Origin of the sequence: Streptomyces sp. NPDC047042, from assembly GCF_040644035.1 — a bacterium.
Classification (GTDB): Bacteria; Actinomycetota; Actinomycetes; order Streptomycetales; family Streptomycetaceae; genus Streptomyces.
The window spans coordinates 1-55,213 of record NZ_JBEYVP010000034.1 but is presented as its reverse complement, the minus strand read 5'-3'; the positions used below and the strand labels follow the sequence as shown (position 1 = coordinate 55,213).

The window sequence follows — 55,213 nt, the reverse complement described above, 5'->3', positions numbered from 1 at the left end:
ACGAGTTGCTCGCTCAGCCAGGGGTAGAAGTGCCCCCCGCCCGCCATCGGGTCGAGTCCGTGGTAGTCGACCCCCGTCAGGGCGGCGAGCTGGTCGACGAGCGCGTCCGCCTCGTGCGGAAGGAGCCCGCCCACCGGATGGCCGGGGGCCTGTTCGAGGTCCCGCCGGCCGGCATACGTGTGGACGGCGAAGCTCTCTCCGCGATAGCTGGTGCCCAGGGCGAGAACCCGTGGCGTCGCCACCTGGGCGCCCGACTCCTCGATGGCCTGGAGCACTGCGTGCTCGCTCAGGAAGCTCGACTCGAGCCGACTGGCCTTCGCCGCCACCTGCCGCCGGACCACCACGGGAAAGTCGACGCCCTCGACCCGGACCACCGAGTTGAGGTGCGCGGTCCCCTTGAACACCCGGTCGGCCGGTGCCGCGCCCTCGGCCAGCAGCGCGCGGCGCACAGCGGCGTGCGGAAACTCGGGGCGCTCCGGGACCCGCCTGTCCGGTGTCCAGCGGATGGCCGGCCGCCCCCCGCCGCCCTCACCCCCGCCGTCACCCTCCCGGGACGACGACATCTGCCAGCGGTACAGGACCTGTTCGATCGCCGCCACGCTCGGCACATCGGCCAGTCCCAGCGGCTCGGCCGCCTCTTTCAGCGCCGCGCTCACCGCGGATGTGGCCTCGGCGAGAGACTCCTGGTCGAACGTTTTTTCCAGTGAGCGCGCCGCCCGCATGACGTCGGGAAACACGGACTGTGCCCGCTCGAAGGCCACATAGCGCGGCAGGTCCCGCTCCAGACCGTTGACGGCACCGGGCCGGGTCGCCTGCATCGCCTCGGCCCAGGCGTCCACGACCTCGTTCCACTGGAAGTCCGGGTACCTCATACGTACGAGGTGGATGGCGAGGTCGTGCAGGGGGTCACCGTAGGTGGCCAGCTCCCAGTCGACGGAGGCGAGGGAAGAAGGATCGTTGTGGCAGGTGACGATCACGTTGTCCCGGTGCAGGTCCGCGTGCAGCAGGCTGTAGGGCCTGCGGGCCATCACGGGCACCCGCTGAGCCATCCGGATCAGCGCGTCCGCCGGGACCCCCAGGGCGACGAACAGCCCACCGTAGACAGCCCAATTGGACTGCCGGATGTCACGATCCGCGCGGTGCGCGAGCATCCGCAGGAAACCCTGCCCGTCCTTCTCGTTGCGCGGCAGACTGCTCGGCAACGACTCTCTGCGCACCTGGGACACCTGGGACATCAGTTCCGCGAGCGCCTTGACCACCGGGGCGCCGACCGGTTTGCCGTTCTCGGACACCTCGGAGAGCGGTACGCCGTCCACATAGCTGTGGATCGCGAAGCCGGGGCGCGAGACGAGACACTTCGGCGCCCGGGGCACGACTCCCTGGACGGCGTGCAGAATCGCCGACTCACGCTCCCAGGTCCGGATCACCACCGGCAACGCGTCCGCCCGGCGGACCCGCACGAGCACCCGCGAACCCGCCTCGCCGGGGACCACATGCGACACGGTCTCGGGCAGCGGGAGCACATGGTTGCGGTTGTGGTGCCCACCGCGCTCCACTCCCAGCTGCGGGGCCTGCCGCACGAACGCGGACACGACGTCGGGCCGCGCGCCGGTGGATCGTTCCCGCTGGGGGGGCCGGGGAACAGGGGGTGCGCCCACTGGCCGCTCCTGGTTGCTCGCGCGAGGTGGAGAAAAGAACGCACAGCTGGGCAAACGCTATGCACAGGGGTGCGTCCAGCACGACCGGAGCCCGGGCTCATTGGCCACAACGAGTGGGTTTGCCACTCATCTGCATCAGATCGTCCGAGGCAGGCGTGTTCGCCTTCTCATACGCAAGGACGGGAGCGGTTGCTCACTTGGTGCGGGCATGCTACCGGACGGAACTCCAGTCCTGCTCCAGGCCCAGTTGATCCCAGGTGGCGTCGAACCAGCCCTGTGCGCCCTCGACGAAGAGCGACCCCCGCGAGTTCGGGTCGGCGTCCCGGACGAACCGGGTCAGCGGGGCTCCGAGGCCCAACACGTCGAGCGCCGGGATCTCCTCACCGCTGTCCAGGACGACCGGCCGCCGCACCGGGACGTACAGGCCGTGCAGCGCCTCGACGCCATTGATGAGGTACAGCTTCCAGGTCGGGGCGATCGGCACGCTGCGGACACTGAACTCGGCCACGGACACCAGCCCTTCGGCGCGCAGTTCTCGCAGCGTCCGCCACGACGACTCCACATGCCGGAGCGTGAGGTCGACAAGACGCTGCCTCAGCCGCGGAGTGTCCTTGGGGTCGGCCGCCCGCAGATAGGGCAGGTCGACCGACGCGGTGGGCAGGAGCAGGCGCAGGGTGATGCGCGAGGGCCTGATCAGGCCGGCTCTGATCCGTTCCAGCTGGAGCTGGATGTGCGTGGCCAGTGACTCCGACGTCAGGGCGTAGACGTCCAGATCGACCTCGGGTTGCTCGAAGGCTTCGCTGATGAGTGGCCCCAGGGTCACCGCCGGCGGCGACGCGCCGGCCGGGACGGTCGAGGATCGCACCGCCCGCGCCTTGACGACCCGGGATCCGCTGCCCTGCCGGGACTCGATCCAGCCCTCGTCGCGCAGCTCCCTCAACACACGCTGCACAGTGTCCCGGGACACCGCGAACTCGTCGGCGAGCGCTCGCTGCGGGGGCAGCTGGGAGCGCAGGGGGTACACCCCCTGCGCGATCCGGTGCCGCAGGGCGTCGGCTACCCGGTCGAACGCCCTGCCGCCACCGTCGGCGGGCTGCCGCCCTTCCTCATTTTCCACACCTCGACCGTACCGCTCCCGGTCCACAACCAAACAGATTCCAGTCAACTGAACCATCAACTACCAGGCCGGTTAAGGGATCAACCAGGCCGGGCAGACCACTCTCAGGCCAACCAGTCACATTGGACGGTCAGTTGAATGCTTCCCGCAAAGTGGAAGGGGTGGGTGGGGGACATGCTCATGCTCCAAGCGGCCCGCGCGCTCTGCGAGTTCCTCCTGGGACGACTGGCCCAGCAGGTACTCGGAGTGCTGGGCCTGCTGCTCATCGCCGCGGTCGCCGTGGGCGTGCGCGCCCGCCACACCGGGCTGGCCGTCGGCGCGGCGATGGTGTTCACCCTGTTGATGATTCAGGCCTGACCTGTTCCCGACAGACCGCGAACCACACCCAGTACCGGCTCGAACGAATCCACGATCAGCTGTGCGCCCACGGCTCTGAGCTCCTTCTCCTTGCGCTCGTTACGCGCGTAGCCCAGGAAGGGCACTCCGGCCCGGCACGCCGCCCGGTAGTCCGCCGGGCTGTCGCCGATCATCAGGGCGGTGGACGGAGCCGCGCCCATCCTCTCCAGGGCGAGGTTGAGGCAGTACGGGTCCGGCTTGAGCAGATGGAGGTTCTGGGTGCGGCCATAGACGTGCGGGGAGAAGCACCTCGTCAGCTCGCGTTCCTGGAGATAACTGCGCACCGTTCTCGCGGAGTTGTTCGTGGTGATCGCGAGGCGGGCGCCGACCGCCTGCCAGGTCTGTATCAGAACGTCTGCGTACGCCGTGGGCATCGCCCCGGGCACTGCCCGCAGTTCCTCCTGGGTGAGACGTTCCTCCAGCTCCTCCACCAGGTCGCTGCCGGGGTGGCGCAGGTTGACGGCGCGAAGGACGACATGCGGGTCGGGGGATTCCCGTTCGGCCGCCGTGAGGAGGCCGTGCAACCCCTGTCGCTCGAGCCAGACCACCAGCTCGATGGCCACCTGTTCCGCCGAGTGCCCCGCGAACAGCCGGCAGATCGGCCCGTCGAAGTCCCAGAGCACGACACGCGCTCTGGCGATCAGTTCCCTCAGGTCCTCGGTCGCGGAGTCGATCACGGGCTCGGTCACGGCGGACGCCAGTTCGGTCTGTGTCGTATCAGAGGTCACTAGGAGAGTGTCAGGTCCGTCGTGATGGTTTCCCAGAGGGCGTCGAACCACTTCTGGGATTGCTCGACGAACGCCGTGTCCCGTTCCCCGGCACCCTTTTCGAAGGAGAAGAGGAGCGACTCCGTCCCCAGGGCGTCGTACATGTCCAGCGGCGCTCCGCTCTCCACCGGCTCCTCACGGCGGGCGATCATGTAGTACGCCATCAGCGCCTCCGTCCCGTTGAGCAGGTACAGCTTCACCGGCGGGGTGAACGGCAGCGCCCGGAACGTCACCCGTACGTCGATGCCGTGGGACGAGCGCAGGGCCAGCAGATTGTGCCGGAGCACATGGCCCTGTGCGTTGCGCTGAGCCAACCAGCGCTGGTGCACAGGGTCGTCCTCGCTGCGCCCCTCGACAGGCACCGGGAAGGCCAGCGTGATGTCCCGGGACGGCAGCAGGATGCGTACGTCGATCGACTGGGGACGGATGCGGCCCTCGTGGACCAGCCGCACCGGCTCACCGACCGCCAGCATCAGGCTCTCCGCGGTGAGGCAGGCCGCGTCGACACGGACGTGCGGCGCGGAGAACGCGTCCGTCAGACGCGGCGCCAGCCCCACCATCGTCGGCTGGGGTCCCTCCCGGGGCGGGGTCACCTCCGCGACGCGCGGCGGGCTGCCCTTGCTGACGTTGGTCAGCAGCCGCTCGGCCTGCAGGATGCGCAGCGCCTCCCGTACGGCACCGCGCTCGACGCCGAACTCCTCGGACAGCTCCGCCTGTGTGGGCAGGCGGTCACCGGGCCGGAGGTCGCCGGTGCGGATGCGGTCGCGCAGGGCGGCGGCGATCTCCTGGGGCGACCGTCTTCTGCTGCCGTTCACTGCCACGTTCTCCTGGGTCACAACCAAACGCTACAACTCCGATCCATCTTTGTGGAGTTGTTTGAAAGTTGTTTATGAGTAGTGGCCAAGTGGGGACAACCTACTCAGAGTTGGTGCCAACTCGACGAAGTTGGCAAACACCTTGCCGCACTGGATCTGCACCTGCCACCCGAAAGCCTGAAGGAGGAACCACCATGCCCGCCATCGCTCTCCTCGCCGCCGTCTTCATCAGCGGCTTCCAGCAGTTCATCAGCTGGCAGTACGGAACCTCCGGGGTCGTCGGACTGCTGCTGCTCACCATAGGCATCAAGGCCAGGAACGCGACCATCAGCTCCATCGGAGCCGTCGTACTCGCCCTGCTGGTCACAGGTCCAGCCTTGTGAGTGCGTCAGCCGGTGAGCACCAGATCCGAACTGATCGTCTCCCACAGCGCGTTGAACCACAGCCGCGACTGCTCGACGAACGTCGTGTCGCGCAGCCCGGCACCCCGCTCGAACGCGAACAGCATCGACCGGACGCCCTCGGCGTCGTACATCTCCACCTGCTCGTGGTCGATCTCCGCCTCGCGCCTCTTCAGCGTGTAGTACGCGAAGAGCGCCTCCGCCTCGTTGAGCAGATACAGCTTCACGGGTGGGGTGAACGGCAGCGCCCGGAACGTCACCTGTACGTCGATGCCGTGGGACGTACGCAGGGCACGCAGATTGTGCCGGAGCACCTGGCCCTGGGCGTTGCGCTGGGCCAGCCAGCGGCGTTGCAGCCGGCCGGTGGCCGAGGCCCCGGCGGGGGAACCGTCCGCCGACTCCACCGGCGAGGGGAACGCGAGGTCGATGTCACGGCTCGGCAGCAGCACCCGGACGTCGATCCTGGCCGGATTCAGCCGTCCGGCGTGAATGTGCCGCAGCGGCTCCCCGATGGCGAGGGTGAGCGACACGGACGTCAGACACAGGGCGTCGATCTTCACGTGGGGCGCCGCGAAGGCCGCCTCGATACGCGGCGCGAGGGCGACGGTCGTGGGCAACGGCGGGGCGGCGGGGCCGGTCAGCGCGGGCCCGGGGTCGGGCGCGACCGTCGCCGGGCTGCCCTTGCTGACGTTGGTCAGCAGCCGCTCGGTGTGCAGGATGCCCAGCGCCTTCCGCACGGCACCCCGCTCGACGCCGAACTCCTGGGCCAGCCTGGCCTGGGTGGGCATGCGCTGGCCCGGCCGCAGCTCACCGGACCTGATCCGGGTGCGCAGGGCGTCGGCCACCGCCTGGTGTGACCTCTGGGGCTCCACAACAAAACCCTACAACTTCCCGCCATCTTTGTGGAGTTCAAGTGAAGGTGGTTATGAGACGCCTCCAAGTGGAGATAAGTACAGTGAAGTTGGTGACCAACTTCAGGAACATGGCGAAACCTTCCAGTGGTTGGCGGCGAACTCTTCTCCGGAGGGGAGCCTGGAGCTCGCCCGCCACCACCACGACCGGAACGGAGGTCGACTCAAAAGCGAATCACCAGCACACCAGACGCGCACCAGAAGTGCATCAGAAGCGCATCATGAGCGCATCAGAAGATGTCCGGGCACCAAGGTCGCCTGGACGTACGCAGCAGGGCGTCGGCCGTACGGGCGGCGCCCGCTCGTTCTTCCCGCACCCTCCCCAGCGCCGCCAGCCGCACCGCCGACTCGTCGCCGAGCCACAGCGCCGCCAACTCCCTTACATCCAGGGTGATTTCGGCGGCCTCGCGGACACCGGCCGTGCAGGACCCGACGCCTTCCCCTGACACCTCGAGCCGATACCGCCCCCCGGCGAACCCGGCCTCGTCGACGACCTCCAGCACCAGACCACGGCTGCCACCGGCCGCCGTGACGTCGTACGGACGCGCCTCCAGAGCCCGTACGACATCCAGGATCCGCACCCACAGCCAGTCCGCGTGCGTGGCGATCCTGGCCGCGCGCGGGTCCGGCAGGAAGAAGGGGAGCAGGTCGTCCGGGGCGCGCCAGCCGGTCTTGACCTTGGTGATCCAGTCGATCGAGCAGAGGTACTGCCACAGGGCGCGCTCGGCGGCCGGTGTCGTGGCGATCAGCCAGTTCACGTCGGCGGTGTCCTGCGGCTGCTTGGCGTCCCACTTGTCGTCGGCCTCGTACGACACCAGCCCCTCGACCTCGCCGTCAGCGGAACGGTAGACGGCGTAGAAGGGCTCGTCCCACGACTCCCCGAACCGCACCTGCCCCGTGTTGACCTGCCACCAGCGCTCGTCCCGGCTGACGGCACCCGGCTGCCGCCGCGCGAGCCGCGCGTGCAGGTCGGGGCCCAGCTTGCGTACGTCCGCCGCGTCCACGAGGTCGATACGGCCGCCGTCCGCCGGGCCCGCCCAGCGGGGGTCCAGGCCCGCGCGCGGTACGTCGATCGTCCACTCGGAGGCCCAGGTGGCGGGCCCGAAGCCGTAGCGCCCGTAGATCCGGTACTCGGCGGCGATCAGCGTGGCGACGACATCCCCGCGTTCCTTCGCGGCGGCGAGGTCCTGGGTCATCATGCGGGTGAGGAGGCCTCGGCGGCGGTGGGTGGGGGACACGGTGACGTTCGAGATCGCGTCGGCGGGGACGGTTTTGCCGGCGCCGACGCTCAGTTCCTGCGGGAACGAGCGGAAGGTGGCGACGCAGCGATCGCCGTCGTACGCGCCGAGGCTGCGGCCCGGGAGGAAGCCTCCGCGGCGGGCCTCGAGCTCCACGTCGGTGACCTCGGGGGACCGAAGGAACCCGGTGCTCAGGGCTCTGATCCACTCCCGGAGTCCGTCCTCGGTGACGGTGCGTATGGCGATGTCGGCGCGGGGGGTCATGGGGTCAGGCTAGGGGGACCCCGGCGGAGGTGTCGCGGCCTTTTCCTTCGCCCCCGCCGCCCCTACCCGTCCCATCCTCGGGGGCGCTGCCCCCGAACCCCCGCTCCTCAAACGCCGGAGGGGCTGACATACCCAGCGGGGGTCTGGGGGCGCAGCCCCCAGGAACGGGATGGGACGGGTAGGGGCGGCGGGGGCGAAATCAGATCAGCAGGTCCTCCACCTGCGCCTCCCCCTCCCGATACCGCCGCGCGATCTCCCCACTGCAATCGTCAGCCGTCCGCTGCAACCCCTGCCGCCGCAACGAAACCTGCTGCTCATACCCCACCAACCGCCCCATCGCCACCGTCAGCTCAACATCCGTACGCGCATCCAGATCCGACAGCTCGACCTCGGCCAGCATCTCCGCCGCCAGCCGCCCGTACTCCTCGCTGTGCGGCGTCCCCAGCGTCACGTGCCGTGCCGACGACCGGTGCCGGGCCGGCGCGTCCGTAAGGATCTCCGACAGCCGCTCGACGACCGACCCCTCCCCCACCGCGACCACGGACGTGGGCCCGCGCCGCGCCAGCTCCGCCCGCAGGATGTCGATGCGCCCCTGCAGCAGCCGCCGTACGTAACTGAGGTCGGCCTCGTCGCGCTGGGCGTCCCGGCGCAGGACGCGCAGCTCGGACAGCCGGAGCACGGTGAGGTCGTGTCCGGCCGGAACGGGAGCCAGCAGCGAACTGATCGATGCGACCGGAGTGGCCGACGAGGCCGGTGCGGCCGGGGCCGCGTTGCGCTGCTCGGGCGGCCGGGCGGCCGTATGAGGCCGCCCGGGACTCGGTGTGCTCATGTGCCTCTACGTCCCCTCGACAGGCGAATGGGAGCATCGTGCCACCCCAAGTGACCGCTATGTGACCGAGTCCCCCCGAACGGCCCAGATAGGGGCTTAAGGATCAAAAAGAATCTCTGCGCGGACGGCACGGCATGATGGGCGTATGCGAGCGGTGGTGCAGAGAGTGGACGGCGCGAGCGTCGTCGTGGACGGCGAGGTGACCGGCGAGATCACGGGCGAGGGCCTGTGTGTCCTGGTCGGGGTCACGCACGAGGACACGAAGGAGAAGGCGGCCCAACTGGCCCGCAAACTATGGTCGATTCGCATGCTGGCGGACGAGAAGTCGTGCTCGGACATCGACGCCCCGCTCCTGGTCATCAGCCAGTTCACCCTGTACGGGGACGCCCGCAAGGGCCGCCGCCCGACCTGGAACGCGGCAGCCCCCGGGGACGTCGCCGAGCCGCTCGTGGACGAGGTGGTCGCCCAACTCCGTTCCCTGGGCGCGACGGTGGCGACGGGCCGCTTCGGCGCCCAGATGCGGGTGAGCCTGACGAACGACGGCCCGTTCACGGTCCTCATCGAGATGTGAGCGGGCCGTACGGGAGCTACGGCTCGACCACGACCTCCTGTGCGGCAGCCGTCGTATCGGCGACCAGCCGCGCGTCCACCGCCACGTTCCGCTTCACCAGCGCGAGCGCGACCGGGCCGAGCTCGTGGTGTCGTACGGACGTCGTGATGAACCCGATCTTCCGCCCGTCGGGGCCGTCGTCCGCGAGGCGGATCTCCGTGCCGGCCGGGGGCAGGTGGACCTCGCTGCCGTCGAGGTGCAGGAACACGAGCCGGCGCGGCGGCTTGCCCAGGTTCTGGACCCGGGCGACCGTCTCCTGGCCCCGGTAGCAGCCCTTCTGCAGATGCACCGCCGTACCGATCCAGCCCAGCTCGTGCGGGATGGTCCGGTGGTCGGTCTCGAAGCCGAGACGCGGCCGGTGCTGCTCGACGCGCAGCGCCTCGTAGGCCAGCAGCCCTGCCGCGGGCCCGGCCTTCTCGGCGTACGACTCCAGTTCGGCGCGGGGAAGGAACAGATCACGCCCGTACGCCGTCTCGCGTACGACGACACCGCCGGGGACCTCCGCGATGGCCCCCGCCGGAAGATGGACGACCGCGAACTCGTCCGTCCGGTCGGCGACCTCGACCCGGTAGAAGAACTTCATCGACTCCAGGTAGGCGATCAGCGCCTCCTGGGTTCCGGGCTCCACATGGGCCCAGGTGGTCGTGCCGTCGTCGACGAGGTACAGCGCGTGCTCGATGTGGCCGTGCGCGGACAGCACCAGCGCCTCGGTGGCCTGGCCCACGGGCAGGTCGCTGACGTGCTGGGTGAGCAGCAGGTGCAGCCAGCTCAGCCGGTCGTCGCCGGTGACGGTGATCACGCCGCGGTGGGAGAGGTCGACGAATCCGGTGCCCTCGGCGAGGGCACGCTGTTCGCGGAACAGTTCGCCGTAGTGCGCGGCGACGCCTTCGTCCACCCCCTCGGCGGGAACGGCGCCGGGCAGGGACAGCAGGGGGCTCTTCATGCACACCAGCCTACGACGACGCCTACGAGTCGGTAGTTGAACCCTTGAGTTCCTAGAGATCCTTGCGATCCCTGTGATCCTTGAGCGCCTTGAGCGAGCAGTCCTTGCAGCGGCCGAAGATCGCGAAGTGCTTCATGTCGGTCTCGAACCCGAAGTCCTCGCGAAGCTTGGCGGTGAAGTCCGCGGCGACGGCCACATCCGTCTCGATCACGTTGTCGCAGTCGCGGCAGACGAGATGGATGTGGTGGTGCCGGTCGGCGAGATGGTAGGTCGGTGCGCCGTGGCCGAGATGGGCGTGACTGACCAGCCCCAGCTCCTCCAGCAGCTCCAGGGTCCGGTAGACCGTGGAAATGTTGACCCCCGAGGCCGTCTTCCGTACTTCCACGAGGAGATCGTCGGGGGTCGCGTGCTCAAGGGTGTCCACGGCTTCGAGGACAAGCTGTCGCTGCGGGGTCAGCCGGTAACCGCGCTGCCGCAGATCACTTTTCCAGTCGGTGCTCACCACGTCGTCCAGTCTAGGCCGCGGTCAGGGACGGGCATCACTCTCCGGGCCCTCCGGGGACAGGACTCCCGTCATGAGGAGATCGGCGAGCGTGCCGCGGAATTCTCCCGTCGCCCTGGCGATCTCCGTGTGGAGGCGGACCTTTTCGTCGAGCGCGGCAAGAGTCGCGCCGATGGCGCGCTGCTCGGCGGGCGGAGGCACGAAGACGGGGAGCTCGCCCAGTTCACGCGTACTCAGCGACGGGATCACCGCGCTGGCCGACCGCTGGTGCATCCAGCTCTGCGCGAAGCCCGCGCTCAGATACCCGGTCAGATAGGCCGCCAGGGACCGGTCCGGGTCGTCGAAAAGCCGGAGCCGGAAGAGGTTCGCGTGGTACAGCCAGCCCTCCTGCTCACCGGTGACCATGGCGCACCGGCCGACGGTACCGGTGCGGACGACGAGTACGTCCCCCTCGATGAGCCGGTACTTCTGCAGCATGCGCGCCCGCTCCAGGACGACCCCGATGCTCTCGGCCGGAGTGATCCGCTGGTGGACGACGTCCCGGGGCAGCACGAGCGGTACGCCCTCGTCCGCGTCCGTGCGCTCCTTGCCCTTGACCGCCGGTCCGACCTGGAAGGAGCACAGATCGCGCAGGGGAAGTCGCTGCCAGCCCTCGGGCAGGGGCGCCGGGCCGCCGGTTGGGTCGCTCACAGTCCGTACCTCCTCAGCCGTAGCTCTACGAGGCGGTCGATCATCTTCGCTTGCTCGCGCAGCCTCTCGAGTTCATCCGACAGCTCCGCCAGACGGTCCCGTGCCACGGCCACGGCGTCAGAGGCGCCCACCGGCGGCAGGTCTTCACGTACGTAGAGCGCGGGTTCCAGTCGGTGGTCCTGTGCCGCGATCTCCGCGAAACGCACCGCCCGGCTGAGTCCCGGCTGCACACCCTGTCCGGACTCGCGCCACGACGTGTATGCCCGCACCAGCCGGTCCATGTCCTCGTTCGCCAGCGCGCGGCGTGTCCGGGTGGCCATGTTGCCCAGATCCGCCCCGTTCACGAAGAGGACCGGCTCCGGGCGGCCGCGAGGGGCGCGCAGGAACCAGATGTGGGTCTGGATCGCGGTCAGTTCGAAGAGCCGCGACGGCAGGGACATCACGCACTCGACCACGCCGTCCTCGATCATCGAGGCCCTCGTCCGCCGCTCGGCGCTGCTGCGGGAGGCGGCGCCGGCGGGCATGAGAACGGCGGCGCGGCCTTCGGGGGCGAGGCGGGAGACCACGTACTGGAGCCAGTCGAACTCCGCGGAACGGGATTCGCCGTAGCGCCAGTGTCTCGGCGTGTAATGCGGCAGGCGGGCCGTGCTGCCGAAGGGCGGATTCGTGATCACCACATCGAAGGAGGCCCGCAGGTCGCCGAGGTCGTCGTTCCGCGCGGCGTACCTGGATCCGGGGAGGATACGGGCGTGTCGCGCGCCGTGGAGCACGATGTTCATGTGGGCGAGTTCCATGGTCCACTCGCTGTCGGCGCGGCCGGTGACGGACTCGGGCACCCCGCCGCCCTGCTCTGCGACCGCGTCCAGGTACGCGGACAGGAGTTCGCCCGTACGGACAAAGGGGTCATGCAACCGCTTCGCGGAGCCCTGGGCGGCCAGGGCCCGTGCCATGACCCGGCTCACCGACCGGGGCGTGTGGTACTCCGCGGCCGCTCTCGCGTCCGAGTTGCCCAGGAACTCGAGGAGGCGGTCGAAGGCCTGGCGGGTGTCGTCCGGGGACGCGGGCGGATTGTTGTCCAGAATCCGAATGACCTCGGGCAGCGGCACCTCCCCGTGCCCCTGCCCCGGCCCGTCAAGATCCCGCAGGGCGGTCTCCGGGTCCTTGACGAAGCGTGACCACCGCTCCGGCTCCCGGATCTGGACGAAGACCAGGGACAGCAACACGTACAGGTATTCGGACATGCGCAGCCGTCCACGCAGCCGCTCCGCGTCCTGCGCGCCCAGTTGTTCCACGGCCGACAGCAGGCTCCCGGACCGATGCCCGCTCAGGCCCGCCCGGAACCGGTCGCCGTACGTCGTCCCCGTGAGCTCGCCGAGCTCCAGCGCGTTGGCCGGGATCGTACGGCCGGACAGCCACTCCAGGACCTGGTCCGCGCGGAACCTGTCGAGGTTCCCGCCTCCGACGGGGGCGGGGAAGTCCGGGTGGCGCCGTTCCCAGTTGGTGACGGCGGGGCGCTTCACCCCCGCCATCCGGGCGATATCGGAGCGCGAGACCAGTACCTCGCCGACGTCACTCAAGGGGATCGTCCTTGCGCGCGAGCACGGCCGGGAACCCGTCCATCGCCTCCACCTCCTTGGCCAGGTCAGGGCTGAGTGCCTCCAGCACCCGGTAGATCCTGGCATGAGCGGCGCCAGGGTCCTCCTGGTGGATGGGCTCGTGGTGCATGACCCGGTTGCGCAGACCGACCACGGCCCACAGGTCGTCGTACAAGTCGTCACGACGGCCGGCGTACGGGAACGCTTTGTGCAGAGTGGGTACCCAGAAGGCACGGTCGTAGCGGGACACGAGCAGGGTCGCCCAGAAGCCGAAGGTGAGCTCCGTGACCACGTCGTCGACGGTGATCGGCCGTCTGCGCCGCTTCTGCTCCTTCGCCCGCCTCTTCTCGTTGTCCGCACACTTCTTCTCCGCCTTGGCGACGAGGTCAAGCCCTCCCCGTTCGAGCGGCGCCACCTTCCACCAGTCGGGACGGCCGTACTTGGTGACCAGGCAGTCGTGCAGGGCGTTGCGCACGGCGAGTTCGACGCACTGCAGCGGGGCGTACAGAGCCGCCGACGCCTCGACGTTCCACCGGTACAACCTCATCGCGGCCTGGGGATCTCCCCCGGCGGCGCGCAGGTAGGGCTTGAGCCGCGGCTTGGAGAAGTACCGCTTCATCCACTCGGGCATCCTGTCGACCACTGTTCCCCCTTCTTCCGGACACACGGATGCCCGGGACGATTTCTCCTTACGGAATGAGCGCTGTGCTAAAGTCGATTCCGAACGCTCTGGCCCGCCTCTGCTTGCATGCCAGTCAGGGCACGGCTTGTCGGAACCCCGGTCGCACTCCAATTGCGACCGGGGTTCCGTGCGTTGATCCCAACGATAGCCGGTAGTAGTCAGCCAGAGCAAGCGCATTGCAGTGCGATGGGATCTGTTAACCCCTGTAGGGGTGTGAAACAGGGCCCCGCGCACACCGCGAGGCCCTCTGTTTCACTTCCTGCACTTCCTGCCCGTCGCGCCCGCCCTACTTGAAGAACGCGATCCCGTCGTCCGGCAGGTCGTCCGGCAGGGCCTTCGCCCAGCGTTCGACGTCTTCCGGGGTGACGACCTTCTTCAGCTGGGCCGACATGTACGGGCGCAGCTCGACCTCCGGGGTCTGCTTCTCGCCGACCCACATCAGGTCGCTGTTCACGTACCCGTACAGCCGCTTGCCGCCGCTGTACGGCCCCGAGGCCGCCGTGCGGGCCACCGCGTCCGTCACGATGTCGATCTGCGGCTTCTTGGCGGCCAGCTCGCCGTACCAGACCTCGACGACACCGTCCTGGCGGACCATGACGACCTCGACCTTGCGGTCGGCGTCGATCCGCCAGTAGCCGGACTCCGACTCCAGCGGCCTGACCTTGTTGCCCTCGGCGTCCAGCACCCACGAGTGGGAGTGGTACTCCAGGAAGTCGCGTCCGTCATGCGTGAAGCTGACCTCCTGCCCGAAGTTGCACTTCTCGGACCCGGGGAAGTCGTGCACACCCGCACCTGCCCAGTTGCCGAGCAGGAAGACGAGGGGCACGAGGTCCTTGTGAAGGTCGGACGGGATCTCGATCATGAGCGACGGTTCCTGTGATTCCTGGAGACGGGGGTCGGCTGATTCCTGGAGACAGTGGTCAGCGCTGGCCCTGGTACAGCTTCTTGACCGTCAGACCGGCGAAGGCGAGAACGCCGACGGCGACCAGAACAAGCAGGGCTTCGAAGAATGCCTCAAGCACGGGGTGCTCCTCGGACGAGACGATCGGGTGGGGCGCGGGGCCCGGTGGTGTACGGGGACCGGGCCCCACTCTAGTCGGCCGGGGCCCGGAGCTCTCGCCCAGGTCGGTTCGAACGCCACGGTCCTGGTCGACATGTCTCAGCCGAGCAGCTGGCTCTGCAGGACCACCGTCTGCTGGAACGGGACCGCCTCCGCCGTGCCCTTCCTGGACTGGAGGATCACCGCGTAGACGTCCCCCGCGGAGAGGTAGGCCTGGCGGTCCTGCTCGGCACCGTACGGCTTCGCCTCGACGTAGGCCGTGCGAGAGACCTGCGCGACGGCGGCCGCCTCGGGGAAGTCCTCGTCGTAGAGAGTTTCGGTGGCACCCTTCACCTGGTAGCGCGGGCTGGTGTACGCGACGGCGTCGCTGGCGAACTCCGTCTCCACGACGTTCGCCGTATCGAACTGAAGCAGATAGACGCGGGTCCGAGTGCCGTCCGGAGTGGTCCAGCCGCGGGCCGCGATGTGCCGCAGACCGGTGTCGACGAGTTTCTGCCCGAGCTCGTCCCGCTCCTCCTTCACCGGGTACTCCGCCAGGTACTCCTTCGCCGTCAGCCAGCCGTCCGAGCCACGCAGTGCCTTGTCCTCCTTCGCTCCCTCGGGCGCGGGCACGACGAGGGCTCGCAGATCGGCGTAGTGCGCGCCCACGGCGTTGCCCTCGGCGAAGGGCCCCGGGCTGGCGGAGGGCAGCGGCGGCTTGGTGAGCCGGGGGAAGACCCAGCGGCCGTCGGACTCCGTTGCCAGTCCCGGCAGGTCCGTACGTTCCAGGCCCGCGATCCCGTACGCCGTCGCGGTCGCGGTCGCGGCGAAGACGCCGAGAGCCAGGGTCCAGCGCAGGACGGCGGACAGAACCCGCCGGTCCTTGCCCACCGGCGGTGCCTCGGGGACAGGCTGTGCCGCGCCGAGGGGTGTTCCTTCGGCGACGGCCGGAGCGTTTTCAGCGTGCCCCGGGTTGTCCATGACGTTCGGCTGCTCGGTCATACCGCTTCCCCCGGCTCAGTGATGCGGTCGAGTTGAGTGCGCAGCAGCGTCGTGACGCCCTCGGTGACCATGGGGCTCGGCCCGTACGCCGTGACGGAGACCAGGACGTCGCCCACGTAGGCGGAGCAGAGCATCATGTCGAGGGCTTCCTCGTCGTCCCCCGGCAGCCGGAAGCATCCGGCGGTTTTCTCGTACCCCTTGATCTTCGGGACATCGCTGAAGACGTCCAGCGAGGCCAGGAACCTGTTCTGCGCTGTCGAGCTCGCGCGTACGGCGGCCCTGTTCTCCATCTGGGAGAGCACGATGCTCACGGCGTACATGTTGTCGCTGCGGTATCCGTGCGACTCCTGGCTGTAGTAGCTGCGCATTGCCATGCCCTTGATGCGCTGGCGGTCGATCGCCTTCTCCAACTGCTTGCGCTGAGCTCGGGGCAGGCCACGCACCGCCTCCTTCCGCAGAGCGGTGGCCTGGGCGCCGCCGAGTTGCGCGTCGGAGCCGAACTCCGCGAGGTCGGGGCCCTCGGACCAACTGTCGCCGCTGTAGGGCACGAGCACGCCCGCGAGTCCCGGCCGGGCGGTCACCTTCTCCTCCTCAGCCTTGACCTGCGGGAACTTCCAGGTCGGAGCCCCCGCGTCCCGGTCCGCGCCCCGCACGGTCACCACCGTGTAAGCCACACCCGCGACCAGCGCCCCGGCCAGCAGCACGCAGGCTGTGACGGCGGCGACGCGCCCGCGTCGCGCCGGCTTCCCCGCCTGCGCGGCGACCGGCGCGACGACCTGCGCGACTGGTTCCGCTGCTTGAGGATCGGACTCGCGCTTGTCGTGCTCCTGTGTCTCGTGGTCACTCACAGCCGCTCCATCTGCCGTTCCGCCAGATCCAGGATCGTCTTCCCGGCGATCGGCTTGGTGTCGTGGACCCAGATCTCCATCGCGACATCCCCGCGCCGGGCATGTGCCTCGGCCGCGTACTGCGTGACGTATCCGGGCTCGGTGTACGGCCGGGTGTGGACGTAGGCCATGCCGTCACCGGTGCCGGGGATGGCCCAGCTGTCGACGCTGGTACCGCTTTCCGCCCAGTCCTGATGACTGGAGCTGGACTCGGCGGCAGCCTTGCTGTCCTCCTGCCGAAACTGGACCAGCCGGATCTCCACTCTGTGCGAGCCGCCGATCTCCCAACCCACGACGGCTGCCCGGCGAAACTCCTTGTTGACGAGGTCGATGAACTTCTCGCCCGCCTCGGTGAAGTCGTCGGAGTATGCCGCGATGTCCAGCCAGCCGTCGGTGCCTTCAAGCCGGTCGGACTCCTTCGCCCCAGCCGGCTTCCTCAGCAGCAGCTTCCGCAGATCACCGCCGGTCCTCACCCGCCGGTCCTGCGCCGCGGACAACGGCTCCGGCCCTTCCCCCTCGGCCTGCGCGAGCACGTCCTGCGAGATCGGGGGCAACGCGGTGGGCTCGCGGTCAGCCTGTACGAGGTAACCGGCGCAGGCGCCGGCGAGGAGGCCGAGTACGGCGGCCGAGGCGATCAGCAGAGTGGTGCGACCACCGCGCTGACGCGCTGGTACGTCTGATAACTGCGGTACTTCCAAGATGTCCCCCACACAACGCAACGCACGGATTCCGTATCCGCGCGCACAGGAGACCCATGGTCAACACACAGAGTTGTAGGGGAGTTGATTACGATTTGGACTACCGTCCGGCCTACCATGCGGCCATGGCAAAGAAGCTCGTGATCAAGGTGACCGCGGGGGCCGACGCCCCCGAGCGCTGCTCGCAGGCGTTCACGGTGGCGGCGGTGGCCGTGGCCAGCGGGGTCGAGGTGTCGTTGTGGCTCACCGGGGAGTCTGCGTGGTTCGCGCTGCCCGGCCGGGCCGCCGAGTTCGAGCTGCCGCACGCGGCGCCACTGCCCGACCTGATCGACTCGGTGCTTTCCGCTGGGCGCCTGACCCTGTGCACACAGTGCGCGGCCCGGCGTGACATCACCGAGAAGGACGTCATCGAGGGCGTACGGATCGCAGGCGCGCAGGTGTTCGTACAGGAGGCGATGGCAGAGGGGACGCAGGCCCTCGTCTACTGAAGCGAGGTGTCCCTGACAGCGCCGACGAAGACCGTCCAGGCGCCGGCCTCAATGAGGAGGGCGCCACGGTTGGGGTCTTTGCTGTCCCGGACGGGGACGAGGGAGGGGAGGTTGGAGGCGACCTCGATGCACTGGCCGCCGTCCGAGTTGCTGTAGCTGCTCTTACGCCATGTCAGGCTGCTCAGGTCGATGGCTCGCACGGCACTTCCTCCAACATCCGCAGGACGAATATCCGCGACTCGGCCAGGGACAGCGCCAGGTCACGTACCGCATCATATGTCCGTTGCAGACGCTCAACCCGGCTGGTTTCCTCGATCAGTTCACCTCGTACGTCGTTCTCGGCGTAGGCCACGGTACGGCCGTCCAACAGCCGCAGAAACATCACGTCTGTGCTCACCAGACCGTGTGGACCGGCGCTGAACGGCAATACATGAAGCGTGATGTTCGGATGATCCGCAGCCTCCGCCAGGAACTCCAACTGCTCCCGCCATTCACGTGAGTCGCGCAGCGACGTGCGCAGCACCGCCTCGGAGAGAACGACACGGAACGGCGGAGAGTCATCGCCTTCCAGCAACTTCCGTCGCCCTGCGCGCGCTTCGACCTGCTGGTCCAGCTCCTCCCCCTTGATACCGCCTGCCGCGAGCGCCTCACGGGCGTATGCGTCCGTCTGGAGAAATCCCGGCGGCCTACTCACGGCGTAATGCCAGAGGCTCACCGCCTCGGCCTCCAGCGTCATGTACCGCCGATACTGCTCCTTGAACTGCGTCGGGTCCCCAACCGCCAGTTCCCACAAGGTGAGCAGCAACCCACCCGTCCCATAATGCTGATCCAGCGCCTGAGCCACCTCAGGGCTCCCCAGCGTCGCCCCGCTCTCCAGCTTGCCGAACAGCGACGCGTCCCACCCCAGCGTTTCCGCGAGCTGCCGCAGGCTCTCCCCCCGCTCCTGGCGGAGTAACCGCAACTCCTCCGCAAACCGTCGCCTGGGTTCCTGGCTTCGCCCCGTGATCACCCTTCTCGACGGCATCGCATCGCACTCCTGCCCGTGGAATTTATGGAATTTGCGGCTCCGCGCGCCGAACAACCGCTGGTCATCGGCGTTTTGGCGGCGCGGATGGGCCATGCTCACCCTGAACCCGAATACGCAGAGTAGTACAAACACCGCATTCCGTATAGAAGTTGGATGAAAGGAACGGGTCTCATGACAACCGAGCCCACGACATCCTTCGAGCCCGGCACGCTGCTCCACGACCCGGCGACGGACAGAGTGGGCGAGTACCAGGCCACCGTCGGCCCGTACGCGCTGCTGCGCCCCGTCGGGGGTGGCCGCGAGTGGCAGGCAGCCCCGGCCTCACTCCGCGTGGCCACGCCCGAGCAGCGGCTCAGCGCCGGCGTACGCGCGGCCAACGAGCGTGCGGGACGCGCCACTTGGGGTTACGCGGCGCTGGACCGACCACCGCTACCGGTCGCCGACTGTGAGACGTGCGCCGAAGTGGCCGCGCTGCGGAGGGCCGCGCAAGCGGCATCGGACGCCAGCGCGGAGACCGACGCCGACGTCCTGATGCGCAGGCACCACCGTGCGGCGCACGGCGCGTGACCTGCGACCCCCGGCCCGCGCGATGAGGTTCAGCCCGCTTCCGTCCACAGGCAGAGCGGGTGGCTCTGCTGGTCCCCGGGGTTCCGGGTGGGCCAGACCGGTGGGATGTATGCCCGTTCCGTCTCGAAGGCGAGGGAGATGCCCTCGATGCCGGGCGGGGGGCCGATGAGGACCCAGTCGGGTTCCTCGCGGCGGATCTCGTAGTCGAGAAGGCGGAGGTAGAAGCCGGCCAGTTCGTGCGCGTCATGCGCGTCCAGCGTGACGGCGGACGCTCTCGCACGTCCCACGGGGACCCCCTCTGCCGCTACCACCGCTTCTTGCCGTCCAGCTCGTCCCACCACTCGTCCGACTTGGCGTCGCCGGACGGGTCGTCCCACCAGCGGTCGTCCGGGCCTCGGCGGTTGGCGACGATCGCCGCCAGGGGCGGGATCACCATCGCCACCACGCACATCCCGACCGCCACCGGCATCGACCAGAGGCGTACGACGCTCCAGGCCAGGACGAAGAGGGCGATGCAGGTGCCCATCATGGCGAAATACACGTGCCGGCGACGTGCGTACATACGTCCAGGGTAGATCCGTAGGCCCGTACACGGCGAAGGGCCGTACTCCTGAGGTGACCCCAGGAGAACGGCCCTTCGTCGAGCTGTGCCCGTCGTCAGACGGCGATCGCGACCTCCGCGAGGCCGCCCGTCTCCGCGACGACCGTGCGGTCCGCCGTGCCGCCCGGGACCAGGGCGCGGACGGTCCAGGTGCCCTCGGCCGCGTAGAAGCGGAACTGTCCGGTCGCCGAGGTCGGGACCTCGGCGGTGAACTCGCCTGTCGAGTCCAGGAGGCGGACGTATCCGACCACCGGCTCGCCGTCGCGGGTCACCTGACCCTGGATCGTGGTCTCACCGGGCTTGATCGTCGAGGCGTCCGGGCCGCCGGCCTTCGCTCCACACATGTCTTTCTCCAGATTCAGAGGGTCTGACCGGAAGGAAGGCCGGTCGGGTTGGGCTGGGGTCTCTTACTTGTTGGCGCCGAGCTCGATCGGGACGCCGACGAGGCTGCCGTACTCGGTCCAGGAGCCGTCGTAGTTCTTGACGTTCTCCACGCCGAGCAGCTCGTGCAGGACGAACCAGGTCAGGGCCGAGCGCTCGCCGATGCGGCAGTACGCGATGGTGTCCTTGGCGAGGTCGACCTGCTCCTCGGCGTAGAGCTCCTTGAGCTCGTCGTCCGACTTGAAGGTGCCGTCGTCGTTGGCGTTCTTCGACCACGGGATGTTGCGGGCGGACGGGACGTGGCCCGGACGCTGCGACTGCTCCTGCGGGAGGTGGGCCGGGGCGAGCAGCTTGCCGCTGAACTCGTCGGGCGAACGGACGTCGACCAGGTTCTGCGAGCCGATGGCCGCCACGACGTCGTCGCGGAAGGCGCGGATCGCGGTGTTCTGCGGCTTGGCCTTGTAGTCGGTGGCGGGACGCGAGGGAACCTCTTCCACCAGCTCGCGGGCGTCCAGCTCCCACTTCTTGCGGCCGCCGTCGAGCAGCTTGACGCTGTCGTGGCCGTACAGCTTGAAGTACCAGTAGGCGTACGAGGCGAACCAGTTGTTGTTGCCGCCGTACAGCACCACGAGGGTGTCGTTGCCGATGCCCTTCGCCGAGAGAAGCTTCTCGAAGCCCTCCTGGTCGATGAAGTCACGGCGGACCGGGTCCTGGAGGTCCTTGGTCCAGTCGATCCGGATGGCGTTGCGGATGTGGTTCTTCTCGTAGGCGGACGTGTCCTCGTCCACCTCGACGATGGCGATGTCGGCGTTGTCGAGGTTGGCCTCGACCCAGTCGGCGTCTACCAGGACGTCGCTGCGGCTCATGCTGTTTCTCCTCCGGGGCAGTTGCGGCGGGGTGCTGCGTGGTGCGTGAGCAGAGGGGGTACGTGTCGGTCGTACCCGGTCGTGTGCGGTCAGGCCTGCTACGACGCGCGCACGAGGGCCCTGGGGACAGGGCGCCGGGGGGACGCGGGAGGGATGCGCTGCTGGACGCCGCGCGCTCCCGCTCAGAAAGGGCGACAGAGCATGGCGGCGACGCGGCACAGGTCTACTGCCCGCCGCTTCGTGAGATCCGCCTGTCGCTGCATAGCGTCGATCGTAGGGACGGATTGCCGGGGATGTCACCGGTGTGTCGCATGCTGAGATGCGATCGTCCGCGATGTGAGATCGGGGGGAGGGGGAGGTGGTTGCGCGTGGGTGGTGATGGGCCGGGAGGCGGGGTGCGTCGGCTGTTCATCTGCGGTACGGACGGTGCCGTCTCGCCAGTTGGACGCACTGTTCGCCCCCGGGTCCCGGGCTCCCGCCCCGCCGTCCCCTGGTCCCAGCTACCCCGCGAGGCTCACGTTCGAACCCTTCACCTTGATGTCCACACCCGACTTCGCCACCTCGACCGCGTCCAGCTTGATACCGCCAGGGAGGCCGTCGATCTTCTGTTCGAAGTCCGTCACCACGCGCGTCGTGCCGTCGGCGAGTTCGACGCCGAAGTTGGGCGGAGTGTCCGCGCTCACCTTCACCGTGTCGCCCGCGACCGAGACCGTGCCGAGGACTGACACCGGCTGTGCCAGCTTCTCGCCGTTCACCGTCGCGTCCACGGTCACCTTGATCTTGCCGTTGCCGCCGTCCGACAGTCCCACGACCGAGGCGGTCACACCAGGGGCCACCTGCACGGGCCCCGACTCCGCCGACTTGGCCGCCTTCAGCAGTTCCGAGTACGTGATGGTCGCGCTGCCGGTGGCGGTGGCCGCGGTGGCCGAGCTGTAGTCGCCGGTGAACTCGACCTCGCGCATCTGGGCGTTCAGGTCGTCGATGCGGATGCCCTGGCCGGAGGGGCCCGTGTTGGCCTCGTAGTCCTTGATGCCGACCTTGACGTCGTCCAGTTCGCCGCCGGCGAGCTGGGTGAGGAAGGGGAAGCCGTTGATCGAGACGTCCGGGGTGGTGGTCAGGCCCTCGCTGGTCTTGAGGCGGTCCGCGACCTCGTCCTCCGCGAAGCCGACGGCGAGGCGGTCGGCCAGCACGAAGAGGCCGCCGAGAACGACGGCGGCTATGAGGAGTATTCGGAGTGCACGCATGTTCGTGACGGTACCCGGGGTCGCTGTGTTCTCGCCCCCGCCGCCCCTACCCGTCCCATCCTGTCCCTGGGGGCTGCGCCCCCAGACCCCCCTACGGCCCTGAACGGGCCTCGTCCTCAAACGCCGGACGGGCTGGGGGTTAGATCAGGGCCCGGCCCACCAAGTACACCGCCGGTGCTGCCGCCGCCAGCGGTAGGGCCACTCCCGCTGTGAAGTGGACGAACCTTGACGGGTAGTCGTAGCTCGCCACCCGGTGGCCGATCAGGGCGCAGACTCCCGCCGAGGCGCCGAGCAGCGCGCCCTTCGTGCCCAGGTCCGTCATTCCGCCTGCCGCGATTCCGGCTCCTGCGGCCGCCAGCAGGGCGACCACCACCGAGGCAGGGGTCGGCAAGGGGAGTGCGCGGGCCAGGATGGCCGCGGCGACCGCCGCCGCGCCGACCGTCACCGCGTCCGGGTCCGCCGCCAGGTAGCCGGTCGCGATGATCGCCAGTGCCGCCGAGGCGACCGTGGCCATCAGGCCCGACATCCGGGTGTCCGCGTCCGCGTGGGAGCGGAGTTGCAGGACGAGGGTGAGTAGTACCCAGACCCCCAGCGTGCCCAGGATCGCCGCCGGGGCGTTCTCGCGGCCCGCCGCCAGCAGGGCGATGTCGGCCGTCACCGCGCCCGCGAAGGCGAGGGCGATGCCCTGGCGGGCCGGCCACATCCCGTTCAGCCGGAACCAGCCGGCCGCCGTGACCGCCTGCAGGATCACCAGCGGCACGACAAGGGCGTACGACCCGATGGCCGCCGTACCGGAGAGCAGGAGACCCAGGACGGCCGTGAGGGCGGCGGGCTGGATGCCGGGCTCGATGATCGGCGAGCGTCCCTCCAGGCGGGCCCGCTGCGCGTCGGTGACCCGGGAGTTGCCGGCGATGGTGGCGGGACCGTATCCGGCGTCCGGGGCAGCTTGCTGGGGTGGCAGGTACGGGGGCTCCGGGGCCGGCGGGGGTGTGGTCACCGGGGCCTGCATCTGGGTCTCCCAGGTCTGGCCCTGCCACTGCTGCGTGTACTGCTGCTGCTCCTGCGGGTCCTCGTACGGCTGCGCCTGCTGCTGACCCGGCCAGGGCTGCGCAGGGGTGTGGGGCTGCTGTCCCTCGTACTGCTGTTGCTGCTGGTGCTGCTGGTGCTGGTGCTGGTACGGGTCGTAGCCCTGGCCCTCGTACGATCCGCCGTACTGCTGCCCATACGGCTGCTGGTTGCTCATAGTGCTGCGCTCACCCTCCTGCGAACGGTGGGAGCACCTCGACCGTGCCGCCCTCGGCCAGCCGTACCGTCTCATGTTCGCGGGTGCCCACGGGGTCACCGTCGATGAGGAACGAGCATCGGCGCAGGACGCGGTCGAGTTCGCCGGGGTGTCGCTCGCGGACCTGGTCGAGCGCCTCGGCGAGGGTGGCCGCGTCGTACGGCTCCTCGGCGGTCCCGGCCGCGGCCTTCGCGGCGGCCCAGTAGCGCACCGTGACCTTTGCCATCTCTGCTTCCTCGATCGGTCGGCGGTCAATCGGCGTCAACCGGCAGTCGACTGCCTGTGACACCGCCCAAGGCTAGCCCGCCCGGGAGACCGCCCAGTCCCCGATCCGGCGTAACAGCCCGTTGTCCGCCGCGTGCTCGGCGTGGCCCATGCCTGGCTCCAACCACAGTTCGCCCGCGTCGCCGGCCGCTGCCGCGAGCATCCGGGGGTGGTCCACCGGGAAGTAGCCGTCCCGGTCGCCGTGCACGATCAGCAGCGGGGTCGGCGCTATCCGCGGCACGGCCTCCACGGGAGACAGCGGCACCGGGTTCCAGTCCTGGTCGTGGATCCTCGTCCGGAGTCCGTAGCGGCCCACCAGTCGGCCCTCGGGACGGGTCACCAGCCAGTGCACGCGTCGCATGGGGGCCGTACCCCGGTAGTACCAGCGGGCAGGCGCGCTGACCGAAACCACCGCGTCCACCTCGTCCACCGCGTGCACCGCGTCCACCGCTTCCACCGCGTGCGCGTTCGGCGCCGCCTCCGTGCGCCCCCTGTGCTCCCGCCGGCCGGGACCGCCGTGGAGCGCCGCGTGGCGCAGGACCACCGAACCGCCCATCGAGAATCCGACCGTCGCCACCCGGGTGTGCCCGAGCTCACGTGCCCAGCGGACGGCGGCGGCCAGATCGAGGACCTCGCGGTCGCCGACCGTCGAGCGTCCGCCCGACGCCCCATGGCCCCGGAAGGAGAACGTCAGCACTGCCCCGTACTGCGCGAACACCTCCGCCACCCGTCGAACGTGCGGCCGGTCCGCGTCCCCGGTGAAGCCGTGGGCCACGACGAACACAAGATGATCGGAAGATGGCGTCGAGGCGTCGGATCGGTCGCCGGATCCGTCGTATACAACGCCTCCCGGCTCGTATACGGCATCGATCGTCACCCCGTCGTCGGTGGTCAGAAACCTGCGCAGAGGGGCGCGAGTGGCCGTCTCAGAGTTCGGGACGATGAAAGATCGCGTCACATGACCTGCCGGACCAGTGCTCATGTGGGCTATTGTGCTGGGCAGAGGACTCGGGCAGCGCAGCCCCCGAGTCCTTTTGTGCTTTCGGGGCCGCTGTATACGAAGCGGGTTACACGCAGCCGAACGCTGTGGGAAACCGCAGGTGTACGCCGGGCCGGATCGCACAGCAGTGCCGCAGACGTCCTCGCAGGGACCGAGGAGGAACCAGACGTTATGGGCGAGCGAACCGAGAACGACCTTGTGCACGACCGTGTGGCGACGACGATCCGGGTAGGTGGGACGCGATGAGTTCACTTCTCCTGCTGACCAATGCCCTCCAGCCGTCGACGGAGGTGCTTCCCGCTCTCGGCCTGCTGCTGCACAACGTGCGCGTGGCTCCGGCGGAGGGACCCGCTCTCGTCGACACCCCCGGTGCCGACGTCATCCTGATCGACGGCCGGCGGGATCTGCCCCAGGTGCGCAGCCTGTGCCAGCTCCTGCGCTCCACCGGGCCCGGCTGTCCGCTGATCCTCGTCGTCACCGAGGGCGGCCTCGCGGCCGTCACCGCCGACTGGGGCATCGACGATGTTCTGCTGGACACCGCAGGCCCTGCCGAGGTCGAGGCGCGGCTGCGCCTGGCCATGGGCCGCCAGCAGATCGTCAACGACGACTCCCCCATGGAGATCCGCAACGGCGACCTGTCGGTCGACGAGGCGACGTACAGCGCGAAGCTGAAGGGCCGGGTCCTCGACCTCACCTTCAAGGAGTTCGAGCTGCTGAAGTACCTGGCCCAGCACCCGGGCCGCGTCTTCACGCGCGCCCAGCTGCTCCAGGAGGTCTGGGGCTACGACTACTTCGGTGGCACCCGCACGGTCGACGTGCACGTACGACGGCTGCGCGCGAAGCTCGGGCCCGAGCACGAGGCGCTGATCGGGACCGTCCGGAACGTCGGTTATCGATTCGTTACGCCGGAGAAGGGCGAGCGCGCGACCGACGAGGCGAAGGCCAAGGCGGCCCTCGCGAAGCCGGACGATGCGGGCGTTACGGGCGATACGGCGGCCCTGGACGCGGTCGCGGAGTCGTCCGAGGTCAGCGCGGAGGCGTAACCCACGGTACGCGGGTGACGGCGCACGGCACTGTGCGCGCTCCGGGCAGGTGGAACGGGCTTCCTGCGCCCCTGCCCAGAGCGGGTCCATCCGCGTAGACTCCGTGGGTGGCCAAGGTGACTAGGGATGATGTGGCTCGGCTGGCGGGAACCTCCACCGCCGTCGTCAGCTATGTCATCAACAACGGACCCCGGCCGGTTGCCCCGGCCACGCGCGAGCGTGTCCTCGCCGCAATCAAGGAGCTGAGCTACCGGCCCGACCGGGTGGCCCAGGCGATGGCGTCGCGGCGCACGGACCTCATAGGCCTGATCGTGCCGGACGCGCGCCAGCCCTTCTTCGGGGAGATGGCGCACGCGGTCGAACAGGCCGCGTCCGAGCGCGGAAAAATGGTGCTGGTCGGCAACTCCGACTACATCGCCGAGCGCGAGGTCCACTATCTGCGGGCCTTCCTCGGTATGCGGGTCTCCGGGCTGATCCTCGTCAGCCACGCCCTCAACGACAACGCGGCGGCGGAGATCGAGGCCTGGGACGCCCGGGTGGTCCTCCTGCACGAACGCCCCGAGGCCATCGACGACGTCGCCGTCGTCACGGACGACCTCGGCGGCGCCCACCTCGCCGTCCGCCACCTGCTGGAGCACGGCTACGAGTACGTGGCCTGTATCGGCGGCGTCGCCGAGACCCCGGCGGTCGGCGACCCGGTCTCGGACCACGTCCAGGGCTGGCGGCGCGCGATGGACGAGGCCGGTGTCTCCACGGAGGGCCGCCTCTTCGAGGTCCTCTACAACCGGTACGACGCCTACAAGGCCGCCCTGGAGATCCTCGCCGACCCGAGCACCCGCCCCCCGGCCATCTTCTGCTCCACCGACGACCAGGCCATCGGCCTGCTGCGGGCGGCGCGCGAGCTGCGGATCGACGTTCCCGGCGAGCTGGCGGTGGCCGGCTTCGACGACATCAAGGAAGCGTCGCTGGCGGACCCGCCCCTCACCACCGTCGCCTCCGACCGCTCGGCCATGGCCCGCGCGGCCGTCGACCTGGTCCTCGACGACGGGGTACGGGTGGCGGGCTCGCGCCGCGAGCGGCTGAAGCAGTTCCCGTCCCGGCTGGTGACCCGGCGTTCCTGCGGCTGCGAATAGCCGCTCATCTCCGCTGAGCGGGTCTCTCATCCCGCTCTCATCGGCGCACCGGCCGTCCTTATATCGGGCGAACGAGCTTCTGCCGGGCTTCTCAGCGAGCACTCAGCCAGCTCTCATCATGGGGGGCCAAGCTCTCTTCCATGACCGAGAGCTTCCGCCGCAGCGGCGAGTACGAGACCCCCCAGGGCCACGAGCCGCAGTCCGCGTACCCCCAGCAGCCCGTTGCCTCCTCTCCCGTGAACCCGGAGTGGCCGCCCCCGCCGGCGCACGAGCCGCCGACGGTCCAGCAACCCGCGTACGAGGAGCAGAACGCTCCGCGGGTCACGCAGGCCCCGCAGGCCGCCCAGGCCGCGCAGGCCGCGCAAGCCCCGCATGCCTCCCACAACCCGCAGGGCTCTCACGCCCCCCAGGCGCCGCAGGCCCCCCACAACCCGCAGGCCGCGCAGGCCTCCCAGGCTCCGCAGCAGCAGCCCGCGGCCACCGCGACGATGTTCGCCGGCGCCCCGGCCGCGCCCGGCGCCCCGGGTGCCCCCGGCGGCCCCGGCGGCCCCGGTGGACCGATCGGCGGGGCACACGCCGCCGTCCCCGGCGTTCCCGGCGCGCGCAAGAAGCGGGCCAAGGGCCCCTTCGCTCTTCTCGCCGCCGTGGCGATCGTCGCCGCGGCGATAGGCGGCGGCACGGCGTACGGCATCCAGGAGCTGACCAACTCGGACACCGCCGTCACCTCCAGCAGCACCAGCACCAACGTGGTGCCGTCGAGCGCCAAGGGCACGGTCTCCGGGGTCGCCGCCGCCGTCAGCCCCAGCATCGTCGAGATCAACGCGACCTCGAACGCGGGTTCGTCGACCGGCTCCGGCGTGATCATCACGTCCGACGGCGAGATCATCACCAACAACCACGTCATCGCGGGCGCCTCGTCGATCAAGGTGTCGACGAGCGACGGCAAGACGTACACCGCGAAGGTCGTCGGCACCGACAGCAAGAAGGACCTGGCCCTCATCAAGCTGGAGAACGCCTCCGGCCTGAAGGTCGCGACCCTCGGCAACTCCGCCGGCGTCCAGGTCGGCGACCAGGTCGTGGCGATCGGCTCCCCCGAGGGGCTGACCGGCACGGTCACCAGCGGCATCGTGTCCGCGCTCAACCGTGACGTCACCGTCGCCACGGAGGGCGGCCAGGACCAGAGCCAGGACCAGGGCCAGCAGCAGTGGCAGGGCGGCGGCGACGGCGGCGGCTGGCCGTTCGAGTTCGGCGGCAGGCAGTTCAACGGTGACACCGGTTCGTCCACCACGACCTACAAGGCCCTCCAGACGGACGCGTCCCTCAACCCCGGCAACTCCGGCGGCGCGCTCATCGACATGAACGGCAACATCATCGGCATCAACTCCGCGATGTACTCGGCGAGTTCGTCCTCGTCGGACGCGGGCAGCGCGGGGCTCGGCTTCGCCATCCCGATCAACACCGTCAAGTCCGACCTGGCGACCCTGCGCTCGGGCTCCACCGACTGAGACAGTCACCAGCAGCAGAGACAGAGGGGTACGTCATGATCAACCAGGTTTCGCACCAGCTGCCCGGCGGTACGGCGGCCACCGGCCCGGCCTCCCTGGACCTCGCCCTCGGCGTGGCCTACGCCCTGCACCCGCCGACGACCCGGGCGCCGGAGATCGCGACGGTCAAGCGCGCGGCGGTTGCCGGCCGCAGGGCGACGGCACACAGCCGCCGAACCCCGCGCGGCTGATCGCCGCAGCAGCGATCACTCTCTCCGCAGCAGACCGGAAACGTGCGAGGCTGAGGCCACCCGGCACGTCCCACCGCACCCGAGGAATCCACGACCATGAGCCCCGCCGAAGGCGACCGTGACCCCCAGCGCATCCTGATCGTCGACGACGAGCCGGCGGTGCGCGAAGCACTCCAGCGCAGCCTCGCCTTCGAGGGGTACGACACGGAGGTCGCGGTCGACGGCGCGGACGCGCTGGAGAAGGCGACCGCGTACCAGCCCGACCTGGTCGTCCTCGACATCCAGATGCCCAGGATGGACGGACTCACGGCGGCCCGACGCATGCGCGGCGCGGGCACGACCACGCCCATCCTGATGCTGACCGCCCGCGACACGGTCGGCGACCGGGTGACGGGCCTGGACGCGGGAGCCGACGACTACCTGGTCAAGCCCTTCGAACTCGACGAACTCTTCGCCCGCGTACGGGCCCTGCTGCGCCGCAGCTCCTACGCGGCGGCGGCCGTCGCCGGCAACCTTCCCGACGACGAGTCCCTGACCTTCGCCGACCTGCGCATGGACCTCGCGACCCGCGAGGTGACGCGGGGCGGCCGGGCAGTGGAACTGACCCGCACGGAGTTCACCCTCCTGGAGATGTTCCTGGCCCACCCGCGCCAGGTCCTCACCCGGGAACAGATCCTGAAGGCGGTCTGGGGCTTCGACTTCGAGCCGTCCTCCAACTCCCTCGACGTGTACGTGATGTACCTGCGCCGCAAGACGGAGGCGGGCGGCGAGCCGCGCCTGGTCCACACGGTGAGGGGCGTGGGGTACGTGCTTCGACAGGGGGGCGCGGAATGAACCGGGTGGTACGCCGGTACCAGTCCCTTCCGATCCGGTCCCGGCTGGCGTTGCTGGTGGCCGCGGCGGTGGCGTTCGCGGTGGGCGCGGTCTCGGTGGCCTGTTGGTTCATCGTGCAGGGGAAACTGTACGAGCAGGTCAACAACGATCTGCAGCAGATGGTGAACAGGCCGGGCATCCTCAATCAGGTGCTCAACGAGTGCTCCCAGACCCCGCAGCAGAACGACAGCCGGGGGCCCGTCCCGAACAGTTACGTCCAGCTCATCAAGGTCAAGGGCGATCCCTGCGTCACCCCGTTCTCCAAGGGCACGGTCCGGGTGACCGACAGCGACCGGGACCTGATCACGGACGCGACGGAGTCCGGCCAGCACATCTTCCGCAACGGGAACGACGAGGACGGCAACTCCGTACGCGTGCTGTCGGTGTTCCTCGGCGTGGACTCCTCCGACGGACAGCGAGTCGCCGTCCTCGTCGCGACCCCCCTCCACGGCACCCAGTCCACTCTCAACGAGCTTGCCCTGATCCTCCTTCTCGTCTCCGGAGTCGGAGTGCTCGGCGCCGGCGCCGCCGGGCTCGCGGTGGCCCGTGCTGCCCTCCGGCCCGTCGACAAGCTCACCGAGGCCGTCGAGCACGTGGCCCGTACCGATGACCTGACCGTTCGTATCCCCGTCGAGGACGAGAGTGACGACGAGGTCGCCCGCCTCTCCCGTTCCTTCAACTCCATGACCTCCGCTCTCGCCAACTCCCGTGAGCTGCAACAGCAGTTGATCGCCGACGCCGGTCACGAACTCCGCACCCCCCTCACCTCCCTCCGCACCAACATCGAACTCCTCACCCGCAGCGAGGAGACGGGCCGCCCGATCCCCGAGGCCGACCGCAAGGCGCTGCTCGCCTCGGTGAAGGCGCAGATGACCGAACTGGCCGCCCTGATAGGCGACTTGCAGGAGCTGTCCCGGCCGGAGGGCCAGCAGGGAGAGCGCGTCCAGGTGGTCTCCCTGCAGGACACCGTCGAATCTGCGCTGCGCCGGGCCCGCCTGAGGGGCCCCGAGCTGACGATCACCGCGGACATCCAGCCCTGGTTCGTCCGGGCGGAGCCCACCGCGCTGGAGCGGGCGGTGGTCAACATCCTGGACAACGCGGTGAAGTTCAGCCCCGAGGGCGGCACGATCGAGGTGGGGCTCACGTCCGGTGTCCTCACGGTCCGCGACCACGGCCCCGGAATCCCCGCCGACGAGATCCCCCACGTCTTCGACCGCTTCTGGCGCTCCCCGAGCGCACGAGCACTGCCGGGCTCCGGCCTGGGCCTGTCCATCGTGGCCCGTACGGTGCAACAGGCGGGCGGTGAGGTCACGCTGGCCCGCGCGGCGGGCGGCGGCACGGTGGCCACGGTACGGCTGCCGGGGGCGGCTGTTCCGCCGCCGGACGCGATGACGGGGGAGCCTGAGCGGTCATGACCGGTGACCGGTGATACCGGGTTTCCTCGGACGCGGAGCTGAGCAGATCGGGTCGGTCAGCTCCGCGTCCGAGGTGTTCCCCCGTTGCGGGAACAACAATGCCCTGGCGCCACGCTGTTGTCGTTCGCAGCCGGTGCACAGTTTCTTGGCACTGCGTCTACTTCCGGCCAGCCGCCTTCACTTCGGACAACGTCCGCTGCCGGTGGTCCCGGGGTGAGATCCCGTACGCCGATCGGAACGCGCGGGTGAAGTCGGAGGCCCTGGGGTAGCCCCAGCGGGCCGCGATCGTGTGGATCGGCGTACCGAGCAGGGCCGGGTTCGACAGGTCCCGGTGGGCGTTTTCCAGCCGCCTGCGGCGGATCCACGCGGCGACCGGTTCGCCCTGGGTCTGCTGCTGGAAGATGCGGTGCAGATAGCTGAGCGAGATGTTGTGGGCGGCGGCTATGACGGGCGGGGTCAGTTCGGGGTCGTGCAGGTTCTGCCGGATGAAGTCCTGGACGCGCTGTGCCATCGCCCTGCCCCGGCTCTCCGGTGACAACGCGGCTTCCGCTTCGAGGAGTTGGGCGAACCAGGCCGACATGAGGTCGAGGACGACCGTGCCGAGGCGGGGCGCGTCGGAGGGCTGCAGGGTGCCGGACTGGCGTTCCAGGCCGACGACGAAGTCCGCCAGGAGTGCGCCGACCCCCTCCTGGCCGGGCAGCCGCCGGCCCAGCAACTCCCGTACGCGGTGCGGTGGCAGGGGCAGCAGCGACTTGGGGAAGTCCACGGCCATGCCGGTGACGAGTCCGCCCTGCCGGTCGTCCGCCGATCTGACGTCGTACGGCTGGGAGCTGTCGGCCAGGTGCAGGTCACGTGCGGTGAACGTGCTGGCCTGCCCGACGTGGTCGAGTGCCAGGCCGCCGTCCATCAGCAGCGTCAGGTGGTAGAACTCGGGGTCGGCCTGGCGCACCATTTTCGCGGTCCGCCGGTAGCGCGTCGGCTTGAACGACAGCTGGCTCACGACGACCGGGCCCAGCTCCAACAGCCGCTGCTCCGCCCAGAATTCGGCGGCGTGCTCGCTGACGAGCGCGCTGGAGCGCGTCCGGCCGACCAGTTCCTGCCAGTAGTCGAATCTGTCTCCCGCAGGCACGTCCGCCGTACGGAACACCGTCCCGATCATTCCGTTTCCTTTCCGCTCCCCGTTCTTCGACTTCTCGGCACGGCAACCTTTCCCCCCACGGCGGCGACTGCCAAGTGACGTGGTTCCCCCTCCAGTTAACCCCTCACTCGAACGGAAGCAGCCGTGAGCGAAACCCGCAGCAAGCCCGGCAGCCGCAGCCGTAGTGGCAACCGTCACCGCCGCCGCAAGACCGCCCTGTTCGCCGGTGTCCCGCTGGCGCTCGCCTCCGCCGGGGCCATGGCCTACGGAGGTGTCCTGGGGGTGTTCGGCGCGGATGCGCAGCCCAAGGCTTCCGCCGCCACCGCCACCGCAACCACCTCGGCCAAAGCCGCTTCCTCCGCGCTCGCCGGTGTCACGGACGTCGCCAATGGCTTCGCGTCCGTCAACGCCCTTGGTCAGAACGGGACTTACGGCGGCCGGGGCGGCCAGACGGTCACCGTGAAGACGCTCGCCGACCTGGAGAAGTACGCGACCGCCGCCGAGCCGTACATCATCGTCGTCGCCGCCACCATCGACATGAACCCGGTCGGCAAGGAGATCAAGGTCGCCTCCGACAAGACCATCATCGGCTCCGGGACCTCCGGGCACATCGTCGGCGGCGGGTTCTTCCTCGGGCAGGGCGTCCACAACGTCATTATCCGGAACCTCACCATCCGGGACGCCTACCAGGGTGTCTGGAACGACAAGGAACACGACTTCGACGCCATCCAGATGGACGGCGCCCACCACGTGTGGATCGACCACAACGATCTGCGGCACATGGCCGACGGTCTCATCGACAGCCGCAAGGACACCACCTACCTGACCGTCTCCTGGAACAAGCTGAGCCAGGAGAACAAGGCCTTCGGCATCGGCTGGACCGAGAACATCACCGCCGACATCACGATCCACCACAACTGGATCCGCGAGACCGAGCAGCGCAACCCCTCCACCGACAACGTGGCCCACGCGCACCTCTACAACAACTACCTGGAGGACGAGGCGGGGACCACCATCAAGTCCTCGTACGGCAACTACTCGCGCGGCAAGACGAACATGGTCCTGGAGAACTCGTACTTCCAGGGCATGACCAACCCCGTCGTCCGGGACGCCACCGCCACCCTCGTCCAGCGCGGCAACGTCTTCTCGGGGACGACGGGCAAGAACGAGAGCGGGGGCTCGGGCGCGGCCTGGGACCCGAAGACGTACTACGCCTACACGCTCGACAAGGCGGCCGATGTACCGGCGCTGCTCAAGTCCGGGGCGGGTCCCCGCAGTTCGGTCGCGAAAGCGGCCAGTGGGACCGCGACCAGTACGGCCAGCGGGACCGCGACCACCACGTCCGCCGCCGCCACGACCCTCACCGTCGCCGCCGACGGTTCCGGCCAGTACCGGACCGTGCAGGCCGCGGTGAACGCCGTACCGGCGAACAACCCCTCCCGCGTGGTCATCTCGGTCAAGCCGGGCACGTACCGCGAGCTGGTCAAGGTCCCCTCCAACAAGCCGCACGTCACCATCCAGGGCAGCGGGGCCAGCCGCAAGGACACCACAATCGTCTTCAACAACGCGTCGGGTACGCCGAAGCCCGACGGTTCCGGCACGTACGGCACCGGCGGCAGCGCCACGGTCGCCGTCGAGGCGGACGACTTCCAGGCCCGCAACCTGACCATCTCCAACGACTTCGACGAGGCCGCGCACCAGGACATCGCCCAGCAGGCGGTCGCCCTGCGCACCTCCGCCGACAAGGTGTTCCTCGACGGCGTCATCGTCAGCGGCGACCAGGACACCCTGCTGGTGGACACCCCGTCCAAGGACAAGCTGGGCCGCGTCTACATGACCAACTCGTACGTCGTCGGCAACACCGACTTCATCTTCGGGCGGGCCACCGCCGTGATCGACAAGTCCGTCATCACCCTGAAGAAGCGCTGGAACGGCACTTCGGCGGGCTATGTCGTGGCTCCCAGCACCGCCGCGAACCGCAAGGGCATCCTCATCGCCAACTCCACGGTGAACGGTGACGTCGCCGACCGCAGCTTCTACCTCGGCCGCAACTGGCACGCGGGCGGAGACGCGACCCTCGACCCGCAGGCCACGATCCGCAACACGTCGCTGAGCGCGGCGATCAGGACCACCCCCTGGTCGGACATGGGCGGCTTCTCCTGGAAGGAAGACCGCTTCGCCGAGTACAAGAACACCGGCGCGGGCGCGGGCGCCGCGAGCAGCGACCGCCCGATCCTGACCGACGCCCAGGCGGCCAACCAGGAGATCGCCGACTGGCTGGGCGACTGGACCCCGACGGCCGGCTGACCCGGAAACGCGAAGGGCCCAAGGCGCAAGCCTTGGGCCCTTCGTACTGCGTTTACCCGCTATGGAATCCCTGCTACTGAACGATCGTGATCCGCTTCGCCGCCGGCGGCGCGATCGGTGTCGTGGGCGTGGAGTTGGCGGTCAGGTAGTCCGCCAGCGCCGCGAGGTCGTCCGCGCCGACCAGGTCGTTCGTGCCCTGGCCCAGCGTCGGGAAGCCGTCGCCGCCGCCCGCGAGGAAGCTGTTCGTCGCGACGCGGTAGGTGGCGGCCGGGTCGATCGCCACTCCGCCCAGCTTGACCGAGTCGACGACCACGCGAGCCGCGCCCGTCTTCGTCATGTCGAGCGTGTAGGTGAGCCCCGAGGACACCTGAAGCACCTTCGGCGAGGCCGTGTTGCCACCGCTCACCTGCTCCTGGAGTACGGAGATCAGCTGGGCGCCGGTGAAGTTCTGGAGGTTGACCGTGTTGGAGAACGGCTGGACCGTGAAGCCCTCGGCGTAGGTGACGACACCGTCGCCCTCGGCGCCCTTCGCCGCGAAGGTGAGCCCCGCGCGGATACCGCCCGGGTTCATCAGCGCGAGGTCGGTCTCCGGGTCGAGCTTCTTGCCGTACGCCAGTTGCGCGTCGGCGATGAGGTCGCCCATCGGGGATTCGGTGCCGGTGCTGGGGATGTCGCCGGAGATGTAGCCGATGGCGCGGTTGCCGATGGGCGCCGCGAGGGTGTTCCAGCGGTTGATCAGGTCGGTCATGTCCGGGGCCTTGGCGACGGTCCGGGTGACCACGTGGTTCGCGGAGCGGACGGCCGTACGGGCGATGTCACCCGTCCAGCGGTCGTACGTCAGCGTGGTGTCCGTGTAGAGGCGGCCGAAGGACGCGGCCGAGGTGACCGTGCGCGGCTTGCCCGAGGGGTCCGGGATGGTGCAGGCGTACGCGGCGTGCGTGTGGCCGGTGACCAGCGCGTCGACCTTCGGGGTGATGTTCTTCGCGATGTCGACGATCGGACCGGAGATCCCGGAGCCGGCGCCCGCCGCGTCACAGTCGTAGTTGTACGAGCCGGAGGCCGGCAGACCGCCCTCGTGGATCAGCGCGACGACCGACTTGACGCCCTGCTTGTCCAGTTCCTTGGCGTACTTGTTGATCGTCTCGACCTCGTCCTTGAACTTGAGGCCCTTCACTCCCTCGGCGGAGACGACACCGGGGGTGTCCTCCAGGGTCACGCCGATGAAGCCGATCTTGACGCCGTTGTGCTTCCACACCCAGTAGGGCTTGAGGATCGGCTTCTTGGTCTTCGCGTCGAGCACGTTCGCCGCGAGGTAGGGGAAGTCGGCGCCCTTGAACTTCTTGCCCTTGACGTAGCAGCCGTCGGTGGGGTGGCAGCCGCCGTTCTGCAGGCGGGCCAGTTCCCTGGCGCCCTCGTCGAACTCGTGGTTGCCGACCGAAGTGACGTCGAGGTCGAGGCCGTTGAGCGCCTCGATGGTGGGCTCGTCGTGGAAGAGGCCCGAGATCAGCGGGGAGGCGCCGACCATGTCGCCGCCGGCCGCCGTGATCGAGTACGGGTTGTCCCCGCGCGCCTCGCGCAGGTGCGTGGCGAGGTACTCGACACCGCCCGCGTCGATCGTCTTCGTCGTACCGTCCGCCTGGATCTCGGTGACCCGGCCGGAGGAGCCGGACGGCGGCTCCAGGTTGCCGTGCAGGTCGTTGAAGGACAGCAACTGCACGTCCTGGTAGCGGCTCGGCTTGCCGTGGCTGTGGCCGCCGGGCTTGGCCGAGCTGTCGCCGGCGCTGGCCGGCAGAGCGGCGGCGGCGAGAGCGCCGACCGTGACGAGCCCGGCGGCGCCGGCGATCAGCGCGCGCGTACGGCGTCTGCGGCGGTGGTACGGCTGGGGTGTGGCTGGCATGTGCCCCCCTGAGGTTCGCGAGGTGAGGAAGACATAAGAAGAGGGTGAACTCTTAAGAAGAGGGTGAGAATTCAGCCCGTCCCGGCGCAGCCTAGGGTCAACGCGCGTAGCGCGACAGGGGTTGAGGGTTACGGAACGGTTGCCTCCCCGGGAGATTCACCATGAATCGGGCAGGCCGTACCCTCGTAGCCATGACCAGCGACGGCACTGAGCCCCTTGTCCCCTCCGGCCTGTCTCGTTCTATCGACACCCTGGCCGCCCTCGCCCCCGAGCAGGCGGACGCCGTTCTCGCACTGCTCGCGGAAGCCTCCCGGAACGACGGTCAGCAGGCGGTTTCCGAGCAGGGGCGGCTGCAGTTGCGCGGGGGCGCCCGCCCGGGCGTGTCGCACTTCCTGCTGAGCGCGGGCGGTGAACTCGTCGGCTACGCCCAACTGGAGGACACCGACCCGGTCGAGGCCCCGGCCGCCGAACTGGTCGTCCACCCGGCCCACCGGGGACACGGTCACGGGCGCGCCCTCGGCTCGGCCCTGCTGGCCGCCTCCGGCAAGCGGCTGCGCGTGTGGGCGCACGGCGGCCACTCCGCCGCCCGGCATCTCGCCCAGGTCCTCGGCCTCACCCTCTTCCGCGAACTGCGCCAACTGCGGCGGCCGTTGGCCGGCCTGGAGCTGCCGGAGCCGAAGCTCCCCGAGGACGTGAGGGTACGGACCTTCGTCCCCGGCGAGGACGACGCGGCCTGGCTCGCGGTGAACGCCGCCGCCTTCGCCCACCACCCCGAACAGGGCTCGCTGACCCAACGCGACCTCGACGACCGCAAGGCGGAGTCCTGGTTCGACCCTGAGGGCTTCTTCCTCGCCTTCCGCGAGGGCGAACTCATCGGCTTCCACTGGACGAAGACGCACGCGACGGAGCGCCTCGGCGAGGTGTACGTCATCGGCCTGAGCCCGGACGCCCAGGGCGGCGGCCTCGGCCGGGCGCTCACCACGATCGGCCTGCGCCATCTGGCGGAGCGCGGGCTGCCCACGGCGATGCTGTACGTCGACGCGGACAACGCGGCGGCGGTGAGCCTGTACGAGCGACTGGGCTTCGAGACCCACGAGACGGACCTGATGTACCGCACCGAGTCCTGACACAAGTCCCGTACGGGGGGTAATCCCGTTCCGGGGGCGGTGATCTTGACACCGCCCCCTCTCTTGGTCCACCCTTTCACTACTCAATTAGTGAAAGGGTGGTTGTACGAGTGGTCGAGTACCGCATCGACAGACGCACCGGCGTCGCCACCTATCTGCAGATCGTCCAGCAGACCAAACAGGCCCTGCGCCTGGGCCTGTTGGAACCCGGCGACAAGCTGCCCACGGCCCGTGAGGTCGTGGAGGCCACCGCCATCAATCCGAACACCGTCCTGAAGGCCTACCGCGAACTGGAGCGCGAGGGCCTGGTGGAGGCGCGGCGGGGCCTCGGCACGTTCGTCCGCAAGTCGCTGGGGGCCGCCCCGGCGGACTCCCCCCTGGGCGCCGAACTGGCCGAGTGGGCCGGCCGGGCCCGCGAGGCGGGACTCGAACGGGACGACGTGGCCGCGCTGTTCACATCCGTACTCGACACGCATTTCAAGGGGGACCAGGGATGAGCGACACCGCCATGGAGGCGGCCGGACTGGGCAAGCGGTTCGGCCGGCGGAAGGGCTGGGCGCTGCGCGAGTGCGCGTTCCGGCTGCCAGCCGGGCGCGTCTGCGCGGTCGTCGGGCCCAACGGCGCCGGCAAGTCCACGCTGCTGGCCCACGCGGCGGGCCTCCTCAGGCCCACCGAGGGCACGCTCACCGTCCTCGGCACCAGCCCGGGGGCAGCGCGCGAGCGCATGGCGTACGTCGCCCAGGACAAGCCCCTGCACCCCCAGCTCACCGTCGAGGACACCCTCCGTCTGGGCCGGGAACTCAACCCTCGGCGCTGGGACCAGGCCGTCGCCGAACGCGTCGTCGCCGACGGCGCCCTTGACCCCGACGCCAAGATCCGCACCCTCTCGGGCGGTCAGCGCACCCGGGTCGCGCTCGCCCTCGCCCTCGGCAAGCGCCCCGAACTGCTGCTCCTGGACGAGCCGATGGCCGACCTCGACCCGCTCGCCCGGCACGAGCTGATGGGCACCCTGATGGCCGACGCCGCCGACAACGGCACCACGGTTGTCATGTCCTCGCACGTCGTGGCCGAGCTGGAGGGCTCCTGCGACCACGTCCTCCTCCTCGGCGCCGGCCAGGTCCGCCTCGCCGGCCCGCTGGACGACCTGCTCGCCGCCCACACCCTGATCACCGGCCCGGCCGCCGGCCTCGACGGCCACACGGTCGTCGAGTCCCGTACGACGGGCCGCCAGACCACCGCCCTCATACGCGCCGGGGGCCGCCTCGCCGGAACCTGGCAGAGCGCCACCCCCACCCTGGAGGAACTGGTCCTCGCCCACCTGCGCTCCCCGCAGGCCCCGGCCCTGCACCTCGACGCGGACGACGCGGACGAGCCGGCGGAGGCCGCCGTATGACCGCCACCGCCCTCACAGAGCCCGCGCGACCCGCGCGGCAGCGAGCCCTCCGGCCGACCGGCCTCACCTGGACCCTCCTGCGTGTACACCGCTCCGCCCTCTGGTTCTGGCTGATGTACGTCGCCGTGGCCGCCGGCGTGCTCCTGTGGCTGTACGGGCCCGGCGCGAACGCGGCCATGGACGAGCTGGTGCGCTCGGGCTGCCGTGACGGCGGTGCCCCCGACCTCGGCTGCGACATGCTGGGCCCCGCCGGCTCCCGCTGGGACTACACCGTCGCCCTCGCCGGCGGCATGATCGCCCTCGCCCCGATCCTGATCGCCGCGTGGGCGGGCGGCTCGCTCATCGGCCGCGAGCTGGAGGACGGCACGGCACGGCTGGCGTGGACCCAGTCCGTGTCCCCGGCACGCTGGCTCGCCGCCAAGCTGACCGTGCCCGCCGTACTGATCATCGCGGGGATGATCCCGCTCACTCTCCTGTACCGCATGATGTGGGCGGCCAATCCCGAACTCCGTGAGTTCAGTTGGCACTGGTTCGACTACCCCGTCTTCAACGCCAACGGGGTCCTCGCGACCGTCTACCCGCTGTTCGGCCTGGCCTTCGGCGCCCTGGTGGGCATGGTCACGCGCCGCTCGCTGCCGGGGCTCGGCGTCTCCCTCGTCGGCGCCGGGATCGTCGTACAGCAGCTCCTGTCCCTGCGTCCGTACCTGTGGCCGGCCGAGACCCAGAGGTCCACGGACGAGCTGCCCGAGGTCTGGATGCCGGTCGGCGAGGGCTCGTACACGTCCACGGGCGCGCGTCTCGGCGAACACCGCGACTACCACCCGCCGTCCCACTTCTGGCCCCTCCAGCTCGTGGAGACGGGCATCGTCCTCGCCCTCGCGACGGTGGCCGCGCTGATCGCGTTCGCCGTCCTCAGACGCCGCACGGGAGCCGCCGTATGACCACCACGACCGCACTCGCGACCCCGGCGAGACCGCAGCGCACTCGGCCCCACGGCCTGCCCTGGGCCTTGCTGATCCTGCACCGCTCGGCCCTGTGGTTCTGGCTGCTGCTGGTCGCCGTGGCCGGCGGGACACTGCTGTGGATGTACGGCCAGGGGGCCGACACCGCCGCCGCCGAGTTCTTCCGGAAGGGCTGCCTCGACAACGCCGTCAGCGACAGCTGCGACTACAACGGCCCCGCGTACTCCCGCTACGGCACCGCCGACACCATCAGCACGGGCCTGATCAACTTCGTACCGCTGCTCACCGCCCTCTGGGCAGGCACCTCGCTCATCGGCCGCGAGCTGGAGAGCGGTACGGCCCAGTTGGCCTGGACCCAGTCCGTGTCCCCGGCGCGCTGGCTCGCCGCCAAGCTCGCTGTACCAGCGGCCCTGCTCACCACGGGCACGCTCGTCCTGGTACTGCTGCACCGCCTGGCGTGGGGCGCGTACACCGATCTGTTCCGTGGAAGGGGTCCCCGGCAGTGGCACGACGCCGGCACCTACCTGGCGAACGGCACCCTCGCCCCCGCGTACGCACTGCTCGGCCTGGCGGTCGGCGCCCTGACGGGACTGCTCGTCCAACGGTCCCTGGCCGCGTCCGGCGCCACCTTCTTCGCCTTCCTGATCCTCCAGTACGTGATCACGTCGCTGCGTCCCTATCTGTGGCCTGCCAAGACCATCACCAGCAGCGAGGGCGACCCGGGCTACACCGGGATGGTCGTCGAGGACGGCGGCATCACGGCCACCGGGAAGCGCATCGAGGGCATCGACTGCCGGTCGCAGTGCGTGACCCTCTACCGCGACTACCACCCGGCCTCCCACTTCTGGCCCCTCCAGCTCATGGAGACCGGCCTCGTCCTCGCCCTCGCCGCCGCCGCGACAGCCGCCGCCTTCTGGGTGCTGCGCCGCCGCACGGCCTGAGCCCCGGCCCGCCCGACCCGCGTATGCCCCTTCCGCAGGGGAGAAGGGGCATACGCACTTCCGGCCCACCCCCGTCACCCCCTTCCCACCCCCGCGAGCCGCCCCCAGATATCCCGCACGTCATGTCCCCGTAACCAGTGATTCAGCCGGGCTTGCGAGGCTCACCCAATGACGCCCGCAGTGCCCAGCCCTTCGCCGCCCCCAGAGGGCGTTAACGGGACCGGAGCGGACCTCTCCGCACCCGCCGCGCTCCCTCTCGCGCGTTCCGACGCGCCGGTCCAGGGCCGGGCGCGGAACAATGGGGTCATGAGCCAGCCAAACGCCCAGTCGCAGGTACAGCACGCGCAGCCGTCCGTCGGTTCTCTGACGTCCCACCGCCCGCACACTGTCTCGGCCGTGGTCTCCGACCTGGAACCCGACATCGACGCCGACCTCGACGAGTACGAGGAGGCACCCTACGACGGCGAACTGCTGCCGCAGGGCCGCTTCCTCGACCGGGAGCGCAGCTGGCTCGCGTTCAACGAGCGGGTGCTCGAACTGGCCGAGGATCCCAATACTCCCCTCCTCGAACGGGCTAACTTCCTGGCGATCTTCGCCAGCAACCTTGACGAGTTCTTCATGGTCCGGGTGGCGGGTCTGAAGCGCCGGATAGCCACCGGCGTGGCCACCCGTTCCGCGTCCGGCCTCCAGCCCCGCGAGGTGCTGGAGATGATCTGGGCCCGCTCCCGCGAGCTGATGGCGCGGCACGCCGCCTGCTACCAGGAGGACGTCGCCCCGGCGCTCGCCGAGGAGGGCGTGCACCTGGTCCGCTGGAGCGAGCTCACCGAGAAGGAGCAGGCCCGCCTGTTCACCCTCTTCCGCCACCAGATCTTCCCGGTCCTCACCCCGCTGGCCGTCGACCCCGCGCACCCCTTCCCGTACATCTCCGGCCTCTCCCTGAACCTCGCGGTGATCGTCCGCAACCCGGTCAGCGGCCACCGCCACTTCGCGCGCGTCAAGGTGCCCCCGCTGCTGTCCCGCTTCCTGGAGGCCTCCCCGAGCCGGTACGTGCCCATCGAGGACGTCATCGCCGCGCACCTCGAAGAGCTGTTCCCCGGCATGGAGGTCCTGGAGCACCACGCCTTCCGCCTCACCCGCAACGAGGACCTCGAGGTCGAGGAGGACGACGCCGAGAACCTCCTCCAGGCCCTGGAGAAGGAACTCATGCGGCGCCGCTTCGGGCCGCCGGTGCGCCTGGAGGTCGAGGAATCCATCGACCGGTACGTACTCGACCTGCTGGTACGGGAGTTGAAGATCACCGAGGCCGAGGTGTACCCGCTGCCGGGTCCGCTCGACCTCACCGGCCTGTTCGGCATCTCCTCGCTCGACCGGCCCGAGCTGAAGTTCCCCAAGTTCATCGCCGGCACCCACCGTGACCTGGCCGAGGTCGAGTCGTCGTCCGCGCCGGACATCTTCGCCGCCCTGCGCGAACGGGACGTCCTGCTGCACCACCCGTACGACAGCTTCTCGACGTCCGTCCAGGCCTTCCTGGAGCAGGCGGCGATCGACGACGACGTCCTCGCCATCAAGCAGACCCTGTACCGGACCTCCGGCGACTCCCCGATCGTGGACGCCCTCATCGAGGCCGCCGAGGCGGGCAAGCAGGTCCTCGTCCTCGTCGAGATCAAGGCCCGCTTCGACGAGCAGGCCAACATCAAGTGGGCGCGCAAGCTGGAGGAGGCCGGCTGCCACGTCGTCTACGGCCTCGTCGGTCTGAAGACCCACTGCAAGCTGTCCCTGGTGGTCCGCCAGGAGGGCGACACACTGCGCCGCTACTCCCACGTCGGCACCGGCAACTACCACCCCAAGACGGCCCGACTGTACGAGGACCTGGGCCTGCTGACGGCCGACCAGCAGGTCGGCGCGGACCTCTCGGACCTGTTCAACCGCCTGTCCGGCTACTCCCGCCGCGAGACCTACCGCCGCCTCCTGGTGGCCCCCAAGTCCCTCCGGGACGGCCTGATCTCGCGGGTCAACAAGGAGGTCCAGCACCACCGTGCCGGACGGCCCGCCTATGTCCGCATCAAGGTCAACTCGATGGTGGACGAGGCGCTGATCGACTCCCTCTACCGGGCCTCCCAGGCAGGCGTCCCGTGCGACGTCTGGGTGCGCGGCATCTGCGCCGTACGGCCGGGAGTCCCGGGCCTGTCCGAGAACATCCGGGTCCGGTCGGTCCTCGGGCGCTTCCTCGAACACTCCCGGGTCTTCTCGTTCGGCAACGGCGGCGAGCCCGAAGTGTGGTTCGGCAGCGCCGACATGATGCACCGCAACCTCGACCGCCGCATCGAGGCACTCGTCAGGGTGACGGACCCGGCCCACCGGGCCGCGCTCAGCCGGATGCTGGAAGCCGGTATGTCCGACACCACGCAGTCCTGGCACCTGGGCCCGGACGGCGAGTGGACCCGGCACGCGACGGACTCCGAGGGCCAACCACTGCGGAACGTCCAGGAGATGCTCATTGACGCCCGGAGGCGCAGGCGTGGCCCAGCAACACCTTGACCCGACCGACCCCACGACGGCCGGCCCCGTGACGGCGGACGCCCTGGCGGACTACCTGCGCGCGCAGGCGACGGAGTTCCTCCGCGCCCTGCGCCTGCACAGGGAGACCGGCCCGGGCTCCGCCGCCCCGGGCGAGGAGCCCGTGGACGCGGCCCGCGCCCTGCGCCACGCGGCCCGCCGCATCACGGGCACCCTCCACACCTTCCGCCCCCTCCTCGACCCCACCTGGGCGGAGGCGATGCACCCCGAACTGGCCTGGCTCTCAGGCACCTTGGCGCGCGAACACGCCTACGCGGCCCGCCTGAACCGCCTCCTACAGGCCCTGCAACGCCTGTCAGGAACCCCTGCTCTCCCCACCCAACAGACCACCACCGTGCCCAGCCGACCCGCCCCCGCCCCCGCTGCGGCCAGCCGCACCGCCCCCGCTGTGGGCAGTCGTTCCGCTGGGGCGGATCCCGTCCCACGGAAAGCGGAACCCGCCACCGGCGGCCCCCGGACCCACCCGGCCGCACCACCGGACCGCGCCAACCTGACCCTGGGCGCCGCGAAGGCAGGCGCCCTGCTGGAACGCCAACTCACCCTCGCCCGCACCCGAGCCCACTCCGCCGCCCTCCAGGCCCTCGGCTCCTCCCGCTTCCACGCCGTCGCCGACAACGTCGCGGTCCTGGCCAGCGAAGTCCCCCTCACCCCCGCCGCCGCCTCCCCCACCACCCCCACCGACCTCCGCCCCCTCGCCCTCGCGGCCCACGACCGCCTCTGCGACGCCGTGACCGCCCTCCCACTCCTCACCGCCGGCCACCCCTACAACGCCGAGGCCCTGATCCACGGCCTCTCCGCCGACCCGGCCCCCCACCCCCAGGACGCCCCCTGGCACCACGTACGCCTCCTCCTGCGCCTGCGCCGCTACGCCCTCGAGGTCATCGAGGGCGACGAAGCCTGGGTCGACGTACGCATGCTGGCGGCCGGCGCGGCACTCAACCGGCACCGGGACGCCTCCGAGGCCGCCGCGGCGGCGGCAGCGGCGGCCCGCACCCCGCGCATCGCCCCGGCGACGGCGTACGCGCTCGGCGTGCTCCACGCCGACCAGCGCCACGAGGTGGAGGCGGCACGGTTCGCGTTCCAGCAGTCCTGGGAGAAGAAGGCGATGAGCACGAGGTGACCCAAACAGCGGAACACCCCGACGAACGCCCGGTACTGGCCGCGGGCTGCGTCCTGTGGCGCCGCTCGCCCGTGGACGGCGGCGGCCTGGAGATCTGCCTCGTCCACCGGCCGAAGTACGACGACTGGTCGCACCCGAAGGGCCGGCTGAAGCGCGACGAGGAGACCCTCGCCGCCGCGCTGCGCGAGGTCGAGGAGGAGACGGGCTACGAGGCCACCCCCGGCGCTCGCCTGACCACGTCCCACTACGAGGCCAACGGCCGCCCCAAGCAGGTGAGTTACTGGGCGGCGGAGGCGACGTCCGGCGTCTTCGTCCCGAACGACGAGGTCGACCGCATCCTGTGGCTGCCCCCGGAAACGGCCCGCGCCCGGCTGACCCAGCCCCGCGACAGGGACCTCGTCGACGAACTACTGGCCCTGCCGACGGCTTAGTTGGGGACGACTGTCCCTAGGGCAGGTCGTCCACATGGCCCTTGCCGTCCGTCCGGGCCAGACTGCGGGCCCGACGGGCCGGCCCGCGCCACCCGCAGACGCATCTGGCGAAGCAGAACGGCCCGTGCTCCACCATGGAAACGGAGTGCTCTTCGGGAAAATCGGACTGTTCGCTTCGGTCCTGCTGCGCCACACCCTCAACCGTACCCACCCCCGGGTAAAGCACCGGTATCCCGGTATCCGCGTGACAACCTCCCCCACCCCTCGTTAACCGGAACGACGACGACGGCCGTGGACCGACGGCCCGGCTTGGGGGTGGGCGGCGATGGACAGGCGGCGCGACTGGCGAGCGGGCGGGGCGGTCGGTGTTCCCGCCACGCCAACGGGTTTCCTGATCAGCGCCACTGTCTGCGCCACCATCTGCGCCATCTCCGCCACCGGCTGCACGGCCGGCGGTGGCGCAGACGGCGTCACCGAGGACGCGCGCCCGGCGGGCGACGCGGTCCGCGTCCTGCACCGCGCGGCCACGGTCCTGGTGGACGCGGGCACCTCGAGGACCACCACCTCCATGGAGATGGCCACCGGCGGCACCCGGGTCACCATCCGGGGCGAGGGTGTCTACGACTACACGAAACAGCTCGGCCGGCTGCGCGTGCTGCTCCCCCAGGACCCGGCGGGCGCCAGCCCGCACCGCCCGATCACCGAACTCCTCGCCCCGGGCGCCCTGTTCATGAAGAACCGGGGGGCGGGCGTCCCCGCCGACAAGTGGGTACGGGTGGACACGGCGACCATGACCGACGGCAACCTGGTGACGGGCGGCGCCACGGACCCGTTCGCCGCCGCCGAGGTACTGCGCGGGACGCGCGAGGCGACGTACGTCGGCCGGACCCGGGTAGCCGACACGGACGTACGGCACTACCGGGGCACCGCCGACCTCGCCGTGGCCGCGCAGAACGCCTCGCCGGGCAACAAGGGGCCGTTGGGAGCGGCGGCGAAAGGGTTCGCCACGGCGAGGGTCCCCTTCGACGCCTACCTCGACGACCAGGGCCGTATCCGCAAGCTCCTGCACCGGTTCAGCTTCGTCAACGGACTCGGCGGGCAGCGGAGCACGGTCGCGGTCGCCTCGACGACGCTGCTGTTCGATTTCGGGACCCCCGTGCACGTACGGCTGCCACGGCCGGCGGACATCTACGCGGGCCGGATCGCCGAACAGTGAGGGGCGAGCAACCCGGCGGCCCGCCCCTGCGTCCGCCACAGCGCAAGGACTAGCCCGTCCGTGCCATGCGCGGTGCGTAGAGCGCTACCTACTCTAGGAAGCGGTTACGGCAGAGAAGAGGTGACGCACGTGGCTCAGGTCGGCGGTACGGCAGTTCAGGACCACGTGGCCCTCGCCGAGATCGAACTGTGCGGAGACCTGATCATCGCGGCCTCGGCGGCCGGCGAGGAGCGGCTCAGCCTGGAGAGCATCGACGCGGTGCTGAGGGTGGCGGAGGAACGCGAGGGACGCAAGGTCCGATCGGCTGGCTGAAAACCGCCGTAGGGGACGGGGCAGCCGGTCAGACAGCCTCAGTCAGGTACGCAGCAGCCGGCCGATCGCCTTGGTCGCCTCCTCCACCTTCGCGTCGATCTCCGTACCGCCCTTGAGGGCCGCGTCCGCGACGCAGTGCCGCAGGTGCTCCTCGAGGAGCTGGAGCGCGAAGGACTGCAGGGCCTTGGTGGAGGCGGAGACCTGCGTGAGTATGTCGATGCAGTAGACGTCCTCGTCGACCATCCGCTGGAGCCCCCGGATCTGGCCCTCGATGCGGCGCAGCCGCTTCAGATGCTCGTCCTTCTGCTTGTGGTACCCGTGCACACCCCGGTCATGATCGGTCACGACGTCGGGCGTCTCCGCTCCGGCCTCGGTGGTCGTCATCGCATCCTCCCGTTGGGACAAACATCGGAACCACGTCGGACCCACAGCGGACCCGCATCGGAACCAAAACTCCCCTTATACCCCTGCCGGGTATATGGTAACCAACTTTCCTGGGTATAGGGCCGGGTATAGACCACTGTGCAGTCCACTCTGTCCGATGGGCGACACTGGGGACCGACCCGATAGCCGTGGCCGGATGTTGCGCCTAGCATCAGCCTGACCGATTTCGAAGGACTCCGAGGACCTCACGTGCGATTTCGTCTGACCCCCAGGGAGACGAGCTTCTATGACATGTTCGCCGCATCCGCGGACAACATCGTCACGGGCTCGCGACTCCTCATGGAACTGCTCGGGGCGGACGCCTCCGGCCGGGCCGAGATCGCAGAGCGTATGCGGGCCGCGGAACACGCCGGCGACGACGCCACCCACGCGATCTTCCACCAGCTGAACTCCTCGTTCATCACACCGTTCGACCGCGAGGACATCTACAACCTCGCCTCGCTGCTCGACGACATCATGGACTTCATGGAGGAGGCCGTCGACCTGGTGGTCCTCTACAACGTGGAGGAGCTGCCCAAGGGCGTCGACCAGCAGATCGAGGTCCTGGCGCGGGCGGCGGAACTGACGGCGGAGGCGATGCCGAACCTCCGCACGATGGAGAACCTCACGGAGTACTGGATCGAGGTGAACCGGCTGGAGAACCAGGCGGACCAGATCCACCGCAAGCTCCTCGCCCACCTGTTCAACGGCAAGTACGACGCGATCGAGGTGCTGAAGCTCAAGCAGATCGTGGACGTGCTGGAGGAGGCGGCCGACGCCTTCGAGCATGTGGCGAACACGGTGGAGACCATCGCCGTCAAGGAGTCCTGACCCCTTCATGGACACCTTCGCACTGATCGTGACCATCGGTGTCGCGCTCGGATTCACGTACACGAACGGCTTCCACGACTCGGCGAACGCGATCGCCACATCCGTGTCCACCCGTGCCCTGACGCCCCGCGCGGCACTGGCGATGGCCGCGGTGATGAACCTGGCGGGCGCGTTCCTGGGCAGCGGCGTCGCCAAGACGGTCAGCGAGGGCCTGATCGAGACGCCCGAGGGTTCCTCGGGCATGGCGATCCTGTTCGCCGCGCTGGTCGGCGCGATCACCTGGAACCTGATCACCTGGTACTTCGGCCTTCCCTCGTCCTCCTCGCACGCGCTGTTCGGCGGCATGGTGGGGGCGGCACTGGCGGGCGGCACGAAGGTCTACTGGGACGGCGTCATGGAGAAGGTCGTCATCCCGATGTTCGTCTCTCCGCTGGTGGGCCTGGTGGCCGGCTACCTGGTGATGACGGCGATCCTGTGGATCTTCCGACGCGCCAACCCGCACAAGGCGAAGCGCGGTTTCCGTATCGCCCAGACGGTGTCCGCGGCGGGCATGGCCCTGGGCCACGGCCTCCAGGACGCCCAGAAGACGATGGGCATCGTGGTGATGGCCCTGGTCATCGCGGACGTCGAGGACTACGGCGACCCGATCCCGGTCTGGGTCAAGATCGCCTGCGCGGTGATGCTGTCGCTGGGCACGTACGCGGGCGGCTGGCGCATCATGCGCACGCTTGGCCGCAAGATCATCGAACTCGACCCGCCCCAGGGCTTCGCCGCGGAGACCACGGGCGCGTCGATCATGTTCACGACGGCGTACCTCTTCAAGGCCCCGGTCTCCACGACTCACGTGATCACGTCCGCGATCATGGGCGTGGGCGCGACGAAGAGGGTGAAGGCGGTGCGGTGGGGGATCGCCAAGAACATCGTCCTGGGCTGGTTCATCACCATGCCGGCCGCGGCGGTGGTGGCTGCCGCCGGCTACGGGATCGTGTGGCTGGCGTTCCTGTAACTACTTTTCCCACCCACCCACCCGTTTACGGCATCTACGCCCGCATCTCCAGCCCGTCCGGCGTTTGAGGACAAGGCCCGTTCAGGGCCGGTGGGGGGTCTGGGGGCGCAGCCCCCAGGGACAGGATGGGACGGGTAGGGGCGGCGGGGGCGAGCAAAACGGGCCCGCCCCCGGAAGGAAGCTCCGGGGGCGGGCCTATTCGACCTCACGGTGGCACCGCCATGCAGCACCGCGAGGGGTACGGAGAGGACGTACACAGCCCCTCGGCTCAGCCGAAGCGCCCAGAGATGTAGTCCTCAGTAGCCTGCACAGACGGATTCGAGAAGATCCGCTCAGTCTCGTCGATCTCGATCAACTTCCCCGGCTGCCCGACCGCCGCAAGGTTGAAGAACGCCGTACGATCCGAAACCCGCGCCGCCTGCTGCATGTTGTGCGTCACGATGACAATCGTGAACCGTTCCTTCAGCTCACCGATCAGGTCCTCGATGGCGAGCGTCGAGATCGGGTCGAGGGCCGAGCACGGCTCGTCCATCAACAGCACCTTCGGCTCCACGGCGATCGCCCGCGCGATGCACAACCGCTGCTGCTGACCGCCCGACAGCCCCGAACCGGGCTTGTTCAGCCGGTCCTTGACCTCGTTCCAGAGGTTCGCGCCCTTGAGCGACTTCTCCACGATGTCGTTCAGCTCGGACTTCTTGTACGAGCCGTTCAGCCGCAGCCCCGCCGCCACGTTGTCGTAGACCGACATCGTCGGGAAGGGGTTCGGCCGCTGGAAGACCATGCCGACCTCACGCCGTACCGCCACCGGGTCGACCCCGGCGCCGTACAGGTTCTCGTCGTCGAGCATGACCTTGCCGTCGACGCGCCCGCCGGGCGTGACCTCGTGCATGCGGTTCAGGGTGCGCAGGAAGGTGGACTTGCCGCAGCCGGAGGGGCCGATGAAGGCCGTCACCGAGCGCGGCTCGACCGTCATCGAGATGTCCTCGATCGCGCGGAAGGAGCCGTAGTAGGCGCTGAGGCCGCTTACGTCGATTCGCTTGGCCATGGGTATCACTGCTTCTTTCGAGGGGCGGCCGGCCACCTGGCCGACGCGAGGTCGCTGTCGTACGGCCGCGTCAGCGACCTGTCTTCGGAGCCTTCCAGCGGGCGATGGCGCGAGCTCCGAGGTTGAGGATCATCACGAAGGCGATCAGCGTGAGCGACGCCGCCCAGGCACGGTCGTACGCCGCTTCCGCACCACCACTGTTCGCGTACTGCTGATAGATGTACAGCGGCAGCGAGGCCTGCGCACCCTCGAAGGGGTTGTTGTTGATGAAGGGGTTGCCGAAGACCAGCAGCAGCACCGGTGCCGTCTCGCCCGCGATACGGGCGACGGCCAGCATGACGCCGGTGGTGATGCCGCCGATGGCGGTCGGCAGGACCACCTTCAGGATGGTGCGCCACTTCGGGATGCCGAGCGCGAGGGACGCCTCACGCAGCTCGTTCGGTACGAGCTTCAGCATCTCCTCCGTCGAACGGACGACCACCGGCATCATCAGGATGGCCAGGGCCAGCGAGCCGGCGAAGCCGAACGGCTGCATGTCGAACTGCAGCATGAGGCTCAGGATGAACAGACCCGCGACGATCGACGGGATACCGGTCATGACGTCCACGAAGAACGTGACCGCCTTGGCCAGCGCGCCGCGCCCGTACTCCACCAGGTAGATCGCGGTGAGCACGCCGATCGGCGCGCCGATCGCGGTGGCCAGGCCGACCTGCTCGAGGCTGCCGATGATGGCGTGGTAGATGCCACCGCCGGGCTCGCTGTCGGCGACGACGCCCATGGAGTGGGTCAGGAAGAAGACGTCGAGGACCTTCACACCGCGCGAGACGGTCGTCCACAGCAGGGAGACCAGCGGCACGAGGGCGAGCAGGAAGGCCACCCAGACCAGCGAGGTCGCGATGCGGTCCTTGGCCTGACGCTTGCCCTCGACGCGCGTGGCGATGACGTACGTACCGACGACGAAGAGGATCGCGGCGATCAGCCCCCACTGGACGCTGCTCTCCAGGCCGGCGGCGGCGCTGATGCCGATCCCGAGCGCGACGGAGGCACCGGCCAGCGCCCACGGGAACCACTTGGGGAGCCTGGCGCCCTGCAGGGAGCTGGGGCGCTTGTCGGCTACGACGGTGCTCATGCGTTGGCCCCCGAGTACTCGGCGCGGCGGGCGATGATCGCGCGGGCGGCGCCGTTGACCACCAGAGTGATGACGAACAGGACCAGACCGGAGGCGATGAGCGCGTCACGGCCGTACTCCGTGGCCTCGCCGAACTTGGCGGCGATGTTCTGCGCGAAGGTGCCGCCGCCCGGGTCGAGCAGGCTGGTCTGGATGAGGAAGCTCGGGGACAGGACGGTGGCGACGGCCATCGTCTCGCCGAGCGCGCGGCCGAGGCCGAGCATCGACGCGGAGATCACACCGGAGCGGCCGAAGGGCAGCACCGCCATGCGGATGACCTCCCAGCGGGTGGCACCGAGGGCCAGCGCGGCCTCCTCGTTCATCCGGGGGGTCTGCCGGAAGACCTCACGGCTGACGTTCGTGATGACGGGGAGGATCATGATCGCGAGCAGGATGCCCACGGTCAGCATCGAGCGGGGCGCGCCCTCTTCCCAGGAGAAGACGCCGGTCCAGCCGAGGTAGTCGTTGAGCCAGCCGAAGAGGCCGTTCATGTGCGGTACGAGGACCAGGGCGCCCCACAGGCCGTACACGATGGACGGTACGGCGGCGAGCAGGTCGATCACGTACGCGATGGGACCGCTCAGCTTGCGCGGGGCGTAGTGCGTGAGGAACAGCGCGATGGCGACGGCGACCGGGACGGCGATGGCCATGGCGATGATCGAGGAGACCACCGTGCCGAAGGCCAGGACGGCTATGCCGAACACCGGCGGGTTGAGGTTGGCGTTCCACTCGAAGGTGGTGAGGAAGTTGCCCTCGTCCTTGCTGATGGCGAGGACCGCGCGATAGGTCAGGAAGATCGCGATCGCGGCCATGATCGCCAGCAGCAGGATGCCCGAACCCCGGGAGAGACCGAGGAAGATCCGGTCACCGAGACGGGTGGCGCCGCGAGCGGCGCGCTTCTCCTCGGCCGTGGGGGACTGGGGCGCTGCGGGTGGGGTGGTCTCTGGGTTCTTGGTGGTTGTGTCCATCGGGTTCTCCGGTCTGCGGTGCCGCACCCGGGGATGCGGCTCCTGGCGGCGGTGCACCGGACGGTGCGGGCGGGTTCCGTCGGCGGCGGTGGCCTACGGCGGAACCCGACCGCACTCTCAGATCAGGCCAGGCTCTCGACGGTGGTCCGAACCTTGGCGATGATGTCGGCGGGGATCGGCGCGTAGTCGATCCCGCTCAGGATTCCCTGGCCCTCTTCGCTGGTGATGTAGCGCAGGAAGGCCTTCGTGGCGGGCAGGGTGTCCGCCTTGTTGCCCTTGTCACAGGCGATCTCGTACGTGACCAGGGTGATCGGGTACGCGCCCTCGGCCTTGGTCTTGTAGTCCAGCTTCAGCGACAGGTCGCTGCCGGTGCCGACCACCTGGGCGGCCGCGATGGCCTTGGTGGCGGAGTCGGAGGACGGCTTGACCGGGGCGCTGGCGCCGGTCGCCACGGCCACCGTGGACAGGTCCTTGGCGTACGACAGCTCCATGTAGCCGATCGCGCCGGCGGTCTGCTTGACCTGCGCCGCGATGCCTGACGAACCGGAGGCCGCCTGGCCGCCCTTGGCCTGCCAGGCCTTGCCGCCCTCGTACTTCCAGTTCTCGGGGGTGGTGGCGATCAGGTACTTGGTGAGGTTGTCCGTGGTGCCGGAGTCCTCGGAGCGGTGGAACGCCTGGATCTTGGTGCTGGGCAGCGTCGCGCCCGGGTTCAGCGCCTTGATCGCCGGGTCGTCCCACTTGCTGATCTTGCTGTCGAAGATCTTCGCGAGGGTCGGCGCGTCCAGGACGAGGTTGTCGACGCCCGGGAGGTTGTAGGCGAGCGCGATGGCTCCGCCGACCGCCGGGAGGTCGATGCCCGTGCCGCCGGTGCAGACCTTCTTGGAGGCCTCGACGTCCTCGGGCTTCAGCGCCGAGTCGGAACCGGCGAAGGCGACCGTGCCCTGCGTGAACGCGGTGACACCGGCGCCGGAGCCGCCACCCTTGTAGTTGATCTGCACACCGGGGCAGGCGGCCGTGAAGGCCTTGACCCAGGCGTCGATCGCGTTCTTCTGCGCGGAGGAGCCGTCGGCCAGCAGCTGGCCCTTGGCGTCGTCACACTTGATGGAGCTGTTGGCCGCGGTGGAGGCGCCGCCACCGGCGGACTTGTCGGTGCCGGTGTCGTCGGAGCCGCACGCCGTGAGGGCCAGGGCGCCGGAGACGGCGAGAGCACCGAGGGTGAGGGCCCGCCGGTTCATGCGCTGAAGCTTCACTGTCGGGTGTTTCCTTCCAGGAGCCGCCGTCCTGAATCCGGCGGCGTGCGAGGTCGCGAAGTAGGGGCGGAGCCGGGGCGCCCGGGTGGGCACACGCAGCACCGGTAAGGCCGAAAGTAGGCAGATCAGGTGAAGCCGCCTACGGGCGCGGGTGAACGGCGGGTGAACCCCTGCGGTCGGTGCGGTGAGGTCACGGAACGCTCACGGGGAGGGCACGTGTGGGTCCCGACCGGCAGAACAGCCCCGCCCGTGCGTCTCCTGCTGTACAAGCCCGGAATACCTCCATCCCCTCCCTCCCGCAAACGCAGCGGCAGCGGAACCCGCGTGGACCCACATGGAACCCACATGGAACTAACGATGCATGGAACCCGTCTCGTTCGACGGGAGCGGCAAGGGCGCAACCGAGGGACCCCAGAAGCCCAGCACCTGTGACATCGAGGAGCACCATGCAGCGGCGTACGTTCATAGGAGGCGGCGCGGCGGCCGCCCTGACGGCGATGACGACAGCGGCATGCACAAACCCGAAGGCAGAGGCGAAAGCCGAGGCAGCCCCCACCACACCCCCTGCCACCACACCCCTCACCACGACGAGCGCCTCCTCCCCCGCCAACTGGACGGCCCTCGCCCGCGACCTCGACGGCCCGCTGATCCGCCCCGGGGACGCCTCCTGGGCGGCGGCCCGCCAGCTCTACAACACCCGCTTCGACAGCCTGAAGCCGGCCGCGGTGGCGTACGTGGCCCACGCCGACGACATCCGTACGGTCCTCTCCTACGCCCGCGCCCACTCCGTCCCCGTGGCGATCCGCAACGGCGGCCACTCGTACGCGGGCTGGTCCTCGGGCAACGGCCGCCTGATCGTCGACGTGTCGAAGCTGAACCGCGTGCGAGCGGCCGGCGGCACAGCGGTCGTGGGAGCGGGCTCGAAACTGATCGACGTCTACCGAGCCCTGACGGCGAAGGGCGTCACGATCCCGGCGGGCTCGTGCCCCACGGTGGGAGTCTCGGGCCTGACGCTGGGCGGCGGCCACGGAGTGGTGTCCCGGGCCTACGGCCTGACCTGCGACAGCCTCACCCAGGCCACTCTGATCACAGCGGACGGCCGCCAACTCACGGCGAACGCCACAACGAACAAAGACCTCTTCTGGGCCCTGCGAGGCGCGGGCAACGGCAACTTCGGCATCGTCACGGAACTCCACTTCCGCACCCACCCGGCGCCGCAGGCGGTCGCGGCGTACATGTCCTGGCCGTGGCGGAAGGCGGCGGCGGTCATGAAGGCCTGGCAGGAGTGGGGCCCGACGCAGCCGGACGAGATCTGGTCGGCCCTGCACGTGGCGAACGCGGCGGGCGGCACCCCCACGATCTCCATCTCGGCGTTCTCGCTCGGCACCTACCGGGAGCTGCAGAACGCGGTGGACCGCCTGGCGGACAGAATCGGCGCACCGGCAAGCAGCGTCTCCCTCAAACGCCGCTCGTACGAGGAGGCGATGGAGGTGTACGCGGGCTGCTCGTCCTTCGCGACGGACGCGCAGTGCCACCTGCCGGGCCGCACACCGGGCCGCTCCCCCCAGGGCGCGCTGGGCCGCGAAACCTACGCGGCCCGCTCGGACTTCTTCGACCGCTCCCTCTCCCCCGCAGGCATCCAGACGCTGCTCTCCCGAATGACACAGGTCAGGGGCGGCTCGGGCAGCATCGCGTTCACGGCCCTGGGGGGCGCGGTGAACCGGGTCTCACCGACGGCGACGGCATTCGTCCACCGGCGCAGCAGGATGCTGGCCCAGTACATCGCGTCCTGGCGCGCCGGAACGCCGGGCACAGCGGCCCAGTCCTGGCTGACATCGACCCACAACGCGATGTCCCCGTACGCCTCGGGAGCCGCGTACCAGAACTACACGGACCCCACCCTGAGAAACTGGCGAAAGGCGTACTACGGACCGGCGGCAACCCGCCTGACCCAACTGAAGCACCAGTACGACCCGAACCGCGTCTTCTCGTACCCACAGGCGCTGTGACCGACCCGGAGAAGAAATCCCGGCCCGCATTTCCAGCCCGTCCGGCGTTTGAGGACAAGGCCCGTCCAGGGCCGTAGCGGGGGTCTGGGGGCGGCAGCCCCCAGGAACGGGATGGGACGGGTAGGGGCG

General features: G+C 69.6%; 59 protein-coding genes (1 of these 59 cut by a window edge). 25 read left to right on the top strand and 34 right to left on the bottom strand.

Annotated elements, in window-relative coordinates; translation table 11 throughout:
* A protein-coding gene (locus ABZ855_RS34215) for an aminoglycoside phosphotransferase family protein (RefSeq protein WP_360813452.1) crosses the window boundary here: on the bottom strand, positions 1 to 1,658 show its 5' portion. It extends 541 nt beyond the left edge of the window; the window shows 1,658 of its 2,199 coding nt (coding positions 1-1,658); its start codon is at positions 1,656 to 1,658; the stop codon falls past the left edge of the window.
* Positions 1,659 to 1,869: 211 nt separating this feature from the next.
* Positions 1,870 to 2,775, bottom strand: coding sequence for a winged helix-turn-helix domain-containing protein (locus ABZ855_RS34210; RefSeq protein WP_360813451.1), 906 nt, complete (start codon positions 2,773 to 2,775; stop codon positions 1,870 to 1,872).
* Positions 2,776 to 2,913: 138 nt separating this feature from the next.
* On the opposite strand from ABZ855_RS34210, the gene ABZ855_RS34205 reads away from it, so the two are divergent.
* On the top strand, positions 2,914 to 3,132 hold the full coding sequence (locus ABZ855_RS34205; RefSeq protein ID WP_360813449.1) for a hypothetical protein: 219 nt from the start codon (positions 2,914 to 2,916) through the stop codon (positions 3,130 to 3,132).
* On the opposite strand, the gene ABZ855_RS34200 is transcribed toward ABZ855_RS34205, so the two are convergent.
* Together ABZ855_RS34200 and ABZ855_RS34195 are read right to left on the bottom strand one after the other, a co-directional pair.
* Entirely contained in the window at positions 3,123 to 3,899 is a 777-nt protein-coding gene (locus ABZ855_RS34200; RefSeq protein WP_360813447.1) for an HAD family hydrolase, read from the bottom strand. The two genes, ABZ855_RS34205 and ABZ855_RS34200, sit on opposite strands and share 10 nt — an antisense overlap.
* Positions 3,899 to 4,780 (bottom strand): GntR family transcriptional regulator, encoded by an 882-nt coding sequence (locus ABZ855_RS34195; protein ID WP_360813445.1) that lies wholly within the window; start codon positions 4,778 to 4,780, stop codon positions 3,899 to 3,901. Before ABZ855_RS34195 ends, ABZ855_RS34200 begins: the two co-directional genes overlap by 1 nt.
* A 167-nt stretch (positions 4,781 to 4,947) precedes the next feature.
* Between ABZ855_RS34195 and ABZ855_RS34190 the strand changes: the two genes are divergently transcribed.
* Entirely contained in the window at positions 4,948 to 5,136 is a 189-nt protein-coding gene (locus tag ABZ855_RS34190; RefSeq protein ID WP_360813443.1) for a hypothetical protein, read from the top strand.
* Between the two features lie 5 nt (positions 5,137 to 5,141).
* Here the strand turns inward: ABZ855_RS34190 and ABZ855_RS34185 are convergent, their stop codons facing one another.
* From ABZ855_RS34185 to ABZ855_RS34175, 3 genes are all read right to left on the bottom strand, one after another.
* The gene (locus ABZ855_RS34185) at positions 5,142 to 6,026 is read right to left on the bottom strand and encodes a winged helix-turn-helix domain-containing protein (protein ID WP_360813441.1); all 885 of its coding nucleotides are present in this window, start codon (positions 6,024 to 6,026) and stop codon (positions 5,142 to 5,144) included.
* Positions 6,027 to 6,295: 269 nt separating this feature from the next.
* Positions 6,296 to 7,567: a GNAT family N-acetyltransferase gene (locus ABZ855_RS34180; RefSeq protein WP_360813439.1), complete on the bottom strand. Its 1,272-nt coding sequence runs from the start codon at positions 7,565 to 7,567 to the stop codon at positions 6,296 to 6,298.
* Between the two features lie 199 nt (positions 7,568 to 7,766).
* The gene (locus tag ABZ855_RS34175) at positions 7,767 to 8,396 is read right to left on the bottom strand and encodes an aerial mycelium formation protein (RefSeq protein WP_360813437.1); all 630 of its coding nucleotides are present in this window, start codon (positions 8,394 to 8,396) and stop codon (positions 7,767 to 7,769) included.
* A 145-nt stretch (positions 8,397 to 8,541) separates the two neighbouring features.
* On the opposite strand from ABZ855_RS34175, the gene dtd reads away from it, so the two are divergent.
* Complete coding sequence (dtd, locus tag ABZ855_RS34170; protein ID WP_360813434.1) at positions 8,542 to 8,967, top strand: D-aminoacyl-tRNA deacylase; 426 nt, start codon at positions 8,542 to 8,544, stop codon at positions 8,965 to 8,967.
* A 16-nt stretch (positions 8,968 to 8,983) separates the two neighbouring features.
* Here dtd and ABZ855_RS34165 read toward each other — a convergent pair whose 3' ends face one another.
* The 9 genes from ABZ855_RS34165 to ABZ855_RS34125 all read right to left on the bottom strand — a co-directional run bounded on the left by ABZ855_RS34165 (position 8,984) and on the right by ABZ855_RS34125 (position 17,056).
* On the bottom strand, positions 8,984 to 9,949 hold the full coding sequence (locus ABZ855_RS34165) for a folate-binding protein (RefSeq protein WP_360813432.1): 966 nt from the start codon (positions 9,947 to 9,949) through the stop codon (positions 8,984 to 8,986).
* A 52-nt stretch (positions 9,950 to 10,001) separates the two neighbouring features.
* Positions 10,002 to 10,454: a transcriptional repressor gene (locus ABZ855_RS34160; protein WP_360813430.1), complete on the bottom strand. Its 453-nt coding sequence runs from the start codon at positions 10,452 to 10,454 to the stop codon at positions 10,002 to 10,004.
* 21 nt (positions 10,455 to 10,475) lie between these two features.
* Positions 10,476 to 11,141 carry a restriction endonuclease subunit S gene (locus tag ABZ855_RS34155; RefSeq protein WP_360813428.1) on the bottom strand — a complete coding sequence of 222 codons (666 nt, stop codon included), beginning with the start codon at positions 11,139 to 11,141 and terminating at the stop codon, positions 10,476 to 10,478.
* Positions 11,138 to 12,718 (bottom strand): N-6 DNA methylase, encoded by a 1,581-nt coding sequence (locus tag ABZ855_RS34150; RefSeq protein ID WP_360813426.1) that lies wholly within the window; start codon positions 12,716 to 12,718, stop codon positions 11,138 to 11,140. Before ABZ855_RS34150 ends, ABZ855_RS34155 begins: the two co-directional genes overlap by 4 nt.
* Positions 12,711 to 13,379 carry a hypothetical protein gene (locus ABZ855_RS34145; RefSeq protein WP_360813424.1) on the bottom strand — a complete coding sequence of 223 codons (669 nt, stop codon included), beginning with the start codon at positions 13,377 to 13,379 and terminating at the stop codon, positions 12,711 to 12,713. The genes ABZ855_RS34150 and ABZ855_RS34145 overlap by 8 nt, the downstream gene beginning before the upstream one ends.
* A 325-nt stretch (positions 13,380 to 13,704) precedes the next feature.
* Positions 13,705 to 14,280 (bottom strand): FABP family protein, encoded by a 576-nt coding sequence (locus tag ABZ855_RS34140; RefSeq protein ID WP_360813422.1) that lies wholly within the window; start codon positions 14,278 to 14,280, stop codon positions 13,705 to 13,707.
* Between the two features lie 297 nt (positions 14,281 to 14,577).
* Positions 14,578 to 15,459, bottom strand: coding sequence for a hypothetical protein (locus ABZ855_RS34135; protein WP_360813420.1), 882 nt, complete (start codon positions 15,457 to 15,459; stop codon positions 14,578 to 14,580).
* Positions 15,456 to 16,307, bottom strand: coding sequence for a hypothetical protein (locus ABZ855_RS34130; protein WP_360813418.1), 852 nt, complete (start codon positions 16,305 to 16,307; stop codon positions 15,456 to 15,458). The genes ABZ855_RS34135 and ABZ855_RS34130 overlap by 4 nt, the downstream gene beginning before the upstream one ends.
* Entirely contained in the window at positions 16,304 to 17,056 is a 753-nt protein-coding gene (locus ABZ855_RS34125) for a hypothetical protein (RefSeq protein ID WP_360813416.1), read from the bottom strand. The genes ABZ855_RS34130 and ABZ855_RS34125 overlap by 4 nt, the downstream gene beginning before the upstream one ends.
* Before the next feature lie 113 nt (positions 17,057 to 17,169).
* Between ABZ855_RS34125 and ABZ855_RS34120 the strand changes: the two genes are divergently transcribed.
* On the top strand, positions 17,170 to 17,532 hold the full coding sequence (locus ABZ855_RS34120; RefSeq protein ID WP_360813414.1) for a DsrE family protein: 363 nt from the start codon (positions 17,170 to 17,172) through the stop codon (positions 17,530 to 17,532).
* Here ABZ855_RS34120 and ABZ855_RS34115 read toward each other — a convergent pair.
* Complete coding sequence (locus ABZ855_RS34115; RefSeq protein WP_360813412.1) at positions 17,526 to 17,732, bottom strand: DUF397 domain-containing protein; 207 nt, start codon at positions 17,730 to 17,732, stop codon at positions 17,526 to 17,528. The two genes, ABZ855_RS34120 and ABZ855_RS34115, sit on opposite strands and share 7 nt — an antisense overlap.
* Positions 17,714 to 18,556 carry a helix-turn-helix transcriptional regulator gene (locus ABZ855_RS34110; RefSeq protein ID WP_360813577.1) on the bottom strand — a complete coding sequence of 281 codons (843 nt, stop codon included), beginning with the start codon at positions 18,554 to 18,556 and terminating at the stop codon, positions 17,714 to 17,716. Before ABZ855_RS34110 ends, ABZ855_RS34115 begins: the two co-directional genes overlap by 19 nt.
* A 174-nt stretch (positions 18,557 to 18,730) precedes the next feature.
* On the opposite strand from ABZ855_RS34110, the gene ABZ855_RS34105 reads away from it, so the two are divergent.
* Positions 18,731 to 19,126 (top strand): hypothetical protein, encoded by a 396-nt coding sequence (locus ABZ855_RS34105; protein WP_360813410.1) that lies wholly within the window; start codon positions 18,731 to 18,733, stop codon positions 19,124 to 19,126.
* 29 nt (positions 19,127 to 19,155) lie between these two features.
* Here the strand turns inward: ABZ855_RS34105 and ABZ855_RS34100 are convergent, their stop codons facing one another.
* The 9 genes from ABZ855_RS34100 to ABZ855_RS34060 all read right to left on the bottom strand — a co-directional run bounded on the left by ABZ855_RS34100 (position 19,156) and on the right by ABZ855_RS34060 (position 24,746).
* On the bottom strand, positions 19,156 to 19,413 hold the full coding sequence (locus tag ABZ855_RS34100) for a hypothetical protein (RefSeq protein ID WP_360813408.1): 258 nt from the start codon (positions 19,411 to 19,413) through the stop codon (positions 19,156 to 19,158).
* A 17-nt stretch (positions 19,414 to 19,430) separates the two neighbouring features.
* Entirely contained in the window at positions 19,431 to 19,688 is a 258-nt protein-coding gene (locus ABZ855_RS34095; protein WP_360813406.1) for a DUF3099 domain-containing protein, read from the bottom strand.
* 95 nt (positions 19,689 to 19,783) lie between these two features.
* Positions 19,784 to 20,071, bottom strand: a complete 288-nt coding sequence (locus tag ABZ855_RS34090; RefSeq protein WP_319208566.1) for a DUF1416 domain-containing protein — start codon at positions 20,069 to 20,071, stop codon at positions 19,784 to 19,786.
* Positions 20,072 to 20,134: 63 nt separating this feature from the next.
* On the bottom strand, positions 20,135 to 20,974 hold the full coding sequence (locus tag ABZ855_RS34085; RefSeq protein ID WP_360813404.1) for a sulfurtransferase: 840 nt from the start codon (positions 20,972 to 20,974) through the stop codon (positions 20,135 to 20,137).
* Positions 20,975 to 21,156: 182 nt separating this feature from the next.
* Positions 21,157 to 21,237: an Ms5788A family Cys-rich leader peptide gene (locus tag ABZ855_RS34080; RefSeq protein WP_351335063.1), complete on the bottom strand. Its 81-nt coding sequence runs from the start codon at positions 21,235 to 21,237 to the stop codon at positions 21,157 to 21,159.
* Positions 21,238 to 21,474: 237 nt separating this feature from the next.
* A complete protein-coding gene (locus tag ABZ855_RS34075; RefSeq protein ID WP_360813402.1) occupies positions 21,475 to 22,218 on the bottom strand; it encodes a DUF2993 domain-containing protein in 744 nt (247 codons plus the stop codon).
* A 139-nt stretch (positions 22,219 to 22,357) separates the two neighbouring features.
* Positions 22,358 to 23,461: a hypothetical protein gene (locus tag ABZ855_RS34070; protein WP_360813400.1), complete on the bottom strand. Its 1,104-nt coding sequence runs from the start codon at positions 23,459 to 23,461 to the stop codon at positions 22,358 to 22,360.
* A gap of 10 nt (positions 23,462 to 23,471) precedes the next feature.
* On the bottom strand, positions 23,472 to 23,726 hold the full coding sequence (locus ABZ855_RS34065) for a MoaD/ThiS family protein (protein WP_319208560.1): 255 nt from the start codon (positions 23,724 to 23,726) through the stop codon (positions 23,472 to 23,474).
* A 72-nt stretch (positions 23,727 to 23,798) separates the two neighbouring features.
* Positions 23,799 to 24,746, bottom strand: coding sequence for an alpha/beta fold hydrolase (locus ABZ855_RS34060; RefSeq protein ID WP_360813398.1), 948 nt, complete (start codon positions 24,744 to 24,746; stop codon positions 23,799 to 23,801).
* 260 nt (positions 24,747 to 25,006) lie between these two features.
* On the opposite strand from ABZ855_RS34060, the gene ABZ855_RS34055 reads away from it, so the two are divergent.
* The 6 genes from ABZ855_RS34055 to ABZ855_RS34030 all read left to right on the top strand — a co-directional run bounded on the left by ABZ855_RS34055 (position 25,007) and on the right by ABZ855_RS34030 (position 30,963).
* The gene (locus tag ABZ855_RS34055) at positions 25,007 to 25,807 is read left to right on the top strand and encodes a response regulator transcription factor (RefSeq protein WP_360813396.1); all 801 of its coding nucleotides are present in this window, start codon (positions 25,007 to 25,009) and stop codon (positions 25,805 to 25,807) included.
* 107 nt (positions 25,808 to 25,914) lie between these two features.
* Entirely contained in the window at positions 25,915 to 26,940 is a 1,026-nt protein-coding gene (locus ABZ855_RS34050; protein ID WP_360813394.1) for a LacI family DNA-binding transcriptional regulator, read from the top strand.
* Between the two features lie 140 nt (positions 26,941 to 27,080).
* Complete coding sequence (locus tag ABZ855_RS34045; RefSeq protein WP_360813392.1) at positions 27,081 to 28,445, top strand: trypsin-like peptidase domain-containing protein; 1,365 nt, start codon at positions 27,081 to 27,083, stop codon at positions 28,443 to 28,445.
* 35 nt (positions 28,446 to 28,480) lie between these two features.
* Entirely contained in the window at positions 28,481 to 28,675 is a 195-nt protein-coding gene (locus ABZ855_RS34040) for a hypothetical protein (RefSeq protein ID WP_360813390.1), read from the top strand.
* Between the two features lie 96 nt (positions 28,676 to 28,771).
* Positions 28,772 to 29,509 (top strand): response regulator transcription factor, encoded by a 738-nt coding sequence (locus ABZ855_RS34035; RefSeq protein WP_360813388.1) that lies wholly within the window; start codon positions 28,772 to 28,774, stop codon positions 29,507 to 29,509.
* Positions 29,506 to 30,963 (top strand): HAMP domain-containing sensor histidine kinase, encoded by a 1,458-nt coding sequence (locus tag ABZ855_RS34030; protein ID WP_360813386.1) that lies wholly within the window; start codon positions 29,506 to 29,508, stop codon positions 30,961 to 30,963. Before ABZ855_RS34035 ends, ABZ855_RS34030 begins: the two co-directional genes overlap by 4 nt.
* A 157-nt stretch (positions 30,964 to 31,120) precedes the next feature.
* Here the strand turns inward: ABZ855_RS34030 and ABZ855_RS34025 are convergent, their stop codons facing one another.
* A complete protein-coding gene (locus ABZ855_RS34025; RefSeq protein ID WP_360813384.1) occupies positions 31,121 to 32,122 on the bottom strand; it encodes a helix-turn-helix domain-containing protein in 1,002 nt (333 codons plus the stop codon).
* Between the two features lie 123 nt (positions 32,123 to 32,245).
* On the opposite strand from ABZ855_RS34025, the gene ABZ855_RS34020 reads away from it, so the two are divergent.
* The gene (locus tag ABZ855_RS34020) at positions 32,246 to 34,408 is read left to right on the top strand and encodes a pectinesterase family protein (protein ID WP_360813382.1); all 2,163 of its coding nucleotides are present in this window, start codon (positions 32,246 to 32,248) and stop codon (positions 34,406 to 34,408) included.
* Between the two features lie 73 nt (positions 34,409 to 34,481).
* Here the strand turns inward: ABZ855_RS34020 and ABZ855_RS34015 are convergent, their stop codons facing one another.
* Positions 34,482 to 36,305 (bottom strand): bifunctional metallophosphatase/5'-nucleotidase, encoded by a 1,824-nt coding sequence (locus tag ABZ855_RS34015; protein WP_360813380.1) that lies wholly within the window; start codon positions 36,303 to 36,305, stop codon positions 34,482 to 34,484.
* A gap of 191 nt (positions 36,306 to 36,496) precedes the next feature.
* On the opposite strand from ABZ855_RS34015, the gene mshD reads away from it, so the two are divergent.
* The 10 genes from mshD (at position 36,497) to ABZ855_RS33965 (ending at position 46,384) form a co-directional block, all read left to right on the top strand.
* Positions 36,497 to 37,432 carry a mycothiol synthase gene (gene mshD, locus ABZ855_RS34010; RefSeq protein WP_360813378.1) on the top strand — a complete coding sequence of 312 codons (936 nt, stop codon included), beginning with the start codon at positions 36,497 to 36,499 and terminating at the stop codon, positions 37,430 to 37,432.
* Positions 37,433 to 37,542: 110 nt separating this feature from the next.
* Positions 37,543 to 37,929 (top strand): GntR family transcriptional regulator, encoded by a 387-nt coding sequence (locus tag ABZ855_RS34005; RefSeq protein WP_360813575.1) that lies wholly within the window; start codon positions 37,543 to 37,545, stop codon positions 37,927 to 37,929.
* Positions 37,926 to 38,825: an ABC transporter ATP-binding protein gene (locus tag ABZ855_RS34000; RefSeq protein WP_360813376.1), complete on the top strand. Its 900-nt coding sequence runs from the start codon at positions 37,926 to 37,928 to the stop codon at positions 38,823 to 38,825. The genes ABZ855_RS34005 and ABZ855_RS34000 overlap by 4 nt, the downstream gene beginning before the upstream one ends.
* Complete coding sequence (locus ABZ855_RS33995; RefSeq protein ID WP_360813374.1) at positions 38,822 to 39,766, top strand: ABC transporter permease; 945 nt, start codon at positions 38,822 to 38,824, stop codon at positions 39,764 to 39,766. The genes ABZ855_RS34000 and ABZ855_RS33995 overlap by 4 nt, the downstream gene beginning before the upstream one ends.
* Positions 39,763 to 40,728, top strand: a complete 966-nt coding sequence (locus ABZ855_RS33990) for an ABC transporter permease (protein ID WP_360813373.1) — start codon at positions 39,763 to 39,765, stop codon at positions 40,726 to 40,728. The genes ABZ855_RS33995 and ABZ855_RS33990 overlap by 4 nt, the downstream gene beginning before the upstream one ends.
* A gap of 306 nt (positions 40,729 to 41,034) precedes the next feature.
* Positions 41,035 to 43,266 (top strand): RNA degradosome polyphosphate kinase, encoded by a 2,232-nt coding sequence (locus ABZ855_RS33985; RefSeq protein ID WP_360813372.1) that lies wholly within the window; start codon positions 41,035 to 41,037, stop codon positions 43,264 to 43,266.
* Positions 43,247 to 44,425, top strand: a complete 1,179-nt coding sequence (locus tag ABZ855_RS33980; protein WP_360813371.1) for a CHAD domain-containing protein — start codon at positions 43,247 to 43,249, stop codon at positions 44,423 to 44,425. The genes ABZ855_RS33985 and ABZ855_RS33980 overlap by 20 nt, the downstream gene beginning before the upstream one ends.
* Complete coding sequence (locus ABZ855_RS33975) at positions 44,422 to 44,856, top strand: NUDIX hydrolase (protein WP_360813370.1); 435 nt, start codon at positions 44,422 to 44,424, stop codon at positions 44,854 to 44,856. Before ABZ855_RS33980 ends, ABZ855_RS33975 begins: the two co-directional genes overlap by 4 nt.
* 325 nt (positions 44,857 to 45,181) lie before the next feature.
* The gene (locus tag ABZ855_RS33970; protein ID WP_360813369.1) at positions 45,182 to 46,072 is read left to right on the top strand and encodes a hypothetical protein; all 891 of its coding nucleotides are present in this window, start codon (positions 45,182 to 45,184) and stop codon (positions 46,070 to 46,072) included.
* 120 nt (positions 46,073 to 46,192) lie between these two features.
* Positions 46,193 to 46,384 carry a hypothetical protein gene (locus ABZ855_RS33965; protein WP_360813368.1) on the top strand — a complete coding sequence of 64 codons (192 nt, stop codon included), beginning with the start codon at positions 46,193 to 46,195 and terminating at the stop codon, positions 46,382 to 46,384.
* Positions 46,385 to 46,426: 42 nt separating this feature from the next.
* Here the strand turns inward: ABZ855_RS33965 and ABZ855_RS33960 are convergent, their stop codons facing one another.
* Complete coding sequence (locus tag ABZ855_RS33960; RefSeq protein ID WP_319208520.1) at positions 46,427 to 46,768, bottom strand: metal-sensitive transcriptional regulator; 342 nt, start codon at positions 46,766 to 46,768, stop codon at positions 46,427 to 46,429.
* 249 nt (positions 46,769 to 47,017) lie between these two features.
* Here ABZ855_RS33960 and ABZ855_RS33955 point away from each other — a divergent pair, with 249 nt between their 5' ends.
* Positions 47,018 to 47,638 carry a DUF47 family protein gene (locus ABZ855_RS33955; RefSeq protein WP_053742085.1) on the top strand — a complete coding sequence of 207 codons (621 nt, stop codon included), beginning with the start codon at positions 47,018 to 47,020 and terminating at the stop codon, positions 47,636 to 47,638.
* A gap of 7 nt (positions 47,639 to 47,645) precedes the next feature.
* The gene (locus ABZ855_RS33950; RefSeq protein ID WP_360813367.1) at positions 47,646 to 48,644 is read left to right on the top strand and encodes an inorganic phosphate transporter; all 999 of its coding nucleotides are present in this window, start codon (positions 47,646 to 47,648) and stop codon (positions 48,642 to 48,644) included.
* 268 nt (positions 48,645 to 48,912) lie between these two features.
* Here ABZ855_RS33950 and pstB read toward each other — a convergent pair whose 3' ends face one another.
* The 4 genes from pstB to pstS all read right to left on the bottom strand — a co-directional run bounded on the left by pstB (position 48,913) and on the right by pstS (position 53,075).
* On the bottom strand, positions 48,913 to 49,689 hold the full coding sequence (pstB, locus tag ABZ855_RS33945) for a phosphate ABC transporter ATP-binding protein PstB (RefSeq protein ID WP_319208515.1): 777 nt from the start codon (positions 49,687 to 49,689) through the stop codon (positions 48,913 to 48,915).
* Between the two features lie 70 nt (positions 49,690 to 49,759).
* A complete protein-coding gene (pstA, locus tag ABZ855_RS33940) occupies positions 49,760 to 50,818 on the bottom strand; it encodes a phosphate ABC transporter permease PstA (RefSeq protein WP_360813366.1) in 1,059 nt (352 codons plus the stop codon).
* Positions 50,815 to 51,825: a phosphate ABC transporter permease subunit PstC gene (gene pstC / locus ABZ855_RS33935; RefSeq protein WP_360813365.1), complete on the bottom strand. Its 1,011-nt coding sequence runs from the start codon at positions 51,823 to 51,825 to the stop codon at positions 50,815 to 50,817. The genes pstA and pstC overlap by 4 nt, the downstream gene beginning before the upstream one ends.
* 122 nt (positions 51,826 to 51,947) lie before the next feature.
* Positions 51,948 to 53,075: a phosphate ABC transporter substrate-binding protein PstS gene (gene pstS, locus ABZ855_RS33930; protein ID WP_360813364.1), complete on the bottom strand. Its 1,128-nt coding sequence runs from the start codon at positions 53,073 to 53,075 to the stop codon at positions 51,948 to 51,950.
* A gap of 446 nt (positions 53,076 to 53,521) precedes the next feature.
* Here pstS and ABZ855_RS33925 point away from each other — a divergent pair, with 446 nt between their 5' ends.
* On the top strand, positions 53,522 to 55,084 hold the full coding sequence (locus ABZ855_RS33925; protein ID WP_360813363.1) for an FAD-binding oxidoreductase: 1,563 nt from the start codon (positions 53,522 to 53,524) through the stop codon (positions 55,082 to 55,084).
* Positions 55,085 to 55,213 lie beyond the last annotated feature (129 nt).

Bases quoted from the DNA above. Each gene is read 5' to 3' on its own strand.
- ABZ855_RS34205 (WP_360813449.1), top strand. From the start codon at position 2,914: ATGCTTCCCGCAAAGTGGAAGGGGTGGGTGGGGGACATGCTCATGCTC.
- ABZ855_RS34190 (WP_360813443.1), top strand. From the start codon at position 4,948: ATGCCCGCCATCGCTCTCCTCGCCGCCGTCTTCATCAGCGGCTTCCAG.
- ABZ855_RS34180 (WP_360813439.1), bottom strand. From the start codon at position 7,567: ATGACCCCCCGCGCCGACATCGCCATACGCACCGTCACCGAGGACGGA.
- ABZ855_RS34175 (WP_360813437.1), bottom strand. From the start codon at position 8,396: ATGAGCACACCGAGTCCCGGGCGGCCTCATACGGCCGCCCGGCCGCCC.
- dtd (WP_360813434.1), top strand. From the start codon at position 8,542: ATGCGAGCGGTGGTGCAGAGAGTGGACGGCGCGAGCGTCGTCGTGGAC.
- ABZ855_RS34165 (WP_360813432.1), bottom strand. From the start codon at position 9,949: ATGAAGAGCCCCCTGCTGTCCCTGCCCGGCGCCGTTCCCGCCGAGGGG.
- ABZ855_RS34140 (WP_360813422.1), bottom strand. From the start codon at position 14,280: ATGATCGAGATCCCGTCCGACCTTCACAAGGACCTCGTGCCCCTCGTC.
- ABZ855_RS34135 (WP_360813420.1), bottom strand. From the start codon at position 15,459: ATGACCGAGCAGCCGAACGTCATGGACAACCCGGGGCACGCTGAAAAC.
- ABZ855_RS34120 (WP_360813414.1), top strand. From the start codon at position 17,170: ATGGCAAAGAAGCTCGTGATCAAGGTGACCGCGGGGGCCGACGCCCCC.
- ABZ855_RS34110 (WP_360813577.1), bottom strand. From the start codon at position 18,556: ATGCCGTCGAGAAGGGTGATCACGGGGCGAAGCCAGGAACCCAGGCGA.
- ABZ855_RS34105 (WP_360813410.1), top strand. From the start codon at position 18,731: ATGACAACCGAGCCCACGACATCCTTCGAGCCCGGCACGCTGCTCCAC.
- ABZ855_RS34095 (WP_360813406.1), bottom strand. From the start codon at position 19,688: ATGTACGCACGTCGCCGGCACGTGTATTTCGCCATGATGGGCACCTGC.
- ABZ855_RS34090 (WP_319208566.1), bottom strand. From the start codon at position 20,071: ATGTGTGGAGCGAAGGCCGGCGGCCCGGACGCCTCGACGATCAAGCCC.
- ABZ855_RS34085 (WP_360813404.1), bottom strand. From the start codon at position 20,974: ATGAGCCGCAGCGACGTCCTGGTAGACGCCGACTGGGTCGAGGCCAAC.
- ABZ855_RS34080 (WP_351335063.1), bottom strand. From the start codon at position 21,237: ATGCAGCGACAGGCGGATCTCACGAAGCGGCGGGCAGTAGACCTGTGC.
- ABZ855_RS34075 (WP_360813402.1), bottom strand. From the start codon at position 22,218: ATGCGTGCACTCCGAATACTCCTCATAGCCGCCGTCGTTCTCGGCGGC.
- ABZ855_RS34070 (WP_360813400.1), bottom strand. From the start codon at position 23,461: ATGAGCAACCAGCAGCCGTATGGGCAGCAGTACGGCGGATCGTACGAG.
- ABZ855_RS34065 (WP_319208560.1), bottom strand. From the start codon at position 23,726: ATGGCAAAGGTCACGGTGCGCTACTGGGCCGCCGCGAAGGCCGCGGCC.
- ABZ855_RS34060 (WP_360813398.1), bottom strand. From the start codon at position 24,746: ATGAGCACTGGTCCGGCAGGTCATGTGACGCGATCTTTCATCGTCCCG.
- ABZ855_RS34055 (WP_360813396.1), top strand. From the start codon at position 25,007: ATGAGTTCACTTCTCCTGCTGACCAATGCCCTCCAGCCGTCGACGGAG.
- ABZ855_RS34045 (WP_360813392.1), top strand. From the start codon at position 27,081: ATGACCGAGAGCTTCCGCCGCAGCGGCGAGTACGAGACCCCCCAGGGC.
- ABZ855_RS34040 (WP_360813390.1), top strand. From the start codon at position 28,481: ATGATCAACCAGGTTTCGCACCAGCTGCCCGGCGGTACGGCGGCCACC.
- ABZ855_RS34035 (WP_360813388.1), top strand. From the start codon at position 28,772: ATGAGCCCCGCCGAAGGCGACCGTGACCCCCAGCGCATCCTGATCGTC.
- ABZ855_RS34030 (WP_360813386.1), top strand. From the start codon at position 29,506: ATGAACCGGGTGGTACGCCGGTACCAGTCCCTTCCGATCCGGTCCCGG.
- ABZ855_RS34025 (WP_360813384.1), bottom strand. From the start codon at position 32,122: ATGATCGGGACGGTGTTCCGTACGGCGGACGTGCCTGCGGGAGACAGA.
- ABZ855_RS34015 (WP_360813380.1), bottom strand. From the start codon at position 36,305: ATGCCAGCCACACCCCAGCCGTACCACCGCCGCAGACGCCGTACGCGC.
- mshD (WP_360813378.1), top strand. From the start codon at position 36,497: ATGACCAGCGACGGCACTGAGCCCCTTGTCCCCTCCGGCCTGTCTCGT.
- ABZ855_RS34000 (WP_360813376.1), top strand. From the start codon at position 37,926: ATGAGCGACACCGCCATGGAGGCGGCCGGACTGGGCAAGCGGTTCGGC.
- ABZ855_RS33995 (WP_360813374.1), top strand. From the start codon at position 38,822: ATGACCGCCACCGCCCTCACAGAGCCCGCGCGACCCGCGCGGCAGCGA.
- ABZ855_RS33990 (WP_360813373.1), top strand. From the start codon at position 39,763: ATGACCACCACGACCGCACTCGCGACCCCGGCGAGACCGCAGCGCACT.
- ABZ855_RS33985 (WP_360813372.1), top strand. From the start codon at position 41,035: ATGAGCCAGCCAAACGCCCAGTCGCAGGTACAGCACGCGCAGCCGTCC.
- ABZ855_RS33970 (WP_360813369.1), top strand. From the start codon at position 45,182: ATGGACAGGCGGCGCGACTGGCGAGCGGGCGGGGCGGTCGGTGTTCCC.
- ABZ855_RS33960 (WP_319208520.1), bottom strand. From the start codon at position 46,768: ATGACGACCACCGAGGCCGGAGCGGAGACGCCCGACGTCGTGACCGAT.
- ABZ855_RS33950 (WP_360813367.1), top strand. From the start codon at position 47,646: ATGGACACCTTCGCACTGATCGTGACCATCGGTGTCGCGCTCGGATTC.
- pstB (WP_319208515.1), bottom strand. From the start codon at position 49,689: ATGGCCAAGCGAATCGACGTAAGCGGCCTCAGCGCCTACTACGGCTCC.
- pstA (WP_360813366.1), bottom strand. From the start codon at position 50,818: ATGAGCACCGTCGTAGCCGACAAGCGCCCCAGCTCCCTGCAGGGCGCC.
- pstC (WP_360813365.1), bottom strand. From the start codon at position 51,825: ATGGACACAACCACCAAGAACCCAGAGACCACCCCACCCGCAGCGCCC.
- ABZ855_RS33925 (WP_360813363.1), top strand. From the start codon at position 53,522: ATGCAGCGGCGTACGTTCATAGGAGGCGGCGCGGCGGCCGCCCTGACG.